General features: G+C 69.1%; 53 protein-coding genes and 4 pseudogenes (2 of these 57 cut by a window edge). 21 read left to right on the top strand and 36 right to left on the bottom strand.

The window, feature by feature from the left end; translation table 11 throughout:
* The 3 genes in view from GEV28_RS00400 to fdrA are tightly spaced (at most 52 nt apart) and all read right to left on the bottom strand, a layout consistent with a single transcriptional unit that may run on beyond the window.
* On the bottom strand, positions 1-559 hold the 5' portion of the coding sequence (locus GEV28_RS00400) for a DUF2877 domain-containing protein (protein ID WP_291407319.1). It extends 383 nt beyond the left edge of the window; 559 of the gene's 942 nt are visible here — the first part of the coding sequence; its start codon is at positions 557-559; the stop codon falls past the left edge of the window.
* A 28-nt stretch (positions 560-587) separates the two neighbouring features.
* The gene (locus GEV28_RS00395) at positions 588-1862 is read right to left on the bottom strand and encodes a DUF1116 domain-containing protein (RefSeq protein ID WP_291407317.1); all 1275 of its coding nucleotides are present in this window, start codon (positions 1860-1862) and stop codon (positions 588-590) included.
* Positions 1863-1914: 52 nt separating this feature from the next.
* The gene (gene fdrA, locus GEV28_RS00390; protein ID WP_291407315.1) at positions 1915-3624 is read right to left on the bottom strand and encodes an acyl-CoA synthetase FdrA; all 1710 of its coding nucleotides are present in this window, start codon (positions 3622-3624) and stop codon (positions 1915-1917) included.
* A 718-nt stretch (positions 3625-4342) separates the two neighbouring features.
* Between fdrA and GEV28_RS00385 the strand changes: the two genes are divergently transcribed.
* On the top strand, positions 4343-4678 hold the full coding sequence (locus GEV28_RS00385) for a carboxymuconolactone decarboxylase family protein (protein WP_291407313.1): 336 nt from the start codon (positions 4343-4345) through the stop codon (positions 4676-4678).
* A gap of 91 nt (positions 4679-4769) precedes the next feature.
* Here GEV28_RS00385 and GEV28_RS00380 read toward each other — a convergent pair whose 3' ends face one another.
* From GEV28_RS00380 to GEV28_RS00370, 3 genes are read right to left on the bottom strand one after another with little or no spacing between them, the layout of a single operon-like run.
* Positions 4770-5336, bottom strand: coding sequence for an MSMEG_0567/Sll0786 family nitrogen starvation N-acetyltransferase (locus tag GEV28_RS00380; protein WP_291407311.1), 567 nt, complete (start codon positions 5334-5336; stop codon positions 4770-4772).
* Positions 5273-6466, bottom strand: coding sequence for an MSMEG_0568 family radical SAM protein (locus GEV28_RS00375; RefSeq protein ID WP_291407309.1), 1194 nt, complete (start codon positions 6464-6466; stop codon positions 5273-5275). Before GEV28_RS00375 ends, GEV28_RS00380 begins: the two co-directional genes overlap by 64 nt.
* A complete protein-coding gene (locus tag GEV28_RS00370; protein ID WP_291407307.1) occupies positions 6463-6864 on the bottom strand; it encodes a hypothetical protein in 402 nt (133 codons plus the stop codon). Before GEV28_RS00370 ends, GEV28_RS00375 begins: the two co-directional genes overlap by 4 nt.
* 100 nt (positions 6865-6964) lie before the next feature.
* Between GEV28_RS00370 and GEV28_RS00365 the strand changes: the two genes are divergently transcribed.
* The 7 genes from GEV28_RS00365 to GEV28_RS00335 all read left to right on the top strand — a co-directional run bounded on the left by GEV28_RS00365 (position 6965) and on the right by GEV28_RS00335 (position 14608).
* Positions 6965-7951 (top strand): carbamate kinase, encoded by a 987-nt coding sequence (locus GEV28_RS00365; protein WP_291407305.1) that lies wholly within the window; start codon positions 6965-6967, stop codon positions 7949-7951.
* Positions 7948-9477: a protein FdrA gene (locus GEV28_RS00360; RefSeq protein WP_291407304.1), complete on the top strand. Its 1530-nt coding sequence runs from the start codon at positions 7948-7950 to the stop codon at positions 9475-9477. The genes GEV28_RS00365 and GEV28_RS00360 overlap by 4 nt, the downstream gene beginning before the upstream one ends.
* Positions 9474-10640 carry an MSMEG_0565 family glycosyltransferase gene (locus GEV28_RS00355; RefSeq protein WP_291407303.1) on the top strand — a complete coding sequence of 389 codons (1167 nt, stop codon included), beginning with the start codon at positions 9474-9476 and terminating at the stop codon, positions 10638-10640. The genes GEV28_RS00360 and GEV28_RS00355 overlap by 4 nt, the downstream gene beginning before the upstream one ends.
* 51 nt (positions 10641-10691) lie before the next feature.
* Positions 10692-12095 carry an amidase gene (locus GEV28_RS00350; protein WP_291407302.1) on the top strand — a complete coding sequence of 468 codons (1404 nt, stop codon included), beginning with the start codon at positions 10692-10694 and terminating at the stop codon, positions 12093-12095.
* A gap of 100 nt (positions 12096-12195) precedes the next feature.
* On the top strand, positions 12196-13023 hold the full coding sequence (locus tag GEV28_RS00345; protein WP_291407301.1) for an amidohydrolase family protein: 828 nt from the start codon (positions 12196-12198) through the stop codon (positions 13021-13023).
* An 87-nt stretch (positions 13024-13110) separates the two neighbouring features.
* Positions 13111-13596 carry an MSMEG_0572/Sll0783 family nitrogen starvation response protein gene (locus GEV28_RS00340; protein ID WP_291407299.1) on the top strand — a complete coding sequence of 162 codons (486 nt, stop codon included), beginning with the start codon at positions 13111-13113 and terminating at the stop codon, positions 13594-13596.
* A gap of 160 nt (positions 13597-13756) precedes the next feature.
* Positions 13757-14608: a Rieske 2Fe-2S domain-containing protein gene (locus tag GEV28_RS00335; RefSeq protein ID WP_291407297.1), complete on the top strand. Its 852-nt coding sequence runs from the start codon at positions 13757-13759 to the stop codon at positions 14606-14608.
* 64 nt (positions 14609-14672) lie between these two features.
* On the opposite strand, the gene GEV28_RS00330 is transcribed toward GEV28_RS00335, so the two are convergent.
* The 8 genes from GEV28_RS00330 to GEV28_RS00295 form a co-directional block, all read right to left on the bottom strand.
* Positions 14673-15572 (bottom strand): hypothetical protein, encoded by a 900-nt coding sequence (locus GEV28_RS00330; RefSeq protein WP_291407295.1) that lies wholly within the window; start codon positions 15570-15572, stop codon positions 14673-14675.
* A gap of 6 nt (positions 15573-15578) precedes the next feature.
* Positions 15579-15815: a hypothetical protein gene (locus GEV28_RS00325; RefSeq protein WP_291407293.1), complete on the bottom strand. Its 237-nt coding sequence runs from the start codon at positions 15813-15815 to the stop codon at positions 15579-15581.
* A 264-nt stretch (positions 15816-16079) separates the two neighbouring features.
* Positions 16080-17417, bottom strand: coding sequence for an FAD-dependent oxidoreductase (locus GEV28_RS00320; protein WP_291407291.1), 1338 nt, complete (start codon positions 17415-17417; stop codon positions 16080-16082).
* Positions 17418-17560: 143 nt separating this feature from the next.
* Positions 17561-18979: a DUF1116 domain-containing protein gene (locus tag GEV28_RS00315; protein WP_291407290.1), complete on the bottom strand. Its 1419-nt coding sequence runs from the start codon at positions 18977-18979 to the stop codon at positions 17561-17563.
* A gap of 76 nt (positions 18980-19055) precedes the next feature.
* Positions 19056-20579, bottom strand: a complete 1524-nt coding sequence (locus GEV28_RS00310) for an argininosuccinate lyase (RefSeq protein WP_291407288.1) — start codon at positions 20577-20579, stop codon at positions 19056-19058.
* Positions 20576-21601 (bottom strand): 1-aminocyclopropane-1-carboxylate deaminase/D-cysteine desulfhydrase, encoded by a 1026-nt coding sequence (locus GEV28_RS00305; RefSeq protein WP_291407286.1) that lies wholly within the window; start codon positions 21599-21601, stop codon positions 20576-20578. The genes GEV28_RS00310 and GEV28_RS00305 overlap by 4 nt, the downstream gene beginning before the upstream one ends.
* A complete protein-coding gene (locus GEV28_RS00300) occupies positions 21588-22958 on the bottom strand; it encodes an adenylosuccinate lyase family protein (RefSeq protein WP_291407284.1) in 1371 nt (456 codons plus the stop codon). Before GEV28_RS00300 ends, GEV28_RS00305 begins: the two co-directional genes overlap by 14 nt.
* 1 nt (position 22959) lies before the next feature.
* Entirely contained in the window at positions 22960-23739 is a 780-nt protein-coding gene (locus GEV28_RS00295) for a phosphosulfolactate synthase (protein ID WP_291407282.1), read from the bottom strand.
* Positions 23740-23809: 70 nt separating this feature from the next.
* Between GEV28_RS00295 and GEV28_RS00290 the strand changes: the two genes are divergently transcribed.
* Entirely contained in the window at positions 23810-24829 is a 1020-nt protein-coding gene (locus GEV28_RS00290; RefSeq protein WP_291407280.1) for an AIR synthase related protein, read from the top strand.
* Positions 24830-24978: 149 nt separating this feature from the next.
* Here GEV28_RS00290 and GEV28_RS00285 read toward each other — a convergent pair whose 3' ends face one another.
* Positions 24979-25380, bottom strand: a complete 402-nt coding sequence (locus GEV28_RS00285) for an OsmC family protein (protein WP_291407278.1) — start codon at positions 25378-25380, stop codon at positions 24979-24981.
* Positions 25381-25529: 149 nt separating this feature from the next.
* Between GEV28_RS00285 and GEV28_RS00280 the strand changes: the two genes are divergently transcribed.
* Positions 25530-26117 carry a cupin domain-containing protein gene (locus GEV28_RS00280; protein WP_291407276.1) on the top strand — a complete coding sequence of 196 codons (588 nt, stop codon included), beginning with the start codon at positions 25530-25532 and terminating at the stop codon, positions 26115-26117.
* A gap of 43 nt (positions 26118-26160) precedes the next feature.
* Here GEV28_RS00280 and GEV28_RS00275 read toward each other — a convergent pair whose 3' ends face one another.
* Positions 26161-26787 (bottom strand): Crp/Fnr family transcriptional regulator, encoded by a 627-nt coding sequence (locus GEV28_RS00275; RefSeq protein ID WP_291407275.1) that lies wholly within the window; start codon positions 26785-26787, stop codon positions 26161-26163.
* 823 nt (positions 26788-27610) lie between these two features.
* Here GEV28_RS00275 and GEV28_RS00270 point away from each other — a divergent pair.
* The 7 genes and pseudogenes from GEV28_RS00270 to tal form a co-directional block, all read left to right on the top strand.
* Positions 27611-27911: pseudogene (locus GEV28_RS00270) on the top strand (RNA polymerase subunit sigma-24); the annotation flags it as partial.
* 379 nt (positions 27912-28290) lie between these two features.
* Positions 28291-31053 carry a cation-translocating P-type ATPase gene (locus GEV28_RS00265; protein ID WP_291407273.1) on the top strand — a complete coding sequence of 921 codons (2763 nt, stop codon included), beginning with the start codon at positions 28291-28293 and terminating at the stop codon, positions 31051-31053.
* Positions 31054-31224: 171 nt separating this feature from the next.
* A complete protein-coding gene (locus GEV28_RS42040; RefSeq protein WP_367114991.1) occupies positions 31225-31737 on the top strand; it encodes a cation-transporting P-type ATPase in 513 nt (170 codons plus the stop codon).
* A pseudogene (locus GEV28_RS42035) lies at positions 31623-32042 on the top strand (cation-transporting P-type ATPase); the annotation flags it as partial. The gene GEV28_RS42040 and the pseudogene GEV28_RS42035, both read left to right, overlap by 115 nt.
* Positions 32043-32103: 61 nt before the next feature.
* Complete coding sequence (locus GEV28_RS42030) at positions 32104-32523, top strand: TrkA C-terminal domain-containing protein (protein WP_367114995.1); 420 nt, start codon at positions 32104-32106, stop codon at positions 32521-32523.
* A 39-nt stretch (positions 32524-32562) separates the two neighbouring features.
* Positions 32563-33552, top strand: coding sequence for a universal stress protein (locus tag GEV28_RS00255; protein ID WP_291407269.1), 990 nt, complete (start codon positions 32563-32565; stop codon positions 33550-33552).
* Positions 33549-34664 carry a transaldolase gene (tal, locus tag GEV28_RS00250; protein ID WP_291407267.1) on the top strand — a complete coding sequence of 372 codons (1116 nt, stop codon included), beginning with the start codon at positions 33549-33551 and terminating at the stop codon, positions 34662-34664. The genes GEV28_RS00255 and tal overlap by 4 nt, the downstream gene beginning before the upstream one ends.
* A gap of 72 nt (positions 34665-34736) precedes the next feature.
* Here the strand turns inward: tal and GEV28_RS00245 are convergent, their stop codons facing one another.
* The 3 genes from GEV28_RS00245 to GEV28_RS00235 all read right to left on the bottom strand — a co-directional run bounded on the left by GEV28_RS00245 (position 34737) and on the right by GEV28_RS00235 (position 37190).
* Positions 34737-35990, bottom strand: a complete 1254-nt coding sequence (locus tag GEV28_RS00245; RefSeq protein WP_291407265.1) for an FAD-dependent oxidoreductase — start codon at positions 35988-35990, stop codon at positions 34737-34739.
* Between the two features lie 19 nt (positions 35991-36009).
* Positions 36010-36651, bottom strand: a complete 642-nt coding sequence (gene folE, locus GEV28_RS00240) for a GTP cyclohydrolase I FolE (protein WP_291407264.1) — start codon at positions 36649-36651, stop codon at positions 36010-36012.
* 86 nt (positions 36652-36737) lie between these two features.
* On the bottom strand, positions 36738-37190 hold the full coding sequence (locus GEV28_RS00235; RefSeq protein WP_291407261.1) for a DoxX family membrane protein: 453 nt from the start codon (positions 37188-37190) through the stop codon (positions 36738-36740).
* A gap of 85 nt (positions 37191-37275) precedes the next feature.
* Between GEV28_RS00235 and GEV28_RS00230 the strand changes: the two genes are divergently transcribed.
* Positions 37276-37971: a helix-turn-helix domain-containing protein gene (locus tag GEV28_RS00230; protein ID WP_291407259.1), complete on the top strand. Its 696-nt coding sequence runs from the start codon at positions 37276-37278 to the stop codon at positions 37969-37971.
* A gap of 57 nt (positions 37972-38028) precedes the next feature.
* Positions 38029-38346, top strand: a complete 318-nt coding sequence (locus tag GEV28_RS00225) for an FAD-dependent monooxygenase (protein ID WP_291407257.1) — start codon at positions 38029-38031, stop codon at positions 38344-38346.
* A gap of 262 nt (positions 38347-38608) precedes the next feature.
* Here the strand turns inward: GEV28_RS00225 and GEV28_RS00220 are convergent, their stop codons facing one another.
* The 4 genes from GEV28_RS00220 to GEV28_RS00205 all read right to left on the bottom strand — a co-directional run bounded on the left by GEV28_RS00220 (position 38609) and on the right by GEV28_RS00205 (position 41275).
* A complete protein-coding gene (locus GEV28_RS00220; protein WP_291407255.1) occupies positions 38609-39058 on the bottom strand; it encodes a hypothetical protein in 450 nt (149 codons plus the stop codon).
* A gap of 65 nt (positions 39059-39123) precedes the next feature.
* On the bottom strand, positions 39124-40488 hold the full coding sequence (locus GEV28_RS00215; protein ID WP_291407253.1) for a hypothetical protein: 1365 nt from the start codon (positions 40486-40488) through the stop codon (positions 39124-39126).
* A gap of 141 nt (positions 40489-40629) precedes the next feature.
* Positions 40630-40860: a hypothetical protein gene (locus tag GEV28_RS00210; RefSeq protein WP_291407251.1), complete on the bottom strand. Its 231-nt coding sequence runs from the start codon at positions 40858-40860 to the stop codon at positions 40630-40632.
* Positions 40861-40933: 73 nt separating this feature from the next.
* Complete coding sequence (locus GEV28_RS00205; RefSeq protein WP_291407249.1) at positions 40934-41275, bottom strand: NlpC/P60 family protein; 342 nt, start codon at positions 41273-41275, stop codon at positions 40934-40936.
* A 269-nt stretch (positions 41276-41544) separates the two neighbouring features.
* Between GEV28_RS00205 and GEV28_RS00200 the strand changes: the two genes are divergently transcribed.
* Complete coding sequence (locus tag GEV28_RS00200; RefSeq protein WP_291407247.1) at positions 41545-42813, top strand: hypothetical protein; 1269 nt, start codon at positions 41545-41547, stop codon at positions 42811-42813.
* Between the two features lie 251 nt (positions 42814-43064).
* Here the strand turns inward: GEV28_RS00200 and GEV28_RS00195 are convergent, their stop codons facing one another.
* A complete protein-coding gene (locus tag GEV28_RS00195) occupies positions 43065-44573 on the bottom strand; it encodes an MFS transporter (RefSeq protein WP_291407245.1) in 1509 nt (502 codons plus the stop codon).
* 28 nt (positions 44574-44601) lie between these two features.
* On the opposite strand from GEV28_RS00195, the gene GEV28_RS00190 reads away from it, so the two are divergent.
* Positions 44602-45906, top strand: a complete 1305-nt coding sequence (locus GEV28_RS00190; protein WP_291407243.1) for an FAD-dependent monooxygenase — start codon at positions 44602-44604, stop codon at positions 45904-45906.
* 17 nt (positions 45907-45923) lie between these two features.
* Here the strand turns inward: GEV28_RS00190 and GEV28_RS00185 are convergent, their stop codons facing one another.
* From GEV28_RS00185 to GEV28_RS00130, 12 genes and pseudogenes are all read right to left on the bottom strand, one after another.
* The gene (locus GEV28_RS00185; protein WP_291407241.1) at positions 45924-46229 is read right to left on the bottom strand and encodes a hypothetical protein; all 306 of its coding nucleotides are present in this window, start codon (positions 46227-46229) and stop codon (positions 45924-45926) included.
* A gap of 15 nt (positions 46230-46244) precedes the next feature.
* Entirely contained in the window at positions 46245-46952 is a 708-nt protein-coding gene (locus GEV28_RS00180; protein ID WP_291407239.1) for a hypothetical protein, read from the bottom strand.
* On the bottom strand, positions 46952-47683 hold the full coding sequence (locus GEV28_RS00175; RefSeq protein WP_291407237.1) for a hypothetical protein: 732 nt from the start codon (positions 47681-47683) through the stop codon (positions 46952-46954). The genes GEV28_RS00180 and GEV28_RS00175 overlap by 1 nt, the downstream gene beginning before the upstream one ends.
* On the bottom strand, positions 47680-48528 hold the full coding sequence (locus tag GEV28_RS00170) for an ABC transporter ATP-binding protein (protein ID WP_291407235.1): 849 nt from the start codon (positions 48526-48528) through the stop codon (positions 47680-47682). The genes GEV28_RS00175 and GEV28_RS00170 overlap by 4 nt, the downstream gene beginning before the upstream one ends.
* Positions 48529-48570: 42 nt before the next feature.
* Positions 48571-49266 carry a BTAD domain-containing putative transcriptional regulator gene (locus GEV28_RS00165; RefSeq protein ID WP_291407234.1) on the bottom strand — a complete coding sequence of 232 codons (696 nt, stop codon included), beginning with the start codon at positions 49264-49266 and terminating at the stop codon, positions 48571-48573.
* 124 nt (positions 49267-49390) lie between these two features.
* On the bottom strand, positions 49391-51142 hold the full coding sequence (locus GEV28_RS00160; RefSeq protein ID WP_291407233.1) for a carbamoyltransferase C-terminal domain-containing protein: 1752 nt from the start codon (positions 51140-51142) through the stop codon (positions 49391-49393).
* 13 nt (positions 51143-51155) lie between these two features.
* Positions 51156-51590, bottom strand: a complete 435-nt coding sequence (locus GEV28_RS00155; protein WP_291407232.1) for an ester cyclase — start codon at positions 51588-51590, stop codon at positions 51156-51158.
* Between the two features lie 79 nt (positions 51591-51669).
* Positions 51670-52503 carry a hypothetical protein gene (locus GEV28_RS00150; protein WP_291407230.1) on the bottom strand — a complete coding sequence of 278 codons (834 nt, stop codon included), beginning with the start codon at positions 52501-52503 and terminating at the stop codon, positions 51670-51672.
* A gap of 226 nt (positions 52504-52729) precedes the next feature.
* Positions 52730-53168: pseudogene (locus GEV28_RS00145) on the bottom strand (transposase family protein); the annotation flags it as partial.
* 242 nt (positions 53169-53410) lie between these two features.
* Positions 53411-53629, bottom strand: coding sequence for a group II intron maturase-specific domain-containing protein (locus GEV28_RS00140; RefSeq protein ID WP_291407227.1), 219 nt, complete (start codon positions 53627-53629; stop codon positions 53411-53413).
* Between the two features lie 566 nt (positions 53630-54195).
* Positions 54196-54420 (bottom strand): annotated as a pseudogene (locus GEV28_RS00135) (IS5/IS1182 family transposase); the annotation flags it as partial.
* Between the two features lie 503 nt (positions 54421-54923).
* Positions 54924-57671: the final stretch of an SDR family NAD(P)-dependent oxidoreductase gene (locus GEV28_RS00130; protein ID WP_291407225.1), read on the bottom strand. 8418 nt of this gene lie beyond the right edge of the window; the window shows 2748 of its 11166 coding nt (coding positions 8419-11166); its start codon lies off the right edge, out of view — the gene reads right to left on this strand; its stop codon occupies positions 54924-54926.

Raw genomic sequence — 57671 nt, 5'->3', positions numbered from 1 at the left:
CGACCAGTACGTCGTCGCCGCTGGGGGTGAGTCCGGGGCCCCGGCCGAGCAGGTGGAGCACCGCGTCATCGACGGTGCGGTCATCGGCCCGGTCGTCGGTCAGCGCGTCGACGGCGGCCGTCAGGTGAGGGTCGGCGGTGAGGGACGGCCACCGGTCGCCGAACCCGGTGAGTGCTCGCACCCGAGCCAAGTGCCCGATCAGGTGGCCGACGGGGCGACTCATCGGGTCGCGCCGAGCCGCCGGCAGGGCCGGGTCGAACACGGTCGTTCGCGGGGTCGAGGGGATCACCGCGGTCGCGGTGCGACTGCTCATGCTCCGGTCGCGCGGGCGCCAGTCCAACACCGCACCCGGCGCCTCGCGGTGCAGTCGCTGGAGTCGGGCCAGGCCGGCGAATGTCATCTCCACACCGTGAGGGGCCGAGACGACATCCGCCGTGCAGGTGATCAGCCGCTCCCCCGCCCGCAGGTTGACCGCCCTGGTGAAAACCGAGTGGATCTCCACGGTGCGGTTCTCGTCGAGTATCCGCAGCGCCTGCGTACTGATTCGGGTGATCGACATGCCTGGCCGTCCTTCGCCGAGCTCGACCTCAGGTGGTCTTCGCGACACCGTGGGTCTCTGCGAGGGCTTCGAGGGCCGCGACGAAGCACGGCATCGGTGCGCGAACCTTTCCGATCCCGACCATCCCGATCCCGGCCTTCTTGTGCATCACCGGGGTCGTGATCAAGGGCGCGACCCCTGTGGACACGATCCGGCGAACGTCGAGCCCGACCGGGACGCCCTTGAAGCTCCAGTTCGGGATCGGCATGTTCGGGTTGTTGGTCACCACGATCTCCGACTGCTCGTCGCTGGTCGCGAGCGCGTCGTCGAAGCCGCCGTCACCGGTACCGACCAACTGCTGGACAGCCGGTGCCGCGACGGCTACCAGACCACCGAAACCATAGGCTTCGAGGACGGCGCTGTCGCCGGTGTCCGGGCAGGCGTCCTCGTCGCCGAAGCCAGGGAAGTACAGCGTGTCCAACTCGCCGAGAGGCCCGGTGAACCACCGGTCGCCGAGCCCGCTGACCCTGATGCCGAACTCGCGCCCGTTGCGCGTCAGGCAGGTGACGACGCTCCCATCCTCGATGGTCGCCGCGGCGTCCAGGGCCGCCTTGCCCGCGGCCATCGCGAGGGTGAGGAAGAACTCGTTGTTTCCGGACAGGAAGTCCAGCAGCGTCTGCAAATCCTTCTGCGGCGGTGCGGCCTGCACGAGCTTGGGCGCCAGTTCCCGGAACATCAGGCTCGACGCGGCTGTGTTACGAACGTGGAAGTCGTCGCCCATCGCGACCGCCTGAGCCAGGATGGGGTTGAGCGGCAGTCCCTCGCCAGGCAGCAACTTGAGCGCGTTCGAAAACGCAGGGCCGAGGACGTCCCGCAACCAGACCAGGTTGTCGTTGACGGACTGGTCGTACACGCCGTAGCGCAGAACCTTCCCCTCACCCTCGTGGAGGGTCGTGTAGGCACGGTTGCCGTCGGTGGCGTTCTCCACCACGAAGACGGGCATGTTTCCGGTGAGAATGCCACCCATCGGCGCGACCGCGTGGAACTGATGGTTGGGAGCGAACCGCACCTTCTCGCAGACCTTCCGCGCCGAGCTCTCGTCCTTCGCCCAGCCCTCGAACAGGACCGCTCCGATGGCCGATCCCTGGACGGGCTCCGGCATGTCCGCGAAGGCGATCGGCGGCCCGGCATGGAGAATGAGCCGTTCCGACAACTCCGGGATGACCGTCTTCGCACGAACCACGTCGACAAGCCGTGGCTGAGCGCTGATTATCTTCTGCGCGATCGCGTTGTTGGCGTCGTCGATGGAGTCGTATGTTGCCATGGTCGATGTCCTCATCATCTGGAAGTGGAGCAGCATGTAATTCGCGCGCGACTCACCTCAGCGCGTCGATGAGTGCCTGGAGCTTGCGATCGCCGCCGGCGGCCGGGCGCCAGTCGTAATGGACGACGTGCGCACCGCGCTCGAAGAGCGTCTCGGCGAACCCGCGGAGGCCGATGTTGATGACTCGTGGCGGCTGGGCGAGCAACCGCCGGACCGGCTCGTCCGCGTCGTCCGCGTCGTTCGTGTCGTTCGCGCCGTTCGCGGGCGGCTCCGGTGCGCGCTGTCGCCGCAGGATGCGCAACGCGTGACGAACCGCGGCCGCGTTGCTGGGCATGACGGTGACGCCCGCTTGCTCGAGGGCGAGGGTCTGGGTGCTCAGCGACTGCGGGTCGTTCTCCGTACCGCACACCGATGCCACGACGGCGAGGTCTCGGCCTGCCGCACGCAGCGCGGCCAGCTCCTTGGCGAGACGCGGTGCGAGTGCACCGGCCGGGTCCGGGTCCGATCCGTACCCGAGCACCACGTCCAGGAGCAGGACCGCGTTCCGCGGGTCGTCGAAGACCGCCGCCAGACGCTCGTTCCGGATGGAAGGGTCGATCATCGGGTGCGGCCGACCGCGCGTGTACGCGTCATCACCGAGGTCGATCACCTCGTGGCCGCCGGACCGGAGCAGGTAGCCGCCGTCGTGCTCCTCGCCCTGCGGTATCCCGAGCGACTCGCGCAGCAGCATCGCCGCTTCCACAGCCAACGTGCCGCCGGTGTAGAGGCCCTTGACCCACTGCTGGGCGGGCCGCAACGCCACGGAACGCGCTGCTCTGGTGCCGGCCAACTCCACGCCGATGCGTGCCGCCTCGTCCAGGGTGTGTGCGTAGTGGACGTTTCCGTGGACCGGTGCCGGCGGGCGTTCACCCAGCAGGATCGCGACGACCGGCTTCGACAGCCGTTCCGCCACGCCGATCACGTCGTCACGGACCCGCGCGGCGGGTGGCTTGCTGATCAGCACGATCACATCCGTGGACGCGTCGCCGTCCAGTGCGCGCAGCGCCCGCAGGCACGTGCTTGCGCCCACCCGCGTGCCGAGGTCACGACCGCCGAGCCCGATCGCGTGTGAGACGCCCCCGCCGAGCCCGTCGATCTGAGCCATGACCTCTTGCAGCCCCGTGCCCGACGCGCCGGCCAAGCCGATGTTCCCGGGGTGGACCGCGTTCGTGAACGCCAGCGGCAACCCGCCGATGCTTCCGGTCCCGCAGTCGGGTCCCATGACGAGCAGCCCGCGCTCGCGAGCCTTGCGCTTGAGTGTCACCTCGTCGTCGATGCTCACGTTGTCGCTGAAGATGAAGACGTGCAAGTCGTGGTCCAGCAGCCGTTCCACCTCAGCCGCGACGTACTCCCCGGGTATGGACACGATCGCCAGGTTCGCGTCGCCGGCGAGGCTCAACGCCCGTTCCAGGGAACGAGCGGTCGGTAGCCTCGATCGTCCGGACATCGACGCCTGGTTGGAAAGAAACGCGTCCACCGTCGAGACCAACGACTCGCCGACCTCGGCACTCACCACGTCGGCCAGGATGAGTAGGTCCGTCGGCTTCGCCTCGTCCACCGTGGTGCCGGTGAGCCCGGCGTTACGCAGGATGTCCTTGTTCATCGGCGTACCCATCATGATCGATACGCGGTTGATGCCTTCGGTGTCGGCGACGAGGTTGCTCAGCCGCATGAGCCGCAAGGAGTCCTGGTAGTTGTTCGGCTTGACGATCGAATAGAGCATGCTCTGCTCCTACGGACACCCGCACGGTGTGCTTCTGACGGCGGGCCTGCCATTTGTCGGGGACGTGTTCGGCCGCATTGAGTTCAAGGATGCGTCCGCGCGGTCGGCCTCCGCCAGGTCGCGCACCGGCAGCGCTGCCGGTGACTCGGTTGCCGTGCATGGGCAACACGCGGGCCGCCGGCCGCGTTCGCCCTGGACCAACACCGCACCCCGCCCCAGGCGGACGCGACCAGCGAGCTGGCGACGGCCTCGCTGACCAACCAGGCGATCGGGGCACTGATAGGGCACGGCTACCGCCCCGAACAAGCCCACCGCGAGCTCGCCACCCGGGTCGCGCGCCTCGGCGAGGACCACCACAGCGCCGCCGACCACATCCTCGCCGAGCTGACCGGACCGGCCACTGAGGACGGTTGACGCGCGAGGGCGGCGGGTGATGCCCGCTGGCCGAGCGGATCGGGCTGTCGCGACCTCCTCGCCGCGCACCACATCGACGTCGCCGCAACCGGGACGTGCGGCCGGCACCCGCACGCGGCAACGTCGCCCACGGCGGGCAAGGCGACCGTCCGGCCCGCCGGGCTTGCCGGACGACGGCAGTGCCGACGCCCGGAAAATGGCTTGTCGCAGCCAATGCCTTCGAAGGGCACGTGCGCCAGACTTGACGTGGAGGTAGCAGCTCGTACCTCGATGTCAACATCCGTCACCGACAGGAGCCCCACCCGTGACCGAGCCGATGTATCACCCGACCACACCTGAGATCGCCGCTCGCCGAAAGGAGCTCGCGCCAGAGATCCACGACGCGTTCGAGGCGTTCAGCCATGCTGTGTTCGCGGATGGCGCGCTGCCGGAGAAGACCAAGCAGCTCATCGCCGTAGCTGTCGCCCACACCACCCAATGCCCCTACTGCATCCAGGGACACACCCGGCTGGCCGCGCGCAAGGGCGCCGACCCGCGGGAGATCATGGAGGCGATCTGGGTGGCGGCGGAGATGCGCGCCGGAGGCGCGTATGCGCACTCCACCCTGGCGCTGCACGCGCTCGCCCATCAGCACTCGTGACCCGGTCTGCCCTATGTGGACCAACGTGCGTCGCGAACAATCGTCGGTCCACTGTGGATAGATGAGCTGATCGGCGCCGGGGGCGGGCGGCTCAGAAGTCGATCAGCGCGATTTCCATCGGTTGGTGCGTCAGCCCCAGGTACTGCTCGGTGTCACAGTACGCGGACCAGCCGAGCCGTTCGAAGAACCGCACGTTCGCCACCTGGATGTGGGCGATCATCCGCCGGCCGCCGTGGGCGCGGGCATGGGCGACGGCGAAGCGCACCAGCGGTGCCCCGGCGCCGTTGGTGCGGCAGTCGGCGAGAACCGCCAGCCGGTCGCCCTTCCACAGTCCATTGTGCTCGTCGACCGGATACAGGCGCACCGCGCCGACCGGGCGACCCCCTTCGAGGGCCAGCACCCGGACGACGTCTTCGCGCGCGTCGTGCTCGTCGATGTCGGACCCGGGGAAGATCGCCTGCTCCTCGACGAACACCGCGTGCCGGATGCGGTGATGCATGACGTGTTGCTCCTCGGTGCGCGCCTCGACGCAGACCACCTGTTCGCGGTGCGCCTCGACGGGTTCGCCGGCGACGCGCACCGCGTGCGAGGAGTTCACGACGATGCCTGCGGCTTCGATATCTGCAGGACCGTTTGGAGGCTGCTGATCGCGGAGCACGCCTGGCAACGCGCGCAGCCGGCGGACGCCATGCTGGCATCCATGCCGCGCAGAGCCATGTAAGTCGCCACCCGTCGATACACCTTGTTGGTGTACGCCGCCGACGGCGGCTGGGCGTCCTGCATGAGACTGCCGGCTACGGGACGCAACGGCACCACGAACGGGTACACGCCCATGTCGATCGCCCGATGGCAGCCGGCGACCGTGAGCTCGACGTCCTCGCCCATACCCAGGATCACGTAGGTCGACACCTGACCCTCGCCGAACAGGGACACGGCCCGTTCCCACGCCGCGAAGTAACGTTCGATCCCGGTGCGCGCCTTGCCCGGAGCCACTCTGGCGAGCACCTGTGGGTCGAAGGTCTCCACATGGATACCGACCGAGTCGATTCCGAGATCGTGCACCTCGTTGATGACATCGAGGTCGCGAGGCGGCTCGAACTGCACCTCCACCGGAAGCCCGGAACTCTCCTTGACCGCGTTCCCGCATTTCGCGACATACCTGGCGCCGCGATCCACGCCGTTGGAACTGCCGGTGGTCAGGGTCGCGTCGACCGCGTCGTCGAGGGTGCGGGCCGCGACGGCGACCTCCGCGAGCTGGGCGGGCGACTTCTTGACGATGGTGCGGCCGGCGTCGAGCGAGAGCTCGATGCCACAGAACGCGCACTGGTCGGGTGTCGCCCAGTAGGAGCAGGTCTGCACCACCGTGCTGGCGAAGGAGTCGAGGTGCATGAGGCCGATCTGCCAGTACGGCACCCCGTCCGCCGTGGCCAGGTCGTAGTACTTCGGTCGCGGCGCGCCGGTGGCGGCCGCGACCCGGACGCCGTCGCGGTAGATCCCGTATCCCGCGTCCTCCCACTTGAGCACGTAGGGCGAGGCGTGGGCCTGCTCGCTCACGGTCGGCACCGTCACGGCCACGCCCTCGATCCAGAGCATGCCGGAGTCGGTCGGTCCGGCGCCGCCCTTGCGGGTCTCGAGCTTGGCCTCGACCCGCAGTCCCACACTCTGCAGCTCGACGATCAACTCGGCGACCTGCGCCGAGACGGGCCGAGGCCGGGTGGCCACCTCGTCGTCCGGTCCGAGCTCGGCCGGCCCGCGGTCCTGACTCGCTGTCGCCCTGATGGTGGTCATCGCGAACCGTCCTGTCCGGCTTGGAGTTCGGCGTCGGTCTTTTCCGCGGTCAGCTCTCGCCAGCGACAGGCGCACGCGGCGTCGAACGCGGCACCCGGATCGAACCCGAGCGCTGACAGCACCGGCGCGGACGGGCACCGGGCCAGTACAGCGGCCGCGTCAGCACCGACGAGTTCGGTGACGGTGCCGCACTGCCCCCGCAACACGTCCGCGACCTCGCAGACCAGCGTGAGGGCCGCCTCGTAGAGGGCGGGATCGACCGTGATCAGCGGATAGAGACGATCCTCAGCCGCCTTCCATCGCGCTGCGCCGGGCGGCTCGGCGCCGGCACGCGGTCGCCGCGGGCGCACGATCTCGTCCGCGATCTCGAATCCCAGGAACGGGCTCGGCTTCGTCATGGCGTCTACTATAGGAGAGACTCAGATCGTATGCTAGTAGAGTCCGGCGGTTGTCCGCCCGGGCCCGCCGGGTTCGATCCACTAGGGAGCGCCGAGACCGATGCCCAAGACCGCTGTCGTTGCCCTCGGCGGGAACGCATTCACCCGCGCGGGTCAGACCGGTACCTACGAGGAGCAGAGCCGCAACGCCCTGACGATGGCGCGCAGCGTGCTGGCCATCCGCCGGTCGGGGTGGAACGTCGTCATCGTGCACGGAAACGGTCCCCAGGTCGGGAACCTGGCGATCCAGCAGGAAGAGGGCCGACGTCTGGTGCCCGCTCAACCGCTGTTCTCCCTCGGCGCGATGACCCAGGGCGAGATCGGGAGCCTGATCAGCCTCGCGTTGCGCGCCGGCGACGCCGATGTCGCCGTGGCGGCGCTGATCTCCCACGTCGTCGTCGCGCCCGAGGATCCGGCGTTCGGCGCACCGGCCAAGCCGATCGGCCCGTTTTTCACGCGTGCGCGGGCCGGCGAGCTCGCCGCCGAGCGAGGCTGGACCGTCGGAGACGACTCCGGCCGAGGTTTCCGCCGGCTGGTGCCGTCGCCGCGGCCGGTCGAGGTGGTCGAGGCGGCCGCGATCAAGTCGCTCGTCGCCGGCGGGACGATCGTCATCGCCGGCGGCGGGGGCGGCGTGCCCGTCGCGCCCGGCGGCCCGGGACTGGTCGGCATCGAGGCCGTCATCGACAAGGACTACGTGGCTGGCCAGTTGGCCACCTCATTGGCGGCACAGGCTCTCGTGTTCGTGACCGATGTGCCCCGGCTGATGCTCGACTTCGGTCTGCCCACCGAGCGTGCGCTGGGCGAGATCGACGTGGCGGCGGCCGAGCGATATCAACGCGACAGCCAGTTCCCGGCCGGGAGCATGGGTCCGAAGGTGCACGCCGCGACGCAGTTCCTGCGCTCGGGAGGCGAGGTGGCCGTCATCAGCACAGCGGCGTTCGCGGCTCGCACACTCGAACCTGCCGGGCACGCCACCCGCAACGGCACCGACACGGGGCGCGGCACCCGCATCGTGGCCACCCGCCGGGCGGCCAGGAGCACGTCATGACCGCCGACCTGCGGATCTTCCATGACACATACGTCGACTCGGTGGTGCAGCTGTCCGCCACCCGCGCGATGAGCGAGTTCGCCGGCGTCGAGTGGGCGGCGGCCGCGATGGCCACGCCGGCGAACCTGGAGACGCTGAGGTCAGAAGGCTTCACCGTCACCGGTCTCGGCGCGGCCAACGACCTGTTCCTCGCCGTCCGGGGAGCCGACGACGAGTCGGTGAACGGCGCGCTGGCGGCAGGGGCGGACGCGATGTTCGCCAGCCGGGAGAGCACAGGTGGCCCGGCAGGCCGGCGCGCCCACCGCACCATCGGACGGGCGGTGCGGGAACTGCCCGACACCAACGTCGCCATCATCTCGGTGCCCGGCAGGTACGCCGCGCTCGAGGCGCACGAGGCGCTCACCGCCGGGCTGGATGTGTTGTTGTTCAGCGACAACGTCTCGGTCTCCGACGAGGTGGCGCTCAAGGACCGGGCGGTGCGGCTCGGTCGTCTGCTCATGGGCCCAGGGGCGGGCACGGCGATGCTCGGCGGTACCGGGCTCGGCTTCGCCAACATCGTGGGATCCGGTCCGGTCGGCATCGTCGCCGCGGCCGGGACCGGTGCGCAGGAGGCCATGAGCCTGCTCGACCGCTGGGGTGTCGGGATCTCGTGCGTGATCGGGCTCGGCGGCCGCGACCTGTCCGACGCGGTCGAGGGGCGGATGGCGAAGGCGGCGATCGCCTCGCTACGGGCCGACCCGGGTACGGAAGTGATCTTCCTGGTGTCCAAGCCACCCGCGGAGCACGTCGCGCGGGCGGTGCTCGCCGTCGCCGATGGCTTTCCCTTCGTCGCCGCGCTGGTCGGCCGGGCGCGGGACGCGGGCCCCGTGACCGGGCGGCCACCGGCGCGCACGCTGGAGGCCGGTGCGCTGGACGTGCTCGACCTGCTCGACGTGAGCCGGCCCGACGTCGTCGGCGACCTGCCGGAGCGGGTGGCCGAGGTCTGCGCGCGGCTCGCGCCCGAACGCACCCTGGTGCGCGGCCTGTTCTCCGGCGGAACGCTGTGCTACGAGTCGCTGGTCATCCTCGGCGACGCGCTCGGGCCCGTCTACTCCAACGTTCCGCTGTCCGAGTCGCTTCGGGTGCCGGCCCCGCCGGGTAGTCACGTCTGCCTGGATCTCGGCGAGGAGGAGTACACGCTCGACCGACCGCACCCGATGATCGACCCGCAGGCACGCGTCGAGATGCTCGACGAACAAGGCAGGGACCCGGCGGTCGCGGTGATCCTGCTCGATGTCGTACTGGGTCTCGGCGCCCACGAGGATCCCGCGGGTCAGCTCGCCCCGGCGTGTGCGCGGGCCGTCCAGCAGGGCGCCACCGTCGTCGCCTACGTGCTGGGCACCCACAACGATCCACAGGGCTACGCGCGGCAGCGCGAGATCCTTCTGGACGCGGGATGCGTGGTCACCGAGACCGCTGCCCGCGCCGCGCTCGCGGCCGCCGCGATCGCCGTCCGCGACCCATCACTCGTCACGAGAACGCCATGAGCGCCACGGAGATCGCGCTCGTCACCTACTCCACCAAGCCGCGAGGCGGCGTCGTGCACACCCTCGCGCTCGCGGAGGCGCTCACGGCGGCGGGCGTCGCGGTACACATCGTGACCCTCGCCGAGCCGGGCTCCGACTTCTTCCGTCACCCGGACGTCCCGTACACGCTGGTGCCCACCCCACCGCACGCGGACACCCTCGAACAGCGGGTGTTCGACTCCGTCGACGCGCTCGAGAACGGCTTGCGGTCCTTCGGCGACCGGTTCGCGCTCGTCCACACCCAGGACTGCATCTCGGCACGGGCCGCGGCTCGCGTCCGCGACGCCGGGATCGGACCGCGCGTCGTGCGCACCGTGCACCACATCGACGACTTCACGACGACGGCGCTGATCGACTGCCAGCGCCGGGCCGTGCTCGAACCCGACGCCGTGCTCGTCGTCAGCGAGGTGTGGCGCGACATGTTGCACGCGGAGTTCGGCGTCGACGCCCAGGTCGTGCACAACGGTGTCGATGTCGCGCGCTTCGCGCCGATCGCACCGGCGTGGCGAGCCGAGCTACGCGCCCGGGTCGGGGCGGCAGACCGGTTCCTGTTCCTCGCCGTCGGCGGGGTCGAGCCCCGCAAGGGCAGCGTCCACTTGTTCAAAGCATTCGCTCGGCTGCGCGAGAGGATGAGCCCGACGCCCGTTCTGGCCGTGATCGGCGGCCAATCCTTTCAGGACTACGAGTGGTACCGCACCGACGCGTTGGGACAGCTCGGTCGGCTCGGACTGACCCTGGGACGCGACGTGGTCCTGCTCGGCACCGTGCCGGAGGCCGAGATGGCCGCCTGGTACCGCTCCGCCGACGCGCTGGCGTTTCCTTCGGTCAAGGAGGGCTTCGGACTCGCGGTCCTGGAGGCGATGAGCGCCGAGATACCCGTCGTCACCAGCGACCTTCCGGTGTTCCGCGAGTACCTCGTCGCGGGTCGCGACGCGCTGATGGCCCCGGTCGGCGACATCCCCGCGCTGACCGACGCCCTGCACGCGGTCGCCACCGACGCGGCGCTCCGTAAGGACCTGGCCGCGGCCGGGCGCCTCGTCGCGGCGAGATTCAGCTGGGCGGCGTGCGCCGAGGAGCATCGCGCCGTCTACGCCGGACTGCTGTCGGCGGCTCGCCCCGCCTGAGCTCGCGGCGGCCCGTTCGCGTGCCGCCTCCTCGACCACAGGAGAGACCACATGCACGAGCAGGACGCATCACCGCTGCCGGGCGACGACCCGGCGGCGGTCACGCTCGTCGACACGTGCCGCGCGATCCGCGAGCGCCGCGTCAGCCCGGTCGAGCTGGTGACCGAGGCGATTCGCTCGCTCCAGGACTGGCAGCCGGTCACGAACGCCACGAGCCAACTCTTCGCCGAGCAGGCGCTACAGGCCGCGCGCGCACTTCCGGCCCAACCGATCGGGCCGCTGCACGGCGTGCCCGTGCTCGTCAAGGAGCTGTTCGACGTGGCCGGGCACGAGACCACCGGATGCAGCGAGGCGTTCCGCGGCAACATCGCATCCGCCGACGCCTTCGTGGTGCGGCAGCTCCGTGCGGCCGGCGCGATCATCGTCGGCAAGGCCAACATGCACGAGCTGGCGGCGAGCGGGACCAACCACATCTCATCCAGCGGCCCCACCCGCAACCCCTGGGCGCCCGACAGGTTGACCGGAGGATCGAGCGGCGGCTCGGCCGCGGCCGTGGCGACGAGGAGCGTGCCGTTCTCGCTGGGTACCGACACCGCGGGCTCGATCAGGGTGCCCTCCTCGTTCTGCGGGACGGTCGGGCTGAAGCCCACGCACGGACGACTGCCGATGGCCGGGACGATGCCGCTGTCCCCCAGCCTGGGCTGCGTCGGCCCGATGGCCGCTTCCGTGGACGATGTCGCGTTGGGCTACGCCGCGCTCGCGAACGAGCGGAACCAGTTGGCCGCCGCGGCGGGTTCCGTCCGCGGGCTGCGAGTCGGGCGCGTCCACGACGGTTACTACGCCACGCTCATCCACCCCGCGGTGCGCGGCGCTCTCGACGACGTCGCCGATGTCCTCGTTGCCGCGGGTGCCACGCTCGTCGACGCGAACCTGCCGGACATCGACGGAGCGCTGCACACCTGGGGGAACATCGCATGGCCCGAGTTCGCGGTCGCGTACCCCGACCTGGACCTGGACCGGGTGGGGCAACAGATCGTCGGGCACTACCGCTACGGCCAGCAGCTCAGCGCGACGGACCGGTCCCTCGCCCACCAGCACGCCACGCGGATCCACGCCGCGTTCGTGGCCGCCCTGCACGACGTCGACGCGCTGCTCCTGCCGGCGACGGCCTATCCCGCCCCACGCTTCGACGACGACGAGATCACCGTTGGCGAAGGACAGACGCTGAACGTGTTCCGAGGCGGCCCGGTCTGGTTCACCTGCCCGGTCGACATCGCGATGCTGCCCGCGCTGTCCTTGCCGGCCGGCTTCGATCCCGACGGGCTCCCACTCGGCATACAGCTGATCGGCCGATTCGCCGACGAGTGGACGCTGCTCCGCATCGGGCACGCGTACCAGGCGCTGACCACCCACCACCTGCGCGCGCCCGCGCTGCCGCCCACGACGAACCGATGACGAGCCGTGCGCGGGACGAACAGGGCGCGAGCCGCCGCCGCGAGCGGCTTCGTTCGCCAATGCCTATTATCCGACATATCTATGTTGTATAGTGAATGTCATGGTCCAGACACTCGTACACGACGCACACCGGCACATCGGCTTGCTCCCGGCATATCCGTTCTACGGCGGACCACCCGTGCACCCGGACAGTTCGGCGCGCGGAACCCTCGCCGAACTGGTGGCGGATCTGCACACCGAAGGCACCGAACGTGCACTGGTGCTACCGAACTACGGAGTGCCGGACGCCGCGGTGTCGTTCTCGTTCAATGAGCTCGTCCTGGAGGCCGCCACCAAGGACGACCGGATCCGCTGCGGCCTGTGGTGTTCACCTCGCCCGCAGGACGCGGCGCTCAACGCCACGGCCTTGGCGCACGCCGGCGAGGAGGGCGTCAAGGTCCTCAAGACGAGCTTCCTGCTCGGCGGGCGAGCCGACGACGAAGCCTGCCGCCCCCAGCTCGACCTGATCTTCGACACGGCGCGGGAGCACCAACTCGTGGTCCACATCCACACGTCCTCGGGTGGCGCGTCGGACATCGACGAGATCGGCTCCCTCGTCGAGAGGTACGGCGACGACGTCAAGATCCACCTGGTGCATCTCGGGGGCGGGGTCAGCGCGCACATCAAGCTGATCGGCAGTCGCCTGTTCGACTGGATCGAGGCCGGCAAGCAGGTCTACACCGATACCAGTTGGGCCGTCGGCTTCGCGCCGCGCTGGCTGGTGAAGGAGATCGAACGGCGCGGGATCGGCCAGGACCGCCTGCTGTTCGCCAGCGACGAGCCGTGGGGCGACCACGCCGGAGAGCTGGCGCGCCTTCGCGCCGCCGCGGGAGACGGCGACCTCGCCGACATGATCCTTCGCCGCAACTTCGAGACCCTCTACGGCTGAGCACCTCCGGCACCACACGCGATCGTTTGTCAGCAGCACCAGATCACCACAGGCACCATTCGCGAAACACCAGAAAAGGAGAAACCGATGGCAAACATCGTCGGTGAGCGGGTCACGACAGGCGACGTCATCGTCGACTACGAGGACAAGGTCTTCCCGGACCATCAGGCCGAGCCCGGCCAGAAGGCGTTCGTCTTCTACCACTGTGTGCCGTTCGAGAGCTCGGCCTCACTGGTCAACCTGCTCACCGCGACCCGGATCCTGCGCAAGGGGTTCGAGACCCACTTCGTGATGTTCGGACCGGGCTCGCTGGCAGCCGCCGCGACCCGCGGTTACCCCAAGGTCGGCGACGAGGGCTTCCCCGGCAACATGAACTACAACAACCTGCTGCGGCGGTTCATGGACGAGGGCGGCCACGCCTACGCGTGCCGGTTTTCCGCCGCCGCCCTCTACGGCATGCGCGAGATCGACATGATGGAAGGCGTCAAGCCGGTCAACCCGAAGGACATCCTGGACGCCGCGATCACCGCGTGGAAGGAACGAGCACTCGTTCTGAACACCTGGACCATGTAGCCGCCACAGACCACTGTGGACGGTCTTGTCGGGGGAGCATTCCGCCGCCGCCAAGGGGGTCGACGCCGGGCCGCACACCACGACCGGCCGGCGTCGACCCGTTCGACCACGCCGCAACCACCGTGGGCGGGCGAGAGAGCGAGTGGTCCGGGAGGCCGCGATGAACGCACTGTCCGGCTTGATCCGACGGCTGGAACGAGCCGAGACGCTCGACCGTCTCGCGAGGCCACTCACCGCCGCCATCGGCCGCGCGGTTCGGCCGCGTGCCGTACGGAACCTGCTCAGCGGAACCGACCTCGGTCATCCGCTGCACCCCATGCTCACGGACCTGCCGATCGGCGCCTGGGGCATGTCGGCGCTGCTGGACGCCGTGGGCGGCCGGTCCGCCGAACGGTCCGCCGACCTGCTCATGGCCGCTGGGGTGCTCGCCGCCGTGCCGACCGCCGCGGCCGGGCTCAACGACTGGTCGGACACCTACGGGGCGGACACCCGCGTGGGACTCGCACACGCGACGATCAACACGGCGGCGCTCGGTCTGTACGTGGCCTCGCTGTCCTTGCGCGCGCACGGCAAGCGGACCCGTGGCAAGGTCATCGGGCTCGCCGGGTTCGCGGTGCTGCTGGCCGGCAGCTACCTGGGCGGCCACCTGAGCTTCGCTCGGGGGGTCAACGTCAATCGCACCGCCTGGCAGCAGGGACCGCGGGACTGGACGCCGGTGCTGCCCGACGCCGATCTGCCCGAGGGAGAGCACCGCGTGGTCGCCGCGGCCGGCGTACCGATGCTTCTCCACCGGACGGCGGGCACCGTGCGGGCGCTGGCCAACACCTGCAGCCACATGGGCGGGCCGCTGGACGAGGGCACGATCGCCGAGGACCGCGTCACCTGTCCCTGGCACGGCAGCACCTTCCGACTCGCCGACGGCGCCGTCGTGCGCGGACCGGCCAGCAGCCCGCAGCCCCGTTACGAGACCCGGGTGTCCGGCGACCGCATCGAGGTCCGCGCCGTCGACTGAGGCCGGTCAGCGGGCCAGGGCGAGGTCCAGCGCGATGATCGTGCCGTGAGCGCCGTGCCGCGGCTCACGCATGCCGGTCCCGGTGCTCCGCCACGAGCCGGCGCAGACCGGCGTGCACCTCGTTCAGGCTCGCGCCCCACGGCACGACCGTCGTCATGCCGTCCTGAACCACGCCCTCCTCGAGGTCGCAACACTTCGTGAGGATCGGGTTCGGCCCCGGCCGCACGAGCTCTCGCGGGCACATCTCGATGCTGGGCGGCAGGTCACCGTAGAAGTGCTGATGGATCTGCCGCGAGCGTTCGCATCCCACGAGCACCCAATCATGACGAGGGGGACGCTCGTCCAGGTAGAACACCTCGATGCCCTCAGGGGCGATGCCAGAGCCCCGGCAGGGGAACAGGTACCGCTCGGCCGGCCGAGCGGCGGCCAACTCGAGCAGATCGAAGATCTGCGGCTCGAGCACGATCGGCGGCAGGTCCTCGGCCACCTCGAGTACGCGCCGGGCCTGATCGAGCAGCTTGGCCGGATACGGCGGCGCGACCTCGGCGAGCCGCACCCGGATCGGGTCGGGGTCCAGGATGAAGCTGACGTGCTCGTACCTTCCCTGGACGATCACGCACCTGACGCCGGGGGCATGCTGTCGCGCGGCCCGGCCGACCTGGCACGGGACGCCCAGGTCGACGTCCGGGGCGTGGACGTAGACCGCCTCCTCGGGCCCGGCCAGGAGCTCGACGCCGGTTATCGGCGAGAACAGCGGCGCTCTGGAGACGGTCTCGACCTGCAGCAGCGCGACCTCGTCCTGGCCTCGGCCGTGGACGACGACGTATCCCGTTCGCCGGTACGCCTCGCGCCCCACGAAGTGCCCGCGCAGCCCGCTCGCTGTCAACGCGAAGTCGACGGTGCTGACCGCTACCTCCCGGTACCGCACGGGCATGCGGTTCACGGCCGCGGATGGCTCGCCCATCGGCCGTCACGAGCTCCAGTGACGCCGGTGGCTACCCGGCATCGCCAGGATGACGAAGTGCTTGACCTTCCAGGGAAGGCGGCGATAGATCGGTACGAAGAGGTACTTCCAGAAGATCACCTGGGGCGTTCTCGGCCCTACCGTGGGCGGCCGGCCGAGATATCGCTTTGCCAAATCGGCCTGGACGGCTTCGAGGAGATACTTCTGCGAGTTCGTTCGAACCCACCGGAAAAAGCCACTCACGACTCCCCCTCGCAGGCTCGGTCGAGCCGCTCGCGGACACCCTGTGACACTGATTCGCTCGCACGCTCGCCCTGTGTTGATGATTCGCTCGCACGCTCGCCCTGTGTTGATGATTCGCTCGCACGCTCGCCCTGTGTTGATGATTCGCTCGCACGCTCGCCCTGTGTTGATGATTCGCTCGCACGCTCGCTCATGACTCCCCCTCGCAGGCTCGGTCGAGCCGCTCGCGGTCGCCCTGTGACATCGATTCGCTCGCGAGCTCGCTCATGACTCGCCCGCATTCGCCAGACCGTTCTGCGCGGCCAGTGCCATCGGCTCGTTGAGCGCGCCCATCGCCGGTGAGTAGACGTTCTCCATCCACGCGATGTCATGCAGGGTCAGCCCCTTGCGCGCGGCCATCGCGAGAAAGTCGCACCGCTCCTTCACGCCCTCGCCGCCGACGAGCTGGGCGCCGATCAACTTGAGGGTGCCCGGTTCGGCGAGCAGCTTCACCCGGATCTTCTTGAAGTCCGGGTAGTAGCGCGCCCGGGATATGCCTTCCGCGACGCCGAGCACGAACGGAATTCCCAGTGCACCGGCCAGCGCCTCACCGAAGGACACCCCGCCGATCATCCATTTGCCGCCGACCAGGCCCCACGGCACGTAGACCGACGCGTAGCTTCGCAACTTCCCGGCCGCGCCGCTTCCGGCGATCTTGCCCTGCGCATACGCATGACTGCCGGACAGGCCCTGCACCGGCACCCCGGTCGTCCCCTGCGGCACCTCGACACAATCGCCTGCCGCGAAGACGCCGGCCGCCGACGTCCGCATGTGCTCGTCCACGATGATCCCACCGGTGGAGCCGAGCTTGATCCCTGCCTGCGCGGCCAGATGGTTGTTGGGCAGCTTCTTCGCGCCGATGACGACCATGTCGGCGGGGATCTCCCCGTCGGAGGTCCTGACCGCGTGGACCCGCTCGGTCCCCAGAAATGCCTTGATCTGAGTGTTCAGGTGGACGTGCACGCCCATCTCGCGCCACGACTCCTCCACCGGAGCCATGATGTCCGGGTCGGCGATCTCGGCCATGGCCCACGGGTGTGGATCGACCAGATGCGTCTCGATGCCGCGATGCGCCAACGCGGTCGCCATCTCGACACCGATCGGCTGGGCCTTCGCGACGACCGCGCGTTTCACCGTGTCGAGGACTTCGTCCCAGCGTTGCGCCGCGCGAATGTCCCTGACGTAGTACAAGCCGTCGAGCTCGCCCCCGGGGATGTCCGGGCGCTCGTACTCGAAGCCGGTGGCGAGAATGAGCCGGTCGAACCGGACGGCGGGTTGGCCGGGCACCTCCACGGTCTGCTCGGCCAGGTTGATCGCGCTCACCACGGTCTCGTAGTGGATCTCGAAGCCCTGCGCCTCGTAGTGCTCCTTGCCCAGCAGGATCAGCCGGTCGAAGGAGTCGATCTCCTTCCCGTGCACGTACGGGATGCCGCAGGGGCTGTAGGCGACGTCCTGAAACTCGGTGAAGACGACGACACGAGCGTCGGGGTCCACCTGCTTCGCGGCGCCGGCGGCGCCCATGCCGGCGGCGCTTCCGCCGATGACCACGATGGTGTTCGTCATCGTCTCGTCCCCTCCACTGAAGTTCGGTCCTCATCGATGCCGACAGTTGGCCGCTACCGTGGGACAAACGTCTTACGCCGCGGCACAGTCGACAACCTCACGGCGGAGACATACACTATCCGACGTTATTGTCCACTATACGCTCAAGTGAGGCGGCGTGCGAGGTTCAGCACCGCGTCGCTGAAACAGTCGAGCGGTGCGGTGGCGACACCCGCGCCGACCTGGCCGGTGCCGTCACTGACATGCAGGATCCCGGTGTTCACCTTCGGGGTCAGCGCGAGTTTGGTCACCAGCCGCGCGTCGACCCCGACGGGAGTTCCGCGCATGTCGAGCGTTGGCATCTTGAACCGGCTGCTCGTGCCATGGCAGATGTCGGTCATGTTCTCCGTGACCTCGGCGGCGTCGGCCATGGTCCCGCCGAGGAACGCCGCGACCGCCGGCGAGCCGGCGGCGGCCGCGCCACCAAGTCCGATCAGTTCGAGCACCGCGCTGTCGCCGATGTCGCGAGCACCGCTGCCCGGACCGAAGCCGGGGTTGAACAGGGCGTCGCCGATCTCGGGTGCCTCGGCGAGGAACCACGTCGGGCATCCGGCGAGGCGCACCCCGAAGGTCGTTCCGTTGCGTGCCATGGTCGTGACGATGCTGCTGCCCTCGACCTGCTCGGCCCACATGGTCAGGGACTTCGCGGCCGCCATCGCGAGGTTGAGGAAGAACAGGTGGTCTCCGGACAGGTAGCGAGCGAACTCCACGGCCGCCGGGCCGTTCGCCGCGACCAGCTGCGGGAGCAGGTGGCGGATGAGCAGGTTGGTGCTCGCCTGCGTGCGCATGTGGACGTCGTCGCCCATCGCCAGGCCCTGTGTGGCGACGCCGAGGACGTCGACGGGTCCGGCCTGCTCCACCGCCGTGGCGAGCAGCGGTCCGGCGACGTCTCGCAGGAACCGTAGCCGGCCGATCGCCGCGTCGGTCTCGCGGCCGAACCACGCGACGTCCCCGGGGCCTTGGTTGATGGCCGAAAAAGCCCGGGTGCCGCCGGCCTGGTCGTCCACGGCCAGGACGGGCATCGACGGGCCGAGCGCGGTCGCCATCGGGACGACCGTCGCGTTCGGGTTGGCCGGCTCGAGCCGGACCCGGCCGGTCCGTAGCAACACGTCCGCCTCGGCCACATCCGCGGCCCAGCCTTCGGCGACCGTCGCGGCCCGCATCGAGCGGCGCAGCGGATCGCATACCTGCGGCCATTCGATCGCCGGGCCGCAGTGCAGGAGAGTGCGCCCGCCGAGGCCGGGCAGCACGTCGCCCGCGGTGACCACCGCCGTCCACGACGGTGCACCGGTGTCGAGGCGCCGGAAGACCTCGGCGTTCGCCTCGTCGATCCGCGCCGCGTGATCGCCGAGAAGCGTCGTGAGCGCGGCTGTCAGCCGCGGGTCGCCATTCGCCGGGATCCGCCAGTCCAGCTGGTCGACCGGCCCCCCTTGGGCGCGCACCGCGTCGGCGAACAGCGGCAGTCCCACGTTCACGACGGCGATCTCCTCGGGGAGGACCGCGGGAGCGGATTGTGGTGTCATGGCGAGCTCCATCTCAGCGTCGTCTCGGGTCGTCTCAGCGTCGTCTCGGGTCGTCCCGGGTCGTGTCGGGGTGCGGTCAGTCGGGGCCGCTCGCGGCGACGGATCGCACGTGCCGGACCAGGTCGTCCTCGGCCGCGGCGAAGTCGTTCAGCCGGGCGGCCGATGCCTTCGCCACCGCGGCCGCGTCGACGGAGGTCGCTCGCAGCATCTGCTCGACGGGCTCGCGAGCAGCACCGCCCTCGACCTGCCGGGAGGCCACGATCTGGGCCGGGTCCAGCACCGCCTGAAGGTCGGAGTCGAGCAGGTCCCAGCTGGCGCCGGTACGCGCGTACGCCGCCTGGTTGACGAGGTGCGCGGTGAGGTCGCACCCAGCGAGGCCGGCCCGGCTCGCCTCGCGCACGACATCGCCGACGACGAAGTAGGCGGTGCGGTAGTCGACGCCGCGGATCTGGGTGAGGTGTTCGGCCAGGTCCGTCGACTGTGCGTAACCACGGACGAGCTCCTCGCGCATCTCGTCCGGATTGACCTGCAGGGTGCGCACCACGCCGGTCATCAGGGCGGTCACCCGCAGCGCGAGATCGAGTGCGCGGGGCACTTCGCCGTAGGCGAAGATGAAGTTGTCGCTGCGCGCGGACGGGCTCTTGGTGACGGCCAGGAATCCGGCGAGCCGTCCGATCAGCACTCCGGACGCGCCTCGCACGATGGACAGGGCGTACGGGTTGCGCTTCTGCGGCATCAGCACGCTCGACCTGCTGTAGCCGTCGTCCAGATCGACGAAGTTGAACTCGCTGCTGGAGAAGATCTCCAGGTCCTCGGCGAGCTTGCTCTGGTTCGAGATCAGGCTGGTGCCGATCGCGAGTACCGCGATCAGGTCGTCGACCCGCCACATCGCGTCCCGTGTGTGGGTGATGACGGTGTCGAACCCGAGCGAGCGGGCCAGCGCCGTGCGGTCGTGCCCGAGACGGGTGCCGTTGACGCAGCCGGCCCCGCCGGGACTGGCGTTGATCTCGGCCAGTTCGGCCAGCAGCCGGTGCGCGTCGCGCAGTGCCGGTTGGGCGAAGGACAGCAGGTAGTGACCGAACGTCGAGGGCTGCGCCTTCTGCAGGTATGTCTGGTCGGCCATCAGGGTCTGCACGTGCTGCGCCGCCTGGCCGGCGGTCTCCTGGACGAAGCGGCTCACCTCCAGCCCGAGCTGAGCGATCTGGGTCCGCAGGTGCAGGCGCAGCGCGATGCGTGCCGCTTCCCGGCGGGGTCGGCCCGCGTGCAACCATCCGGCGGTGTCGCCGATCCGCTCGACGAAGAACCGCTCCCGGGAGTTGTACGGCTCGCCGAACGCCGGGTCGTAGGGGAAGTCGGCGGCGTCGGTCCGATGCACCTCGAGCAGCAGTGTCAGCAGGGCGAGTTGGGCGTGCTCGGGGATGACTCCGCGCTGGGCCAAGTCGAGTACGTGGGCCATGTCGGCCAGGTTGTAGCCGCGGTGCAGGATCGGAGCGTCGGCGTTCTCCAGCGCGAAACCGGACGCCACCAGCTCGGGAGCAGCCGATGTCTGGGGGCTGCCCCTGCGCCGACCCGGGGCCGGGTGCGGCCCCTGCCCCGTCATGGCCTGCCCTCGCTCGTCCGGGGGCCGGTCGCCGCCGCAGCCAGGTCGATGTCCGCGGCCAGGTAGTTGCTGATCGCGGTGGCCAACCCGCCGGTGTGCCAGAACACGACCGGTGGACCGTCCTCCGCCAAGGCCTGCAGCGCGGCCGGAAAGGCCCGCGCCGTGTAGTCGGCGTCCAGCACCAGGCCTTCGGTCCGCAACGCGAGCTGGGCGGCCGACCGCTCGGGGGCGGTGGACGTGCCGGGCGCGCGGTGTGGGCCGCCGGGTGCCTGCACCAGAGCCGGCACGACCGGCGCGGTTCGGGTCCCGCCGAGCAGTTCGGCGCAGCCGCTGACGACAGCCCGCAGGTGCGCGGCCATCGTTTCCCGAGCACGGCTGACCGACACCCCGGTCAGTGTCCACGGCAAACCCAGCTCGTTCGAACCGACGACCAGCCCGGCGATGCTGGCGCCGGACCCGACCGCGAGCACGATCCGCGCCCGGTCGTGGCCGTGGACGGCCAGCTGCTCGGCCAGTTCGTGCGCCGCACGGACGAAACCCAGGCTTCCGACCGCGTTGGCGCCGCCGCGCGGGATCGCCAACGCGGACCGTCCGTCGCGGTCCAGCTCCGCGGCTCGCTCCTGGATCCGCTCGTCGAGCTGCTCTCGCGGGCCCCCGCTGAAGGACACCTGTGCCCCGCAGGCGAGCGCCATCGCGAGGTTGGCGGCCGGGGGCGGCGGCGGATGCCCCGGTAGGACGATGTAGCAGTCGAGGCCGGCTGCCCGGGCGGCCACCGCGGCGACCTGGCAGAAGTTCGACGTCGCGACCCCGCCGACCACGAGCGCGTCGAACCCGCCGGCGATCGCGTCGCCCAGCAGGAACTCCAACGGGCGGACCTTGCTGCCCGCCACGGCGAATCCGCTGAGGTCGTCGCGCTTGACCAACAGCGGGCCGGAGCCCAGTCGGGCCTCCAGCCGTCTGGCTCGGACGAGTGGGGTCGGCCAGGCCCCGAGCTCCAGGCGCGGCCGCTCACTCAGCTTCATGGGTCTGCTTCTTCTCGAGGCGGGCGGCGGATGCGCGATCGAGCACGAGGTCGACCATCGCCGCCGCCGCACCGGTCGCCGGTCGCGCGGCCCATGCCGCGACCTGCTCCTGCTCCAGGCCGGCCCGGGCGGCGACGGCCGCCACCCAACCCTGCGATCGCACCGAACCCGAGGCTTCGACCTCGGCCATCAGCACCTGCGCGGCGTGCTTTCCGCGTACCGCGGAGAGCCCGGCCAGGATCTGCTCCGAGTGCAGGTCCGCGCCGCCGGCCGACAGGTTGCCGGCCATCGCGGCCGGGTTCACCTCGAGCCCGTCGACGACCCTGCCGGCCAGGTCGACGGCGGTGACGGTCAGTTCGCACACCTCTGGCAGCGACACCCACTCCGCCTTCCACCCGCGCCCGTCCCGCTCGTGCTGCTGGTCCATGCCTTCGAGCAGCAGACAAGCGTGGATGCGCACCAGCCGCGAGAGCGTGTCCAGGTGCTCGCTGCCCTCGGGATTGTGCTTGTGCGGCATGGTGATGCTGCCGACGCCGCCGCGTGGCTGCGTCTCGCGCAGCTCGGCGATCTCGGGGCGGGACAGTTCATAGACCTCCCCGCCGACCCTCGCCAGGGTGGCACACACCATCGCGAGCACGTGCGCGAGCTCGGCGATTCGATCGCGGCTGGTCAGCCAGGAGATACCCGGGTCATCCAGCCCGAGCTCCGCGCAGAAGCGGCGGCGCAGCTCGAGGCGGTCCTCGCCGAAGAAGCCCAGCACCCCGACGGCGCCGGCGAGCTGGCCGACGGCCCAGCGCCCGCGCCCCTCCACGAGCCGGTCCTGATGGCGCCGCAGCTCGTCGGCCCATCCGGCGACCTTGAACCCGAAGGTGATCGCGGCTCCCGGCTGCCCGTGCGTGCGACCCACCATGACGGTGTCGCGGTGCGTCGCGGCGAGCTCGAGCAGCGAGCCCTCCAGCGCCCACAGCTTGCGACCGACGAGGGTGCCGACATCGCGCGACACGAGGCCGAACCACGTATCGGTGAGGTCCTGCACGGTTGCGCCGTAGTAGACGTGCTCTCGCGCGGGCGCCGGCAGGGTGCGCTGCAGCTCGTGGATCAACCCGAGTGTCGAGTGGCCGGTGTGCCGGGTCTCGGCGGCGATCCGGTCCAGGTCGAGCCGCGTGGCGTCGGCCTGCTCGGTGATCAGCCGAGCGGACTCGGCCGCGATGATGCCCAGCGATGCCTGGGCCCGCGCGAGTGCGGCGAGAATGTCCAGCCAACGCTGCAACCTGCCCCGCTCCTCGAACAGCCGGTCCAGCTCGGGAGCCGTCCACAGATGTCGGTAGGCCAGCGAGTCGGCCATTCGGGTACTCACGTCAGCTCCGGCTCCGTGGCGGCGGGCCGGAGGCGATCACGGCGGTGTCGGCGCGCAGGCCCAGCCGCAGCGTCTCGAGGTTGACGATGTCCTCGAGTGCGACGTTGCCGACGTTGACATCGGTTCCGAAGCGGTTGATGCACCAGGCCTGCTGGTGCCTTCGAGGCGCTTCGAAGAGGATCCGTTCGTGGCCGGCGACCCCGACGACGGCGTCGATGACCTCTTCGATCACGGCACCGCTCGCGTCGTAGGTGCCCACCGTCCCGCTCGCCCGGCCCTCCGTGACCACCAGCCATGCGCCGGCGGCGAGGTCGTGGCCGACCTCGTCCTTCCATTCGCCGATGTCCAGTTGTTGCCGCGGGTCCTTGGTGCCGACCTCGGCGAGGACCGTGAACGACCGCGCGGCGCGGGCGATCAGCAGGGCCTTGTCCGCGAGCGGCATGGGCATGACTCCCCGCGACACCTCGACGAGAGGCACGCCGGCCTCGCCCGCCCAGCGCAGGCACTCCTCGACGCGACCCTGGCTCCACGCGACCTCCAGCAGAGTTCCGCCGAGGCACGCCCGCACGCCGTGCTCGGCCAGCAGCGAGAGCTTCCTCTCGAGGCCGCGGTCGAGGTACGCGGTACCCCACCCGAACTTCCAGATGTCGACGAACTCGCCGGCCACCTCGAGCAGGGCCTGTGCCTGCTGCGGGGGCACCCCCTTGTCGAGCACATGCGTCAGCCCTGTCGTGCGGGGCTTGCCCGCTCGCGCTGGGAGGGTCAGAAAGTCCCGGTTCATACATCGGATAGTAGACGAGTATATGATGATCCGACAAACGTGGAACGGGCCTCGCCGAAGGGACGGCACGATGCTTCCAACACGATCGGGCACACCGGCAAGCACTGCCTCATCGCCAAACGCGGACGTCCCGGCCGCGAGCGCCGAGCTCGCGGCCCTGGCTCGGGGGACGCGAGAGCATCCCGGCCTGGTCGGCAAGTCGGTGATCGAGCTGGTCTCCGATGTCTTCGGGCCGAGTGACTGGCTGCGCGGACCGGGTGACGACGGTGCGGCGGTGCCGCTGGCAGGCACCAACGTGGTCGCTTGCGGGGAGGCGATGTGGCCGCCGTTCGTGGCGGCCGACCCCTTCGGCGCCGGAGTCGCCGCGGTGCTCACCAACGTGAACGACCTGGCGGCGATGGGCGCTACTCCCCTCGGCGTCGTCGACACGATCGTCGCCGACGAGGCCGTCGCGCGGCGCGTCCTCGAAGGGATGCGACACGCCTGCGAGATCTACTCGGTACCCCTGCTGGGCGGTCATCTCACCCGTCACGACGGCCCGCCGTCGGTCTCCGCGTTCGGCATCGGGAGTACCGCCCATCCGCTCTCGGTCGCCAACGTCCGCGCCGGTCAGCGCCTCATGATCGCGTGCGCGACCGAGGGCGACATGCGGGAGGACTTCCCGTTCTTCCGGTCCTTCGAAGTGCGGGCCGAGAAGGTGGCCGGTGACGTGCGGGTCCTTGCCCAGGTGGCCGACAGCGGCGCTTGCGTGGCCGCGAAGGACATCAGCATGGCCGGCCTCGTCGGATCACTCGCGATGCTGCTCGAACACGGCCGGTTCGGCGTCACCGTCGACCTCGACCGGCTACCGCGTCCGGTCGACGTGCCACTCGATCGCTGGCTGGGTTGCTTCCCCAGCTTCGGGTTTCTCCTGTGCGTCCCACCCGGACGCGAGGACGCGTGTGCCCGGCCGTTCCGGCAACGCGGCCTGAAAGCCGCGGTCGTCGGCGAGATCGATACCAGTGGGCACGTCGCGCTGCGCCGCGGCCGCGACCGCGTCACGGCCATCGACCTGTCGACGACCGCGGTCACCGGCTTGCGGCGCGGCTGACCGGAATCGGCCACATGAGCCGAGGAACCACACCACGCACACCCGCGCGCCCGTCCCGCGTCCTCGGCTGTCCGTACCTTGTGGACGGAGGCCTCCCGGGGAGCGCCGGGCGTTCGACGCCGACGGCGACAGGGTCTCGGAGCTCCGCCTCACGTCCCGCCCGACGGCAGGGCCGAGGCGACCACGTCGACGGTCACCGCGGTGCGCAGAGTGTTCGTCACGTAGCAGACCCGTTGCGCCGCCTCGAGGAGTTTGGCCAGTTCCTCCTGGCTGGGGCCGGCGGCATCGACGATGATGCGCAGCGCGGCGAACCGGGGGCCCACGTAATCTCCGACCGCGTCCACGCGGACGTCGCTCAACGGTATCGCTCGTTTCGCGGCGCTGTGCACCAGCGCCAGTGTGAAGCAGGAAGCCACGGACGCGAGCAGGAGGTCCGTCGGCTGCGGGGCCGATCCGGTGCCGCCGACGGACTCGGGCTCGTCCACGGCGATGGTGAACTCTCCCGCCGTGACCTCGCATCGCAGCGGTCCGGGCGTCCACGAGGAACTCACGCTTCGGCTACTCAACTCGACCGCCCCCTCGCATAGTTCACCACTGATCGCTCGGAGCAAGCCTCGGCAGGGCGTACGAACCATGCCGGTGCGCCTACATCATGGTAGATGCCCATACCCTATGCTACCGGCGGCGGCGCGGAGGCGTCGTGATCGACGACGAGAGAGAACGGGCCTTGGACGACGTCATCGCTGAAATCGGCAAGAAGATCCGATTGCTGCGTCAAGCGAACGGGCTTTCCCTCCAACAGCTCGCCGACCGGTCCGGCGTATCAGCGGCATCGATCCACAAGATCGAGCGGAACACCATGGTGCCGACGATCACGGTGCTGATGAAGTTGGCGAGGTCGCTCGACCGGTCGGTGAGCTATCTCGTCGACGAGGAGGACGGTCACGCCTCGCCCGTGGTTCTGGTTCGCGCACAGGACCGGGAGCCCCTGTCCGCCTCGCGCGAGGGCGTGGTGATGGAGAACCTTGCCGGGCCGGCCGGCCGCTTCACCATCTCCGGTGCGATGGTCACCGTCGCGGCCGGTTTCGACAGCGGGAAGTCCCCGATCGCGCATCCTGGTGAAGACCTTGTGTACGTGCTCCGCGGAACGCTGGAGTTCGAGATCGACGACACCTACAGGCTCCGCCAAGGGGACGCCCTGCACTTGCCGACCGACCATCCGCACCGCTGGCGGAATCCCACGGCGCAGCCTGCGAAGGCCATCTGGATCTCGCTTCGGACCACGTAGCCGCATCGCGTGCGAACCGCGCGGCACGCCTTCTGCTCACCCGCTACGAACGGGAGGTGCCGGCGACGGCTCCGCGTAGTATCTCGGGTCGGGCGACCGAGATGTGCCCGCCGGCGAGCCGTATCGCACCGAGCAGCTCCAAGTGGTCGAGGACGCCTCGGATCGTCGCGTCGTCCAGGTCGAGCAGGTCGGCGATCGTGCGACGACATGGTTCCTCGGCTCGCTCGCCGCGCGTGCGCAGCAGCAGGGCGGCCACCTGCGCGTCGGGGTCGGACTCGTCGAGGTGGGCGACACATGCCCCCACCGCGGCAAGCCATGTCATGGTTCGGGTCGTCCATCGATCGACCCAACGCTCACGCACTGCCGCGGTGAACACGTCGGTCGGCACCGTGATCACCGAGGCGTCCGTCACCGCCACCGCGTCCCACGGCGCGGCCTCGTGCAGCAGCGCCGGTATCGCGCAGCAAAGTTCACGACGCAGGGCAAAAGCGAGAATCGGTCTACGGCCGCCGTGATCACCGAGGACGGCCACCGCTCCGCGTTCGACCAGATGTACCTCGCGTACCGGCGTACCCCGGCGCACGAGAGCGACACCAGCTCGGACATCTCGCCGGCTGCCCATGTCCGCGAAGAACGCGACCTCGTCGCCGAGTGGCTGTTCGCTCGCCATCCGCCCCGGTCCGCAACGGGTCGCCGAGACCGCTGCCGACAGTCGAGCGGACGACCAGGCGACGCGGCGCCGGGCGCTCGTGCCGCGCTTGGAAAGCCTCGATGACACCGCGACAGGTTGTACTCCAGCCACGGCCCTCGTCGAGGCGCGCCTTCCGGCGCTCGTAACCGGCTTGCTCTCGCCGCCGCGCAGCCCGTGGCCCGGCGGGACGAGCTCGGTGTCCACGACGGACTTCCTTTCGCCGAGCCCGACCGGACCTGCTGCTCGATCACGTTTCACGGTATCTCCTTCCGTGGTGCCCAGCTGAACGAATGATCACCCCGGGTCCGGCGCCTCCATGCGTGTCCAGGTCGGCGCCGGAGCAGCTGCCGGCGGATCGCCCACAGGTCGACAGACGCGCCCTGCGGAACCGGCCCTGCGCACTCCCGGGTGCGCCCGCCTGGCGCTGCCTGGCGCTGCCTGGCGACAAGACTCGATCCTGTCCTGCGCGCGGGCTCTTGGCATCGGGTACACCGGGCCAACTTGCACCGGCATCGTTGCCGGTCATCGGCAATGAAGGCCATGGGGATGCCGTGAGAGTGAGCGACCGTGACGGCTGCGTCGTCGACGAGCTTCGCGCGGTGCTGGGCGCCCGGGTCGTGAACGGCTGTGTCGCGCGACCCGGGCGGCTGGCAGGTAGCACAAAGCCGCTGAGGATTCCAGCCAGTTCGGGAGTGAGTGTCCGCGTCCGTCGCCGACCTCGTCCAGCAGCCGCTCATGCCGAACAGCACCGGTGACACGATGCCCCTGGATCACCACGATGAGTACTGTCCTCCCGCTTGGGCGCGTCGTGCTCATCTACGAGGCGTTCGGCCGGCTCGCGCCGTCGCCGGTGGTCGACCTCAACCGGGCGGTGGCGGACTCCATGGCCCAGGGACCGGCCGCGGCGCTGCCGATCGTGGACGAGCTGGTGGCCGCCGAGGCGCTGTCGAACTCGCCCCTGCTGCCGAGCGTTCGCGGGGTTCTGCTCACCCGCCTGGGACGCACCGGCGAGGCGCGCGCCGAACTGGAGCTCGCCGTACGGGCTGTGCGGCAACGAGCGCGAGCGGGCGGTGCTGGAGCGCAAGCTCGCCGACCTCGGCTGACCGGCCCGGAGGCGGCGATCACGGTCGGCTTCTCGAACACCGCGACGCGTGCGGACGCCTGACCGGGCCTGCCCCTCCCGACGCGGGTCGGGTGCCTGCTTCGGCGACGTCGGCCTCCCGGGCGGCCGCGGTGCCGCCGTGGTTGCTGACGGTCGGCAACCGTCGGGCCGTGGTTGTGGCCGACGGCGCCCGATGCCGTCCCACGGTGGGAAAGCGCACGCTGAGCCTTGACCTGGCACGCCCCGGGCGCGGCGAACCGGATCCGGGTCACCGGCCTCGGCACCTGCGCCGCGCCGACCGCCGCGAAGCACCGAGCCGGCGGGAGTGGCTCCTACGACGGACCGGATCCGCGCCGCATGTGGTTGGAGGCGATGCACGCATGGCCGGATCGACCGAAACGACACCAACGCCGTGGCACGCGCTTCCCGCCGACGCCGCCGCCCGCGAGTTCGAGGTGGATCCGCGGCTCGGGCTGTCGACGGCGCAGGCGGCCGGACGGATGCGGCAGCACGGTGCGAACCGGCTCGACGACGCGCCCCGGGAACCGCCGTGGCGGGCCTTCCTGCGACAGTTCCAGGACCTGCTGATCCTGCTCCTGCTGGCCGCCGCGGTGGTGAGCCTGGCGGTGACCCGGGAATGGGAAACCCCGGCCGTGATCGCCTTGGTGGTACTCCTCAACGCGACGATCGGGTTCGTACAGGAATCCCGGGCCGAAGCCTCACGGGACGCGCTGCGACGGATGCTCGGCACGACCGCGACGGTCCGCCGCGACCGGCGCATCGTGCGGCTGGACGCCGCGGAACTCGTGCCCGGCGACGTCATCGTCGTGGAGGCCGGTGACCGGATACCCGCCGACGGTCGGCTGCTGTCCACAGCCTCCCTGGAGCTGCAGGAGTCGTCCCTGACCGGCGAGGCCCAGCCGGTCGGCAAATCCGCTGCCGCCGACGTCGACGAGGCCGCGCCGCTGGGCGACCGGGCGACCGCGGTCTTCATGAACACGATGGTCACCCGCGGCCGCGGCGAGGCCGTGGTCACCGCCACGGGCATGGCCACCGAGATCGGCCGGATCGCCGGCATGCTCCATGAAGCCAAGGCCGGACCGACGCCGCTGCAGCGCCAGATCGACAGCCTCGGCCGGACCCTTGCCGCTGTCGCCGGAGCCGTCATCGTCGTCGTGTTCGTGCTGGGGATCGTTCGTGGCCAGGACTTCGGCCCGCTGTTCGTCAGCGCCGTGTCCCTCGCCGTGGCGGCCATCCCGGAAGGCCTGCCGGCGGTCGTCGCGTTCACCCTGGCGATGGGCGCCGGCCGGCTCGCCCGTCGCGGCGCCATCGTCAAACGGCTGGCCTCGGTCGAAACCCTCGGCAGCACCTCGCAGATCTGCACCGACAAGACCGGGACGCTGACGCTCAATCAGATGACCGCACGGGAGATCCTGCTGGCCGGCCGCCGGTTCACCGTCTCCGGACAGGGCTACACCACCGACGGGCGGATCCGCACCACCGACGGGTCGGGACCGCCCGCGACGCTGAACGACGCGCTGATCGCCGTCGCCCTGTGCAGCGACGTGGTGCTGCGCGACGGGGAGGTGATCGGTGACCCCACCGAGGGTGCGCTGGTCGTCCTCGCGGAGAAGGGCGGCATCGACGTCGCCGCCCTGCGCAAGGAGCGTCCCCGCGTCCTGGAGATCCCGTTCGACGCCGACCACAAGTTCATGGCCACCTTCCACCGCTGGACCGACAGCCGCGGCCGCGACGTGATCCGGTGCTTCGTCAAAGGCGCCCCCGACGTGCTGTCGGCGCGGGCCGACCGCTACCTCGGCGACGAGGCGATCCTGCCGTTCGACGACGCCGCCCGCCGGCGCTACGAGCAGGCCAACGCCACGCTGGCCGAACAGGGCATGCGGGTGATCGCCGTCGGGGTCGAGGACGTCCCGGTCGACGGCTTCGACACCACCGGCGATCCGAAGGACCTGCTCGACCGGGTCGTCGTCGTCGCGCTGGTCGGCATCGTCGACCCGCCACGGCCACAGGCACGGCAGGCGATCGCGCAATGCCGCGACGCCGGCGTCCGCGTCCGGATGATCACCGGCGACCACGCCGTCACGGCCGCGGCCATCGCCGGCGAGCTCGGCATCCCGGGCGCGGCCGTCAGCGGTGCCGACCTCGACCGGGTCGACGACGCCGACCTCGCTCGCAGGCTCGACGACATCGGGGTCATCGCCCGGGTGTCCCCCGCGCACAAGATCCGCATCGTGACAGCCCTGCAGGCCCGCGGCGACGTCGTCGCGATGACCGGCGACGGCGTCAACGACGCCCCCGCCCTGCGCAAGGCCGACATCGGCGTCGCCATGGGCGTCACCGGAACGGAGGTGACCAAGGACGCCGCGACGATGATCCTCACCGACGACAACTTCGCCACCATCGTCGGCGCGGTCCGCGAAGGCCGCGGCATCTACGACAACATCGTGAAGTTCACCCGATTCCAGGTGTCCACCGCGTTCGGGTTCGTGCTCACCTTCCTGATCGCCTCGATGACCGGCCTCGCCGGCGGCGCACCCTTCACCGCACTGCAGATCCTTTTCGTCAACCTCGTCATGGACGGCCCACCCGCGATGTCCCTCGGCGTCGACCCGGTCAGCCCGGACGCGATGAGAAGGCCACCACGCCCCGCCGGCGAGCGCATCCTCACCCGGCAGCGGCTCGTCCGGATCGTGCTGGCCGGCTTGGTCATGGCGGCGGGCACCCTCGCGGTCCTTCTGTGGGCACCCGGACCCGAGCCGCACCTCGGCACACCCACCGTCGCCGGCACGATGGCCTTCGTCACGTTCGTGTTCTTCCAGGTCTTCAACCTGCTCAACGTGCGAGACGGGACCCGCAGCATCGTCAGCCGCGAAACCCTCCACAACCCTTCGGCCTTCCTCGCCACGGCCGTCGTGACCGTGCTGCTCACGTTCGCCGTGGAGATGGACGCCCTGCACCGGTTCTTCACCACCACCGACCTGACCTCCGGCCAGTGGCTGACATGCGCGGCGGTCGGGTCGACCATCCTCTGGATCGGTGAGCTCGTGAAGATCGTCCTCCGCGCCCGCCGGACGCCTTGGCCGCCCAGCCCGAGCACGCCGACGCCCGGACCAGACCGATGAGTCGGTCAGACCCGACCGGTACGCCGTCGCCGGCCGGGCTGTCTCGGCGGTCGGACGATCTCACCGGCCGTTCGCACGTCCGCGCCGGCCGGACAGCGCACCGCATCGTCGATCGGCACGGACCCTGGCCTCCACCGGGCCGGCCGGGTCGGCCGTCTCCAGGAGGTGATCATGTCGCTGTCGATGGCGGGTACCGCCGAGCACACGCCGGTTGAGCGGCTCGCACCTGGCGAGGTGTTCGCGGCGGTGGGCTCCTCTCCGCGGGGTCTGTCCTCCGGGGAGGCCGTGGTGCGACTGGCCGAGCACGGCCGCAACGAGCTTCCCGCTCCACAGGGCCGGTCGGTGGTGCTGCGGTTCGTCGCGCAGCTCACGGATCTGTTCGCGGTGGTGTTGCTCGTCGCGGCCGGTCTCACCTTGCTGGCCTACCTGCTGGGTGATCCGCCCGATGTCGGCAACCTCCAGCTGGCGATCGCGACCTGCTGGTGGTGCTGCTCAACGCGGCCATCGGATTCGGGCAGGAGTACATGGCGGAGCGGACCGCGGAGGCGTTGCGGGCGATGGTGCCGCACCGCGCGCGGGTGGTGCGCGACGGCGAGCGCGTCGAGGTGCCGGCCGCCGAGCTTGCGGTCGGGGACGTGGTCGTGTTGGAGGCCGGGGACGCGGTGTCGGCGGACTGCCGGGTGATCGAGGCCCATGAGCTCGCCGTCAACAACATGGCGCTGACCGGGGAGAGCGCGCCGGCCGGACGGTTCGCGGAGCGGGTGGCGGCCGGCACCGCCCGGTTGGAGGCCCGCAACCTGGTCTGGATGGGCACCACCGTGTCCGCCGGCACCGGCAAGGCGATCGTGACCGGTACCGGGGTGGCGACCGAGTTCGGGCGGATCTACCGGCTCACCGCGGAGACGTCGGCGGACCGCAGCCCGCTGCAGCGGCAGACGGCGATCATGGCCCGGCGCGTGGCCGTCGCGGCGTTCGCGTTGGGCGCCCTGCTGTTCGCGGTGCGGCTGCCCCCGCACCCTCGCCCGCGTCAACGATCCGGACGATGCCTGGCTGTTCGACACCCGGTGGGGCGTCGACGTCGCCCTGCCCGCCGAATCCGCGCTGGCGGCCCTGATCGGCGAGGCGGCCTGCGCCGCCGACACCATCGGGCTCGTCCGGCACTCCGCCGCCGGGGTCACGCTCGTCGAAACCCACATCGACGAGAACTCGGCCGCGGCCGGGCGCACCGTCGGCGAGTTCACCCTGCCCTCCGGCACCGTCGTGGCCGCCGTCGTCCACGACGCCCAACCGGTCGTACCCGGCGGGGACTACAGCTTCCAGCCGGGCGACACCGCCCTCGTCGTCACCGACACCGCCACAGATGCCGATATCTACAACATTTCCAGTAAGAAATATCCTCGACTGAACCTTCGACGGCGACGGCATTTCCGGAAGGCGCCGAATAGTTTATACGAGTATCATTGTAAGTAGAGCTTTCATATTGTGGACGAGGTGGACGGAGTCGCAGCCATGACCGACAGACGGGTACGGATCGTGGTCGGCTTCGACGGCTCCCCCACCAGCCTGCTGGCCCTGAACTGGGCGTTGACCGAAGCGCGCCTGCGCGACGGCATCGTCATGCTCTGCCACGTCTCGCCCGGCCGGCGGGCCTCCGGCGACTTCCCGGACACCCCAGACTCCCCCGGCGACTCCCCCGGCGACTCCTCCGACGCCCCCGGCGACGAGCGGATGGCCACGGCGCAACGAGTGCTCGCCCGAGGTGTCCGTCACGCGAGCCGGCAAGCACCTGCGGTGCGGGTGATCCCCGAGCTCCTGTTCGGCGGCCCGGCCCACCAGCTCCTGTCCGCCGCGTCCGGGGCCGCGTTGCTCGTCGTCGGAGCCCGCGGCGAGGACGGGTTCCCCGGTCTGCGGCTGGGATCGGTCAGCGCCCAGGTCGCGCGTCACGCGACCTGCACGGTCATCGTCGTACCCGGCCTCGTGGACCGCGCCGGCAACCAGCGGCACCGGCAGATCGTGGTCGGGGTCGACGGCTCCACCGGATCGAGGGCCGCGCTGGCGTTCGCCTTCGCCGAGGCCGCCGACCGGCAGGCGGAGGTGCGCGCCGTGTACGTGTTCGACGCGGCCACGCTGCAGACCATGGCCAGCCTGCAGCGGAAGGATCTGCTTCGGTTGCACGTGCGCGCCGCGGACACGCTGCACGGGCTGGTCACCGCGCAGGCGGAGCACGACCCCGACATCGAGATCTGTTGCGAGGTGCTCTCCGGAGCGCCGGCGACCACGCTGACCGCGGCCGCGGCGGGCGCCGAGTTGCTGGTGTTGGGCTCGCGCGGGCACGGCGACATCGCCGCGCTGATGCTCGGCTCGACCAGCCACAACGTGCTGCACAACGCCACCTGCCCGGTCGCGGTCATCCGCGGTGACCCGCATGCGGACCCGACCGGCAGCCGCCATCGGGTCCGCGTGCGGGACCGGGGCTCGCTGGTGCGGGGTGGGTCATGACCGGCCCGCTGACCACCCTCACCGAGGCCGGCGTGTCGATCTGGCTCGACGACCTCAGCCGCGACCGGCTCACCTCGGGCAGTCTGGCCGACCTCGTGGCCCACCACCACGTGGTCGGAGTGACCACCAACCCCACGATCTTCGCCCGGGCGATCACCAGCGGCCGCTCCTACGACGCCCAGGTGCGCGGACTGGCCGCCCGCGGCGTCGAGGTCGGCGAGGCTCTGCGTGCGCTGACCACCCGCGACGTGCGATGGGGATGTGATGTGCTGCGCCCGGTCTACGACGCGACCGGCGGCGTGGACGGGCGGGTCTCGATCGAGGTCGACCCCCGGCTCGCCCACGACACGGAGGCGACGATCGCCGAGGCCCGGGCTCTGTGGTGGACGGTCGACCGGCCCAACCTGTTCATCAAGATCCCGGCCGCGCGCCAGGGGCTGCCGGCGATCGCGGCGTGCCTGGCCGACGGGATCAGCATCAACGTCACTCTCATCTTCTCCCTGACCCGCTACGAGGAGGTGATGAACGCCTTCCTCGACGGGATGGAACGGGCTCACCGCGACGGCCACGACCTGTCCGCGATCGCTTCGGTCGCCTCGTTCTTCGTGTCCCGGGTGGACACGAACATCGACGCGCGACTGGACACGATGGACACCCCGGAGGCGGCGGATCTTCGCGGCCGGGCGGCGATCGCGAACGCCCGGTTGGCTTACCAGAGCTACGAACGAGTGTTCTCCTCGCCGCGGTGGGAACCGCTGCGCGCAGCGGGTGCGCGTCCGCAGCGGCCGCTGTGGGCGTCGACAGGAGTCAAGGACCCGCGCTATCCCGATACCCGCTACGTCGTCGACCTGGTCGCCCCCGGCGTCGTCAACACGATGCCGGAAGCCACCTTGCGAGCGGTCGCCGACCACGGCCGGGTACCGGCGGACTCGGTCCACGACCACTACCACGACGCCCAGCAGGTCCTCGATCGGCTGCGGGCACTCGGCATCGACTACGACGAGGTCGTCCGCACCCTCGAGGTCGACGGCGTGGCGGCCTTCGACAACAGCTGGAACCAGCTCGGTGAGACGCTGGCCGCGAGTCTGCGGGCGCGGCCCACGGCACGCTGAGCGCCGCGTGACGCCGCTTCGGTGGGTGGCTCCGCGCCGTCGTCCTCGCTCGGCCAGGAGTCCGGCCGGTGCTCAAGGCGAGTACACGGTTCGACCGGTCAGGTGGTCGGCGAGGGGTGTCGCGGTGTCGGCGAGTCGGTTCGGGTCGACCGGCTGCCGGCTGTGGATCAGGTCTTGGATCGGTGCGATGCCCTCGTCCCACTGGTTCACGTGCATTCCCGCCACGACTCGGTTGTCGGCCAGCCAGAAGGCGTGGAACGCGAGCCCGTCGAGGTCGCCGCGCGTCACCACCGTGTCGTAGCCGCCCGGTGCGAACCAGCCGGAGAACTCCATTCCGAGCTCGTACTGGTCGGTGAAGAAGTACGGCAGGCCGTCGTGGACGACCCGTTGGCCGAGCATCGCCCGGGCGGCGACCGGCCCGCCACGCAGAGCGTTGGCCCAGTGCTCGACCCGGATCCGTCGGCCGTACCAGGGATGGAAGGAGTTCGCGACGTCCCCTGCCGCGTAGATGTCCGGGTCCTCGGTGCGCAGCGACTCGTCGACGACGATTCCGTTGTCCACGGACAGCTGTGCGTGCTCAGCGAGCTCGGTGTCGGGCCGCGCGCCGATGCCGACGATGACCGCGTCGGCCGGGGTTTCGGCTCCGTCGTCGGTCACCACGGCCGAGACGCGCCCGTTGCCGCGCAGCCCCGTCACTCCGTGACCGGTCCGCAGGTCCACGCCGTGCCGGCGATGCAACTGGGCGAACAAGCCGCCCATCTCCGGGCCGAGCGCCGCACGCAGGGGTGTCGCACTCGGCTGGATGACCGTGACCGCGCAGCCGTACCGGCGTGCCGCGGCAGCGACCTCCAGCCCGATCCAACCGGCACCCACGACGACGACCTGGCCGCCGCCGCGGATCGCCTCCCGCAACCTGGTGGAGTCCTCGACCCGACGCAGGTGGTGCACGCCGTCGAGGTCTCCGCCGGGCACGTGGAGTCGCCGCGCCGACGAGCCGGTGGTGAGCAGCAGCTTCGCGTAGCCGATCCGCTCGCCGCCATCGAGCTCGACCTCGTGCGCGGCGCGGTCCACGCGTGTCGCTCGCCGGCCGAGCAGCAGCTCCACCGCGTTGTCGGCGTACCACCGCTCGTCGTGCACGGCGAGCGTCGCTCGGTCCTCCTTGCCCGACAGGTAGCCCTTGGACAACGCGGGTCGCTCGTAGGGCGGTTCGGCCTCGGCCCCGACGAGCACGATGCGCTCCGAGCAACCGTTCTCGCGCAATGCCTCGGCCGCTTTCGCGCCGGCAAGGCTCGCACCGACGATGACGTACGTGCGTGACTTGGCCATGATCATTCCCTTGCGACGTTCAAGAACCGATTCCGGTGAGGGCGAAGAACTCCTGGCGGGTGCGGACGTCCTCACGCAGTTGCCCGTGCAGGGCCGACGTGACCGTGCGCGCACCCATGGCTCGCACACCCCGCAGCGACATGCACATGTGCTCGGCCTCCATGACCACACCAACACCTTTGGGGGCAAGGTGTTCCTGCAGCCAGTCCGCGATCTGTTTGGTCAGCCGCTCCTGCACCTGCAGATCGCGGGCGAACAACTCGACGACCCGGGCCAGTTTCGACAGCCCGAGAATCCGTTCCCCGGGCAGGTAGCCGATGTGCGCCACGCCGTGGAAGGGCAGCAGATGGTGCTCGCACAAGGACTGCACCGGGATGCGCTTGGCGAGCACCAACTCGTCGTAACCCTCGTCGTTGGGGAACGTGGTCAGATCGAACTCCCGCGGGCTGAGCAGCTCGGTGTAGCAGCTGGCCACCCGCCTGGGCGTGTCCACCAGATGCTCGCCGGACGGGTCCTTCCCCAGGGCGACCAGCAGATCGGCCACCGCCCGCTCGGCGGCGTCGAGGTCCGGCTCGGCGCGGTCGCCCACAACGCGCAGGCGCCGGCCGAGGTCAGCCGCCGAAATCGTCGAGCCGGACTCACTCAGATCGCTGACACTCATCTGTCGACTCCTCATGCACCGAGGTCGGTACGCCTGTTGGTTCGTCCGCCAGACCCCGGCGCCTCAGGATCGTCCGCGTGCCAGGGTCATTCCCCGACCGGTTGCCTCGGGTGTCCCGGCGCGTATCGGCTCGACAGCCGGGCCAATGCCACCGCGGCGACCAACAGTCCGAAGTCGCGCAGGGCGATGTCGTAGTACCCCGGGATGGTGAGCAAGCTGACGAGGATTCCGACCAACCACGCCGCGACCAGCCAGGCGCCGTACCGCGGGACCAAGGCCACCGCGATGCCCGCCAGCACCTCCACCACACCGACCGCGTACATGGCCTGCTGCGCGGTGCCGGGCACGATGTCGTCGATCCACGGTGCGAGGTAGCCCGGCCAGTCGACGAGCAGATTCGCGAACTTGTCGAGGCCGAACAGGATGGGTGCCACGGTGAACACCGTCCGCAGCGCCAGGAACGCCTGATAGCCGGGGTCGCCCAAGGCCGCGCGGTCGATCAAGCCCCGATGCGGTGACGCCGAGATGCCGGTAGTCATGACTGCCTCCTTCTAACGTTAACTACTATTTACGTTAGAAGCATCTCCGGTTTTAGTCAACCAGAGTATGTTTTAGACTGGGGGCGTGGAAGAGACCCTTGCAAGCCGGGTGGCCGCGGTGGCAGCACTGGACGAGCCGACCCGACGCCTGCTCTACGAGCACGTTGTGCGCCAGCCCGCACCCGTGAGCCGAGACGAGGTCGCCGCCGCGCTACGGGTTCCCCGAGCGACCGTCGCGTTCCACCTCGACCGGCTGGTCGAGCAGACCCTGCTCGACGTCACCTACCAACGGCGCACGGGCCGAAGCGGGCCAGGCGCAGGTCGGCCGGCCAAGCTGTACAGCCGGTCGCGGCACCACGTGGCGGTGTCGCTGCCGGAACGCCGCTACGACCTGTCCGGGCACCTGCTCGCGGCGGCCGTCGAGGAAGCCGACCGGACCGCACAGCCGGTGCGCGCGATCCTCGGTCGCCGGGCCCACGAGCTCGGCCTGGAGCTCGGGCGCACCCGCGCCGCCGAGGACGACGAACCGACGGCCGAAGGGGTACTCGGCGCGCTGGAGGCACACGGGTTCGAACCGCGCACCGACGGCGACCGGATACTTCTTGGCAACTGTCCCTTCCACGCACTGGCCCAAGAACACACCCAACTCGTCTGCGGCATGAACCTCAGCCTGCTCACCGGGCTCCTCCACGGCCTCGGTCACACCGGGCTCACCGCCCACCTCGACCCTGCCCCAGGCCGCTGCTGCGTGCTTCTGGAACCTGACCGGGGCTCTGACTGACCTGACGCTCGCGCGCCGGGGTCTGTCACCGACTGGCACCCCAACCTCGCGGCACTCGTGAACCTCGGCACTCCGGCGACCGTCCATTCGACCACCGTCCGCACCGCGAAACCCGTCCCGCCATGGAAGACCGAGCCCGTCACCCTGGTCGGCGACGCCATCCACACGATGGTGCCCGCCGGCATCGGCGCGGCCGTCGCGCTGCGCGACGCCGCCTTGCTGTGCCGTCGCATCACTGACCGCACGAGCCCACTGCTGGATTCGGTCCACGCCTACGAAACCACCATGCTCGACTACGGCTTCGCCGCCGTGGCCCGCTCCTCAACAGCGGCGGCTGAGTACACCCGGCTGCTTGCGTGGGCCGGCACAAGGTAGCCCTCCGCGTAGCGGAGCAGCCTCTCGTTGTGCCGGCGCATGTCCGCCAGAACCCGTTGCGACGCATGGGTGTTCTGCGCGCTGACGTCGTCGCCGGCCGGCTCTGCCGGGCCCGACACCGCGTCGGTGACCTGCCGCTGGTCGCGAGTGACCTGGTCGATCAGGTCCTCCCACTGCCCGATGACGCCGTCCAGCTCCGCGAGGCTCGCGAGTGGCCGCGGACAGGGGCCCGGCCGCCTTCTCGGGTGCCATCGGTGCGGACCTACTTGGCGAAGAAGCGGTTGGCGTCACCGGTGCAGAGCAGGACGATGACGGCCGCCGACAGCAGCCCGACGACGACGTTGATGACCAGCAGCACCGGGATCGTCGGCGCGATCACCGACACGACCACGCCGAGCAGGCTCAGCGAGGCGAACACGATGGCGACGACACGTGCCCACCGCGCGGCCTTGCCCAGGTTGGCCGCGGCGAAGGCGAATACGGCGCCGATGACGAGGACGCCGATCGCCACCGCCGTGTAGCGCGGGGCGCCGTCCACGGCGAACTCACGGGGCAGCGACTTGAGGGTCTCGTTGCCGTCGACGTACGCGTCGACGAGCTCGTCGGAGAAGACGACGGTGAGGATGGCGCGGAGCACGAGCAGGGCGAGTACCGCCCAGACTGCGAGCGTCGCGTTGCGGACGGACTGCGGGACGGGGGTGATCGTCGACATCGGACCTCCGGTGGTCGGTTGTGGATAGCGGTGGATGACGTGTCCGGCCCGTGTCCGGCCGGGACTCATGGTTGGTACTGGGGGAACTGGTCGGTGTCGACCTCGTCGAGCTGCAGGTTGAAGTTGGCCAGCATCGCCTCGTTCTGCTCCTCGGTCGCGAGGTACGTGTCGGCGATGTCGGTGAGCACGACGCCGGCGCGGTACAGGAACTCGCGCACCTCGGCGAACGAGTCGGCGAGCACCCCGACGGCCTCCTTCAGCGTGTGCCGGCTGGTGTCGGCGACCGGCGAGTAGCCGACCGCGCTGTCGAACACTCCGTCGAGCCCGGCGACCTGACCGTGCGCGTCGTCGAAGTACTGCGCCATCGTCGGCAGCAGGACCACGCCGGCGAAGCGGAGGTCCGCGATCGACTCGATCAGGACCTCCTCGCTCAGGGCGGCGGCCCCGGTCAGGTGGAAGTCGTCCGAGCCCTCGTCGTCGAGCAGCCTGGGCTCCGCCATGCTCAGGTCCTTGATGCCGGCGTTGCCCAGGTCGGCGGCGAGAGTGTCCATCAGCGTGCCGGTCTCGACGAGGCCCTCCCGGATGATCCGGTCGATCTGGTTCAGACAGGACGGAATGAACTCGTAGGCGGTGTCGCCCTCGATGGCCCGCTCGGCGCCGTCTTGGCGGCCGCTCAGTTTCTGCACCTGCCCGATCGCCCCCGCCGCGGTGTTGACGACGGTCGCGGTCCGTGCGGCCCACACGGCGGCGGTGACCGGTGCCGACGAGCCGAAGGTCGCCACCCCAGCGGCGATCGACCCGATGACCCACAGGGCGGTGCCCAGCGAGATCGAGCTGCCACCGCGGTCCACCTTCGCCTTCAGGTCCTGCGCCAGTCCCAGGCCGTCGCCGCGGGCGCGGTCGATCAGCTCGCGCAGGCACAGGGAGACCGCGCCGAGCTCGTCGATGAACACGAGCTGGTGCACCAGCATCGTCTCGAACGTCGCCAGCACCTTGTGCTGGAAGTTGTAGGCGGCCCGGCCGCTCCACTTGTCCATGAGGATCAGCAACTGCTCGAAGCCGTAGTAGCCGCCTGCGAGGTCCAGCAGGTTCGCCGCCTCGCGGAGCCGGGTGTCGATCTCGTCGAACGAGCCCAGCTCGGCCCCGTCGAGGAACCGCGGCAGCTCGGTGGCGGTCAGGTTCGCGATGTCGTCGCGGTAGACGGAGGGGTTGAACTCGTCGGTGTCGAAGTCGTACGAGGTCGGCAGGACGATGCTGTCTATGTACTCCCGGGGCGCGGCGTACTTGCCTTCGAGGATGTTGGGAAACGTCACGTAGTAGGCGTTGTCGGAGTCATAGGTCGCGTCGACGATCTCATAGCAGAGGTCGATGAAGCTGTTCTCGAAGTCCTCGATCTCTCCACGGTGCGAGTCGAACGATTCGTCGGCCACGGCGGCCCCCTCAATGCTGATTTGCGCGTTCGACGAACCGGAACGAAGAACGGCCTCATCCGTTCCCCACCTCTTAGCAGGCGCACAGAAGTCGTTGGCGGATGCACATATTCGGCGACGCGACGCGTGTCGCTGCCGGCCCTACCGGGGGCCGTAGACCGTGCGGTGGATGTCGTCGCCGTCCTCGTCCTCGTCCTCGTCGTCGGCGCCGCGCCCGACGCGGGCGAGGTACTCCTCCTCGCGGTGCGCCCCACGCCGCGACATCAACGCGAGCCGCCAGGCGGTCGTGGGGTCGTCGGCCTGCGGTGACGCCGCGAGCCGCTCGAGCTCACGCCGCATACGCACCAGTCCCGGGGGCAGCTCCACCGGCATGACGACCTCCAGACCCGAGAAAGCGGGTTCCCGCGGCGGACCGAGGATCCGCCGCGGGCACCCGTGTCGAACGTCAGGCTCCCACGACCCGGTGGGCGCCGTAACCCGAGTCGTTCAGGTACGAGCTGGCGTCGACCACCATCACGCCCTGGGCGACGCGCCAGATGCCGTTCTGCTCGAGGACCTGCTTGGGGCTGGCCTCGAGCGCCCACGGAACTCCGTCGGCGACGCCGAGGTACATCGCCACGTGGCTACCCGGCTTGACCAGCAGGTCACCGCGCTGGATCTGCGACTTGGCGACCGACGGCAGCGCCGCCATCGCCGCGGACGACGTGTACGGGAAGTCGACCCCGGCGTGCTCGAACATCTTGTAGATCAGGCCGGAGCAGTCGAATCCCTTCCACCCGGGCCGCAACACGGAGATGTAGCTCTGACCGCAGCCCCACGGATCCGCTGCTGGGTGGCCGCGCCGACCGGGCGCACAGGCCGACTCGCACATTAACCGCGTCATAACCGGTCCCGGCTAGCGTGCCGGCAGTTGCTGTCTCATCCTCGGAAGGAGTCGCGCGGATGGCCCTCGATACCTTCAGCGACAAATCAGGTGTCGGCAGAAAGGCTAGCGAGGTCCGCCGGCTGCTGAGCCCTGTCGAACGCTGGCTATGGATCGCCCACCAGATCGCGGCGATGAACGGGTTCGCCTGGGCGCAGGTGCGCGGCAGGATCAACAAGGAACAGCTTGCCTGGGCCGCGGCCGCGGTGGTCGCCGAGCAACCCCTGCTGCGGGTCGTGATCCGCGCCGATGCCGACGGCACCAATGCACGGTACGAGCCCGTCCCCGATCCCGTGCTGCCGATCCGCGTCGTGCACGCCGACGCCGACGACGAGCACGCGGCCGAGCGGGAGCTCGACACCGTCGAGATGGTCGAGCCCGCCGACACGACCACCGCTCCGATGGCGCGGCTGCTCGACGTCGTGCGCGGTGCCGGTACCGATGAGGAGACGCACGACCTGATCCTGGTGATGTCGCACACCATCGTCGACGCCACCGCTCGCGTGATGATGCTGGGCCAGATGATCCGCTACGCCGCGGAATGGGACCCCAGCACCGACAAGCCACGTGCGGCGGTCTCCCGGGAACCGGTCCTGCCACTGGGTTACCTGCTGCCGAAGGGTGTCCGCAGCATCGCCTGGGCCGTGGTGGGCATGTTCGTCGAGCACATGGCGTCGTTGCGGGCGAAGCCGAAGCGGATGATGCCGGAGAAGCGGGTGACGTTGCCGCAGACCCGTACCCGGCTGCTGCTCCGGCACATGTCCACCGACCAACTGGAGAAACTGCTGGCCGCGTGCAAGCAGAACGGTGTGACCGTGCACGCCGCACTGTCCACCGCCGTCGCAAGGGCGGTCGGCCGTGAGATCGGCATGCAGAGCGGCAAGGTCGCCATCCGGTCGCCGGTCGAGGTGCGTGCGGAGCTGTCACCGGCGCTGGACAAGAGCCAGGTCGGAAACTACGTGTGCATCACCAACACGTATCCGAAGGTGGATCAGGACGCCGACTTCTGGGCCGTGGCCCACCAGTTCAACAAGGATCTCAAGCGACGCGTGCGACTGAAGCTGCACCTGTCCACGATCGCGATCATGCGGCCGTTCGCACCGAAGTCCGTGGCGACCAGTGGACGTTTCGTCGAGGGTATTGACGAGCGCGGAGCCGGGAACATCATGGTGTCCAATCTGGGCCGCGTCGACTTCCCGGATCGGGTCGGCGACTGGGAGGTGTCCTCGGTCCAGTTCTTCTCCTCGATGTCCATCACGGCACAGATGGCCTTCTGCGCCGTAACCAGCAACGGTGTGCTTCATCTGAACGCCTGCTACATCGAGGGACGAATCTCTGCCGAACGCGCGACCCGCGTCGCGGACGACGCGCTGGCGATCCTGCTGAAGGAGATCGGCGCCTGACCGACAGCGTGTGCACCGGGGCCTATCGCGCGGACTCGCGCGGCAGGCCCCGGACTCTTTTCACCGCGGCGAGATACGGAGTGAGAAGGGTTTCCTCGTACTCGCAGACCAGCTTGGCGCGCAACGCTTCCGTCCTCCCCGGAAGCCGGGCAGTGGCGACGAACGTCCTTGCGGTACCACAGCACATCGGTCGCGCCGGCCGGCCCCCCACGTCCACACGTCACGAATCGGGTCGTGTCGACCCGATCGGCTCAGCCAACCAGAACCGACTGGTCTCCGGTCGCTTTGGTGGCATCGACCGGAGCGTTCCTGGCGAACACCGCGGCGGCGACCGCGGCAAGCGCGGCGAGTCCGACGCAGATCCACAGCATCGCGCTCATGCCGCTGACGAACGCCGTCTGCACATGGCCGAGCAGGGAGTTGTCGCCGAGGCGGTGTGCCACCACGACACCGCTGTTCACGCTGTCGGAGATCGGTTCGCGGTTGTACGGACCCAGCTGTGAGCGGTACTGCGTGGACAGCACGGTACCCAGGACCGCGACGCCGATGGTTCCGCTCGCCTGCCGAAGCGCGTTCAGCAGAGCCGAACCGGAGCCGGCACCTTCGTCGTCGAGCTCGCTCATCGCGTATCCCATCGCCGTCGGCATGACGAAGCCGATGCCGATGCCGAGCACGGTGATCCAGATCGCGTCGTAGCCGTAACCGCTCCGCACCGAGGTCAGCGCACCGAGCACCAGCCCCACGGCCAGCATGGCGAACCCGATGGTCAGCACCGCCCGCCTGCCGACTCGCACCAGCAGCACGTCCACGGCCCGGCCGGCGACGATGAGACCACCGATCAACGGGAGCATCCGCAACCCGCTGCCGAACGCGTCGACGCCGAGCACCGCCTGCAGGTACTGCGGCACGGTGAAGAAGATGCCGAACATCGCGAACTGCATGAGCATCAGGTGCACGGTTCCCCAGCTGAACCCGGGCCTGGTGAACAACCCGAGATCCACCAGCGGATGTTCGACCCTGCGCTGCCACCAGACGAACACCGTGAGCACCACGACCCCGGCCACGATCGTCCCCCACCCGAGCTTGTCGCCCCAGCCACTGCCGCCGAAGCGGATGAAACCGTAGGTGAGGCCGAGGATTCCGACTGTGGACAGGACGGCACCGAGCAGGTCGAGCCGGAAGGCGTTCTCGCTGCGGCTCTCCGGAACCAGCGTCGCGACGGCCACGGCACCGATCACGACAAGCGGCAGGTTGAGGAGGAACACCCAGCCCCACCAGAAGCTGCCCAGCAGCCAGCCGCCGACGAGCGGACCCAGTGCGAGGCCGAGCATGACCGAGATCATCGAGATCGTCAGCGCACGCTGTCGCTGCGCCTGGTCCGGGAACATCCCCGGCAGGACCCCCAGCGACAGGGGCATCATGATCGCGGCCCCGACTCCGAGCACGGCGCGCGCGGCGATGAGCTGGCCGGACGAGACCGAGAAGGCGCAGGCCGCCGACGCGAGCCCGAACAGGATCAGCCCGATCAGCAGCAGCTTCTTGCGGCCGTACCGGTCACCGAGCGCGCCGGCCGGCAGCATGGCGGCGGCCAGTACGAGCGTGTAGGCGGTGTTGAACCACTGCAGCGCGGTGTTGTTCGCGTGCAGGTCGACCGCGAGAGTGGGCAGCGCGATGCTCAGCACGGTGCTGTCCAGACCGATGGTCAGCATCGCCACCGCGAGTGCGGCGAGGGCGAGCCAGCGAGTGTCGATCCTCTTCAAAAGGCCCCCGGTTCCTATGGATCGCCGCATGATGCAGGTGTCCTTTACGAGTCTATTTCACTACTCGCGGGTCCGAAACATCGACATCGCTCGGCCATCAGCGCACAATCACAGATTCGTCACCATTATCCGATTATATTTGAGATCGGTCTTCCCTTTAACCCACTGTTCGGGCGCATCGGATAACCTCGCCGGACCGCCCGAGGGAGGGAGGGCAGTCATGAGTCTCCGCGTGCTGATCTCGGGTGCCGGCATCGCCGGATCGACCCTGGCCTACTGGCTCGCGCGGCACGGCTGCACGGTCACGCTCGTCGAACTCGCCGCCGGCCGGCGCTCCAGCGGCAGCCCGGTCGACGTGAAGGGACCCTCCGTCGACGTCGTCGAGCGGATGGGGATCCTTCCGGACTTGCGCGCCGTGGCGACGCGGGTGAACCGGCTCGTCTTCGTCGACGCCGAGGGGCGAGACCGGGGCTCGTTCCGCATGAAGACGTTCCAGGGTTCCGCCGGGGATCGCGAGGTGGAGATCGCGCGCGCCGACCTGGCGGCGATCCTGCTGTCGGCCGCCGGCGAGAACGTCCGCACACTCTGGGCCGACACGATCACCGAGCTGACGCAGACCGGCGACGGCGTGCGGGTCTGCTTCCGCCACGCGGAGCCGGAGCGGTTCGACCTGGTGGTCGGCGCCGACGGACTGCATTCGACGGTGCGCCGCCTGGCCTTCGCGCCCGAGGAGGATGTCATCCGGCACCTGGACATGTATGTGGCATCCGTCCTGGTGGACCGGCCGATCCGCGACGAACACCACGTGGTCATGTTCAATACCCCTGGTCGCGCCTTCAGCGTCCATCCGGCGTCCGGGACGGCCGTGGCGGCGTTCATGTTCCGCCGCCGCGCCGTGGCCGGGCTCGATCATCGCGACACCGCCGCGCACAAACGGCTCCTCGCCGAGGCGTTCACCGGACGGCTCGGCCGGTTCGAGCGCTATCTCGACCTGGCCATGGCCACGGACGACCTGTACTTCGACTCGATCAGCCGGCTTCAGCCGCCGCGCTGGTCGACCGGCCGGGTGACGCTGGTCGGTGACGCGGCCTCGTGCCTGTCCCTGTTCGGCGACGGCTCCACGCTGGCCATCGCCGGAGCCCACACGCTCGCCGAGGAACTGGCGCGGACCCCCGACGACCTGCCCGCCGCGCTGGACCGCTACGAGCGGCGCCACCGTGTGTTGGTGAAGCCCCGCCTGCGCGGGTACAGAATAGGGGCGATGCTGCTGGTGCCGGGGACCCGAGCCACCCTCGTCCTGCGGGACGCCATCGCCCGGCTGTCGGGCCGGTGAGCGGACCCGGTTCCGGGTCAGCGAACGTCGTCGACGTGCGGCCGGCCCGCCGCGGTTGACCCGGCCGGTGCGCCGCCGCGTCGAACGCGACCGTCGATCTCCCACGTCGCATACACGGCCGCCGTGACCGCGGCGCGCGCGTACCCCAACATCTCGCTCGCCGCATCCTTCTCGGGCCACGCCAGAATGGCCACGGCACGCATGGCGCACTGGACGAGCCGAACCGCCGCCGAGGACAGCGGCTCGTCGCACGCGTTCGCTTCCAGCTTCTCGCAGGCTTCCCGGAGCAGTAACTCCGTCTCGCACAGAAAAGATTCGGCCACGTTGGATCTCCTTCGCTACGTGGTGATCTGTCGGCGAAACCTCCGGTAGGCAAGGACGATGACCAGCAGGTGGAACACCACGGCGACCGCCGCGTTCACGAAGAACCCGGACGTGCTCGTGGCGCCGAAGGTCGACGCGATCCAGAACGTCGGCACCACCGCCGCCACCACGGTCCACCAGCCGGGAAAGACCGCGCAGACGATCGTGAACCCGAGCAGGAAGAACAGCCCCTTGAACATCGCCAGCCCGACGATCTTGTTCGCGGCCGTCGCCACGACGAGCAGGGTCGCGGCCGGCGACCCGAGCGCGCACAGCAGCCCTAGAACCAGCACCTCCGGCAGGGGTCGCGCGCTCAGTCCGGTGAAGCCGATCAGAATCAGTGGGTAGAACGCACTGAACACGGCCACCACCAGCAGCCGGTAACCGAGCAGCAGCGCGGGACTCACCGGCAGCACCCGCAGCACCGCGATCAGGCCGGCGTCCTTCTCGTCGAGCATGATGAACGCCGTGACGAACGCCGGGAAGGTCGCCGAGATCAGGCAGAAGACGGCGAGCACATCGGCCCGGTAGCTCGGGTCCAGCGACAGCTGCCGTTCGGCGATCGGGTAGCCGAACCGGAGCATCGCCAGGAAGCCCAGCGGAACGGCCAGCAGGATGCCGATCGTTCGATCCCGGACGACGTTGCGCAGGTCGTTGCGCCAGACGGTGGTCGCCGCGCTCATCACCGGGCTCCCGGCCGCCGGACGTGCACCTCGAACGCGTGTCGCGCCCACGCGAACGCTCCGACCGCCGAGACGCCGAGGAAGGCGACGGCGTAGAGCAGCTGCCACAGTGGAGGCGTGGCGAAACCTGCCTGCAGGAGGACGAGCGTCGCCTTGGTCGGAAACACGTACTGGAACGGCGAGTTGAGTATCCCGTGCACGGCCAGGACCGGGACCGCTCCCGGAACAAGATAGATCGGCGCGATCAGCAGGTATTCGTTGACCGACCGCACCCTGGACACCGCCACGAAGCCGACGAACACGAACATGACCGACGAGCCGACAAGGCCGACCAGGAATACCGGATTCAGCCCAATATCGTGCGCGGCGATCGCGATGGCCAGGCTGCCCGGCAGCGCGAGCAAGGTCAGCGAGATCGCCTTCGACCACAGGTACTGGCTCGGCGACAGGGGTGTCACGACGACTGCCTGCAGCGTGTTCGCATCGCGTTCGAACAGCACCATGACGCCGACGAAGAGAAAGCCGATCATCATGGGGTCCGCGAAGATGAACGTGACCGCCACCGCATCCGTGCGCAGGGCCGGGACGGCGCGGAACAACACCACGTACAGCACGGCGACGGCCACCGCGACGGTCACGACCTGGTAGCGGAGCAGCAACCGCAGGTCCCACCAGATCGCCCGCCGCAGGATGCGGCCGGACCGGCGCACCGGCGTCGAGGCGGCCGTCACGTCAGCCTCCGACCCGTCACCTGCAGGAAAACGTCCTCCAGGCTCGGTTCCAGCGAGTGCAGCGAGACGATCTCCCGTTCCCGCAACAACTTGCGAAAGCTCACGTCGTCCCCGATGCCGTCGAGCGGGAACTCCGCGGTGCGCACCTCCCCGTCCTCGCGGTAGGCGACGGACACCCGGCGGACGTCGCTCTGTGCGCGCAGTTCCTTCGGCGGACCGATCCGCCGGATCTCGCCGCCGACCATGAACGCCACCCGGTCGCAGACTTCCTCGGCGTCGTGCATGTTGTGCGTGGTCAGGAAGATGCACTTCCCCTGCTCCCGCTGCTCCACGATGATGTCCTTGAGCAGTCGGGCGTTCGCCGGGTCCAGCCCGCTGGTCGGCTCGTCGAGGAACAACACCGGCGGATCGTGCAGCATCGCCCGCACGAAGTTCAGGCGCATCTTCATGCCCTTCGAGAACTGCTCCACCCGCTGGTCGGCGGCGTCGGCCAGCCCCACCCGCGCGAGCAGTTCCCGGGGATCGGTGGTCCTGGCGTAGAAGGATGCGAAGAACCGCAGGTTCTCCAGGGCAGTCAACTTGGCGAAATGGTTCGGCAGTTCGAAGCCGACCCCGATCTGCTCGTAGTACTCCGGACCCTGACCACGCAACGACCTGCCGAGCACGTGCACCTCGCCCTGATACGGCGACAGCAGCCCGACGAGGACCTTCTGCGTCGTGCTCTTGCCGGCACCGCTGGGCCCCAGGAAGCCGAGCACCTCCCCCGCATTCACCTGGAAACTCACCTCGCGCACCGCGCGCAGGCCGCCGGGGTACGCGTAGGACAACTGCTCGACAGTGATCACCGCGTCAGTGTGCCCGTCGAGGGTGGTTTCGGCTGGATTTCCTCAGCCATGCGCGGCAAACTCGTTCAGGCGGGCGACGGGTGATCGGAGAGCCTGCTCGAGCAGCCAGCGGGTCGGCTCACCCGGCTCGGCCTCCAGCCGTTCCCGCAGCCGCCGCGCACAGAGGTTGTACCACTCGCGGACCCGGTCCGCCTCGCCGCAGCTGACGTGCATCCACATGATACGGCGAAAAGCCTGCTCGTTGGCCGGATCCATCGTCAGCGTCTGCCGGCTGTATTCGGCCGCTCCCATCAGGTCGCCGGTCGTCAGGCACTGCTCGGCAAGGTAGTCCAGGGTGCGAACGGTCATCGAGCACAGCCACTCGCGCTGCTCGGCCACCCAGTCCTCGGCGGCTCCGGCGAGGAACTCCCCGTGGTAGCAGGCGGTGGCGCGCTGGTACAGCGCGGCGGCGGTTCTCGGGTCGCCCAGCCGGTCCGCCTCCCGCGCCTGCCGCGAAAGACGTTCGAGTTCCAGGAAATCCACCGTCACCTCGTCGCCGATCCGCAGCAGATAACCGCTGTCGCGGTAGTCTATCCGGAGGCAGTCGCGGTCGGAGCCGAGGCGAGCGTCCAGCTCCCTGCGCAGCCCGTGCACGGTGACCTTCAGCGAGGACGATCCCGCCGGCCGGCCGGTGTCCGGCCACAGCAGATCCTCCAGGCGATTCTTGCTCACCCTGTGCCCCGCGTTCACCAGCAGCACGGCGAACAGCGTGCGTGCCTTGTTCGGGAGCCACCGCGCCGCGGTGCAGCCACTCACCGACATCTCGAATCCGCCGAGCAGGCGCAGCTGTACGTGTGTTGACATGCGTCGTTCCTTCGCGTGCTTACTTCTCGATGATGGTGTCCCCGATGACGAGCACGTCGAGCCCCGTCGTGTAGAACACCGACAACGCGTCCTCGGCCGTGTGGATGATCGGCTTTCCCATGACGTTGAAGCTGGTATTCAGAATCAACGGCACCCCGGTGAGCTTGCGGAACTCCTCGATCAGCTGCCAGTACCTGTCGTTCCACTCGCGCCGAACCGTCTGGAGGCGCGCGGTTCCGTCCTCGTGCACGATCGCCGGCACCTTCGCGGCGACCTCGTCCCGGATGCGGAGTGTCCGCTCCATGTACGGCGACTCCTGATAGTCGGCGAAGTACTCGTCGCCGTACTCGTGCAGGATCGACGGCGCGAAGGGCCGGAACGCCTCGCGGAACTTGACCCTGGCATTGATCTTGTCCTTCATACCGGAGTCCCTGGCATCGGCCAGGATCGAGCGGTTGCCCAGCGCCCTCGGCCCGAACTCGGCCCTTCCCTGCGCCCAGCCCACCAGCTTTCCCTCGGCGAGATAGGCGGCCGTACGGCGGTACACCTCCGACGGCTCGAGACGTACCTGTCCGGGGGGGCCGAACTGGCTCATCTTGTCCAGGGTGTCCTCGGACAGGGTCGAGCCGAGATACGGGGACTGGAACGCCGGTTCGGTGCGTCCGGGGTGGTCCTCGTGGTAGGCCAGCAGCGCCGCGCCGACCGCGTTGCCGTCGTCGCCGGGGGCGCTGAAGATGTGCAGCCGCTTGAAGTCGGTGTTCGCCAGCACTCGACCGTTCGCCGAGGAGTTGAGCGCACATCCGCCACCGAGGATGAGTTTGTCGGAGATCCCGAGCTTGCCGAGATTGCGCAGGAATTCGAAGTAGACCTCGCTGAACACCTGCTGACCCGCGTAGGCGAGGTCCGCCGCGGCGAACGGTGACTCGTCGCTCTTGCGCCTGATGTCGTGCAGCTTCTTGAAGATGGGCAACAGGGTCGAGTCGGGCGCGAACCTGATGCCAAGGCCGTCGACGTCGATCATGGCGCGGAACAGCTCGTAGAGATCCTTCCTCGGCTTGCCGTAGGCGGCCAGCCCCATCACCTTCCACTCTTCGCCGGTCAGATGCCCGAACCCGCAGACGACGCACACGAAGGTGTAGAAGAACCCCAGGCTGCCGGTGATCGAGTCGTCGACGTCGTCGATCCGCTCGACAACCCCGTCCCGGTAGGAGAAGCATCCACTGGACGTGCCCTCGCCGAGAGCGTCCATTACCGCGCAGACACCCTCGCCGAACGGGCTCGAATAGCAGGCGGCCGCGGCATGCGCTAGGTGGTGGTTGTATGCCCTGATGGGCAGGTCGCGCAGGTACCGGCCACGCTCACGCTGGTTGAGTTCGTACTTGAGCGTATTGCCGGTCTGGTCCAGGGCGTTGATCTGCGCGGTGTAGAGAAATTCGCGCGAGGAGATGTGCGTGCGCATGAACTCGGGAATCTCGCCGAAGACGTCCACGAGTTGCTGTTCCTCGTGCCGCAGGGTCTCCAGCATCTGCTGCATCAGCGTCCTGGCGTTCCGGCTCCAGCTCTGCGCTAGCACGAGCTCGGCCTCGGGACCGGCGTACCGGTCGATCATCTCGCGGGAATGTTTGAAGAAGTCCGGCGCGCAGAGGATCGACCGCTTGTTCTGCAGGTGTCGCTCGGTGGCCTCGGCGAACAGGACGCGACCATCCGGCCCGACGATCGCCATGGCACTGTCGTGCAGCGTGTTGGCAAGCCCCACATAGTACTTGTTCATCCCGGTGACACCTTTATTTCAGGGAAAGGGCAGGATTGATCGACGGCAGCGGAGCTCCCAGCTGTACCGCGAGACCGAAGAGATCGAGATAGTCCCAGATCTCGATCAGCTTGCGGTCCGCGACGCGGTAGATCGCCAGTCCCTCGGCCTTGACGGGCTTGCCGGTACCGGCGATGCCCATGAACGACTCCGCTTGGGTTCCGGTGAAGCCGTAGCGGACCACGACCCGGTCCCGGGTTCCGAACCAGTCGTCGACCGTGAACACGAGATCCGGAAACGCGGTCAGGTAGTGCGCGACGTACCGCTGGAAGGCAGGCACTCCCCGCAGCGCACCCGAGCTGCCGTGCCGGGTGAACCGCTCATCGATCACTCCGTCCGCGTTTCCGAGACCGCTGCGCGTCCACAGGTCCCGGTACCGGGTCATCACCAGGAGAATGTCGTCCGACATCACCGAGGACCTTTCGGGTGCGGTGGCACGGCGACCGGCCGGGCCGGCGTCCAGACGTTCCCGACCCACGTCCGGCCCGTCATGGGCGGGCCGGCAGCCGATGCGCGAGTTCCGCGAGTTCGACGAGGTCGTACGAGGCGTTCCCCGGCGTCCCGTGGCGGGTCAGCTTGCCGCGGTGCGCCCACTGCCGGATCGTCGCCTCCGTCACGCCGAGTGCCTTGGCTGCGGACTTGGTGGGCACCATGCGCTTGGCCGTCGTGCCGCCGTCTTCGTCCGTCGACGGGAAGCCGCGGTACATGAGCCGGAGCCAGTCACGAGCGGTCCACCGGTGGCCGAGCCCGCACCGCACCAACGTGAACGACAGCGAGGTCGCATGCTCCAGATCTGCGACCAGCGGTGCGGAACAGCCGTCTTCGGCGCACTCGCCGAGCTCGATGATGCCCGGCTCGCGGTCGATGATGGGAACGGCCGCGCAGGCCAGTTCCTCGAGCTCCTGGATGAGGTCGCCGGCACTGGGATGCGCCGCGAGCCAGGCGACATGAGCGTTCAGGAAGACCGCGTGGGAACGGACGTCCGACTTCGGTGCAGCCACCTCCAGCTCATCGACGACCATGGCCGTCCAGCACGCCAGTACCTCCTTGATGCTCGTGCGAGTCTCGATCGCCTTGTCGCCAGGCGTACCCCAGGAGTGCAGTTTCTCGGACGAATGGATAGATATCAGGTATCGGCCACCGTTCGCGGTCTTCATCACACATTGCTCGTAGAGCCATGGAATGACGCGCACGAGATCACGGATTTCGTCGACGCATTTCTTGCACAGTCTCCCTGGCTGGCTGGAATCGAAACCATTCCGGGTGTTGTGGCGAATACAGAAGACATGCGTAGATGTGCCGCTACCGGTGTTCCGCTTCAAGGTACCCCTACCCCCGTTGAACTCATATATTCCCCATTGAACTCATATCTTGCGGTCGATTTTGATTTGTTGACCGACGAGTCAACCCGATGAGCACGTGAATACACACCGGGCAAGACTGACTTCGTTCGGCGTCCTGCGGACGGTCTTCGGCAACGCGTTGTCGAGTCCACTACGGGACGTCTCGTAATGGGTGTTGTGGTTTGGTGGGACTGGTGCTTGTGGATCAGTCCGCGAGGAGGATGTTGTGCAGGTGGGCGATTCCGGACACTGTGTCGTTCAGGGTGCTGGCGGCGCTAGTCGCGCAGGATCTTCCAGCACTTCATCCGGGCCAGGGCGTGTTCGACGCGGGCGCGGATCTTGCTGTGGCCGGCGTTGAGGTCTTCCTTCCAGTCCGGCAGATCACTGCCGTCACGAGGTTTGCGGTAGGGCATGATCACCTCGGGGTTGCCTTGGTAGCCGCCGTCGGCCATCACCGGGCGCCCCGCCAGTTCCTGCTCGATTCCGGAGTCACGACGGACGGTGCAGTCGTTACGGTTGCCGGGATGTGCGTCGCCGGTGGCGATCACCAGCCGAGTATCGACGTCGATCGCGACTTGCACCTTCGCCGAATACCGGTAGTTCTTCGACGGCGTCGCCAACCGGTGATCCCGCGTCGGCACCAGGTGAGGTCGACCCGGGGCGCCCTGCCGATGTTTCCATCGGTGGGTTCCCCGGACCGCCTCCCGCACCCGCCGTGCGGGTCTCCACGCAATGGGCGCGCCACAAGTCCCGGTAGGGTTCTCGTTGTCCTTATGCTGTGCTCGGCCATGGCGTTGGGATCTTTGTTCCCCGGTAGGCGTAGTAGTTGATCTTTACTGCACCTGGGTTGAGCAGGGCCGCCTCGCCGGTGGCGGGCCACCATCCGTCACTGGTGTTCTTGCGGCGGAGTTCCTTCCAGGTGGTTCGTCGATGTTTTGCGGCGTAACCATCCAAAGACCTGTTTCCAGGTGTAGGAGCGCAGGTAGTTGAAGGTGGCCTTCGACCAGCCGTGTTTGAAGTAGGCGGTCCATCCCCGCAGCACCTGGTCAAGCTGATGGAGCAGCGACGAGGTTGAACAGATCCGTGAACCGACGATGAGGATCACCGCTAGCCCACTGGTGCAGTTTGGTCTGAATCCCCAGTACCCGGCGCTCGGCCCAGTACAAGGCCGATTCCAGTTCGTCGATATTCACCGACGACATCCTCCCGGCATTCCAGCATCCTCCCTGCTGACTTGCCGGCCCCCTTCGCCATGTGCACACCTCTCGCGCGCGCGCTCGGACTACTACAGGGCCTCCGCCCCATCCCACAACCCCCAGTCGACGACGGACCTGCCCTGGACCAGACCGCAGTCCTTTGTCGTGGCCTCCTCACCGACGGCACTACACGGCTTCGGAGTTGACCACCCATCCAGGTGATCACGCACTGCACCCGGGCCCTTATCCACATCCACCAGATTTGAGCCGGTTCGTCACTTACGAGGCTTTGCCACTGGTTCCTCGCGTACACCTTCTCGTCTCGCTTGCCGGACCCGCACCGTCCGGCAGTACCAGCACGTCTGGCGTCTCCCGAGTCAGGCTGCCCTCGGCTTCAACCAGACTGCTGCGACAGCCCGGCGCCGGAGTCCTCTCATCCCCGCTCGGTCACACAGCACCTCGCGGCGCACCGTGCCAAGGGCACGATCCGCCGCATCGTCAAGTTCGTCCGCCAATACGCGGCGACCAGCAACACCCGATAAGCCAGCGGCAACGCCCACTGCCGACCCGGCCGACCATCCCCGATCTCCTCCCCACCGCGCTTCGCCACCACCCGCACCAGCTTGCGGAACTGACCCGGTTCCAACCCCGTGAACAGGGCAATCCACTCCAGGCGCGACGCCGAGCTCACCTGCCCCACACCATGATCAACCACCGGCGGACCCAGCCCCACCGGGTTACGAGACAAACCCTTGGACGGCACACGGCTCCGGTTGCCGGCGAGTCCAAACGCACAGAAATACCCCGGCAGATCGTGACACAGCGCCGAGTTCAGTGTCAACGCTCGCCGGACTGCCATCGGCAGGTCCGGCGGAAGAGGAGGGCCTACACCCCGTCAGCGTATTGACGTGTCGACGGATCACGGTATACGGGCACACGGCGGCTTTAGCGTAAGGATGCGTCGCACCCATGGCGATATGTCCGAAACAGTCCGATTCCAAGCCAATATCGCCAATTTACCAAGGAACCTATCATCGACTCCGCTAAGATTCCGTTAACGTCAGCGTGTTTCATCCGGTTGTCGTTGCGGTGAAGACACCGAATCGTGTATTGGCAACCGTTTCGCACGCCGGCCGGTCCGCAGTGCGATCCCCATCGCCCGCGATCGATCACGAACTATCTGACCTCCACGTTCGCGCGTCGTCAAACCTTCTGGTCCGGCACCTTCGCCACGATCACGCACTGCGCCTGATCGTCCTCGTCGACCCCGGCAACACCGTGTACCGTGACCTCACCGAACCCCGCCTGTCCCAACGCATCTCGCCAGCCGCGCGCGTCCAGCAGCGGCGAGCCGGGTATCCGCACGGCATCGTCCTGGTAGATCCACCAGCCTTCGGTCAGACCGAAGGTCAGGGTGTTGTAGTCGAGCCGTTGCGTCAACTCGTTGATCACGAGAATTCCGCCGGGTTTCAGGAGCCGCCGACAGTTGCGTACGGTCACGTCGATCCGCCGCGTGGTGTGCAGGACGTTGGCGGCGATCACGACGTCCATGCTGTACGGCTCGTAGCCCTGTGTCTCCGGTTCTCGCTCGACATCGTGCGTGCCGAAATCGAGATAGGGATGATCGGCGCCGAATTGCCGCTCGGCCAGCTGCAGGAATGCGCCACCGATGTCGGTGAAGGAGTACCACACCTTTTCCGCGTAGTCGGCCAGCGCGTCGAAGACGAACGTACTCGTGCCTCCCGTACCGGCACCGACCTCGAAGATCTTCGCTCGCGACCGACGATACCGGCGAGCGAAGTGCCGGACGTGCTCCTCGACGACATCGGCGACCAGATGGTTGTAGTAGTCGCTCTGGATGCCACCCTTGTAGATCTCGGCTACCAACTCCATCGAACCGCCGGGGAAGATGACGTCGGTGGCGTCCCGTTGCCCGGCCAGCACCGCCAGCACCTCGGCCTGGCAGGCGGTCAGCAGCGGGAGGTACTCGGCGATCGAGGGATGCTTGGCCGCCAGATCCGCCGCGGTGGCCGCGATCTCCTCGGCGCCACCGGGGAACCCGGCGCCGTTCAGCTTCTCGGTCGCCGCCAACCGTCCGTCGTCGAGGCGCTGGACATAGCGCTCCCGCTCCAGGATGTCGCAACTGGCCTGGAACAGGCGGCCGTAGCCGGGCACCACCGCGAGCCGATCACGGATCTCCGTGCGAGCACTGGCCTCGGTGCTCGCCACGGCGTCTCGGAACACGTCCGCCAGCAGGCGGTTGCCGAACTCGGTGACGGCCTCGAAGTCCTTGTTGAACTCGGTGTACGCGATCTCGTCCAGCGACGGCGGCTGCTTGAGCACCGCCTCGATGCGCCTCGAGGCGATCGACAGGGTCGGCTCCTCGAGCTGGTTGAGGTGGTCGACGTCCAGCTCCACCAGCTGGAAGTCGCCCGTGACGGACTCGCGCCACGGCGTCTCGTAGTCGTAGCCGTCCAGAATGCGGCTCGGCCGCCAGTACAGCGAACTGGCCTTCCCGGTGAAGCCGTCCATCGCCTTGAAGAAGGTCACGTCCGACGCCGTGTAGTCGACCATCTTGTACTGCTGGTAGATCCCCTCGGCCTGCTCCGAGCAGACAAGGCCGCCACGCAGGTACAGATAGATGTCTTCGGCGGCCATCCGCCGATCCGTGCGTTCCTTGGCCAGCCGGGCCAGTTCGACGACCTGCAGGGTCAGCGGCAGGTGCGCCACGTCCTCCTCGCGGATCACCCGCTCCGGGTGTTCGTCGAGCTTCAGGAAGTAGTTGGTCAGGTACATCTGGAGGAAGTCACGGTCGTAGGTCTCGTGGTGACGGTCGAACACCTCCTGGGTGGCGGGGTAGGTGTCGAACAGGACCAGGTGCCGGATCTCCTCCCCTTCGTCGTGCAACTGCTGCGCCATCTGCGTGGCGATCAGGCCGCCGAAGGAGTAGCCGCCGATGAAGTAGGGGCCGTGCGGCTGGACCCTGCGGATGCAGTCGAGATAGTGCGCCACCATCTCCTCGAGTGAATGCGGCATGGAGCGGCCGTCGGTGCCCTTCGCCTGGAACGCGTAGAGCGGGTAGGCCGGGCCGAGCGCCTGCGAGAGATTCTGGAACCAGGTCGAGTAACCGGTCGCGCCGTGCACCCAGAACGACGGCTGTCCGCTGCCGCCGACGCTGATCGGCAGCAGTTCGGCAGGGAGGCGGTTCTGGCTGCCTTCGGAACCGGCTCGCCCGGCACGTGGCTCGCGGCCGGCGAGGACGCCGCCGATCTCCTTGTCGGCGAAGAACTCCTGGTGGACGTAGGCCGAAAGCAGGCGCAGCGTCGGGTGGTCGACGAGTGCCGTGAGCGGCACCTGGATGTCGAACTCCTCCTGCACCACCTGCATGATCATGGCACTGACGATGGAGTCGACGCCGAGGTTGGCGAGGCTGCGGTTCTCGTCAAGTTCGTCGTCGTCCAGCTTCAGCTTGTCCCGCAGGATGCCGCGCAGGCCGGCCCGGATGTACGGCTCACCGGTGACCGTCTCCTGCTCCGGCGGCGCACCGGCCCCCGGCGCCACCGCCGCACCTTCGGGAACACTGAACCAGTACCGCTTCTCCTCGAACGGATACGTCGGCAGCGAGGTGCGCCGCGGCCGTCCCGCCGGGACCTCCGGTGTCCAGGTCACGGCACGACCGGTGACCCACGCGGCGGCCATGGCGTCCGGTCCTCCGGTGACCTGCGCGATCGCCGATGCCGCTCCCGGCTCCTCGGCGCGGCCGCGGCGCACTCCCGGTCCACTCCAGTCCCCGGCCGCGACCGCGGTCAGCCGTTCGCGCAGCGTGGCGAGGTCGGCGGCGACCACGGCGAGCCGTTCGGCCATCGGCTCCCGTCCCTCCCACAGCGTGGCGGCCACCACGTCCGGGTCCTGCCCGTCCTCCGGATGGCCTTCCCAGTGCTCCAGGCGCTC

The sequence above is a fragment of the Actinophytocola sp. genome (assembly GCF_009379765.1).
Taxonomy (GTDB): domain Bacteria; phylum Actinomycetota; class Actinomycetes; order Mycobacteriales; family Pseudonocardiaceae; genus Actinophytocola.
Note: the sequence above shows the minus strand (reverse complement) of the source record. Positions and strands in the feature narration are given on the sequence as shown.

Coding starts and splice junctions, on each gene's coding strand:
- GEV28_RS00395 (WP_291407317.1), bottom strand. CDS start 1,862: ATGGCAACATACGACTCCATCGACGACGCCAACAACGCGATCGCGCAG.
- fdrA (WP_291407315.1), bottom strand. CDS start 3,624: ATGCTCTATTCGATCGTCAAGCCGAACAACTACCAGGACTCCTTGCGG.
- GEV28_RS00375 (WP_291407309.1), bottom strand. CDS start 6,466: ATGACCACCATCAGGGCGACAGCGAGTCAGGACCGCGGGCCGGCCGAG.
- GEV28_RS00370 (WP_291407307.1), bottom strand. CDS start 6,864: ATGACGAAGCCGAGCCCGTTCCTGGGATTCGAGATCGCGGACGAGATC.
- GEV28_RS00365 (WP_291407305.1), top strand. CDS start 6,965: ATGCCCAAGACCGCTGTCGTTGCCCTCGGCGGGAACGCATTCACCCGC.
- GEV28_RS00360 (WP_291407304.1), top strand. CDS start 7,948: ATGACCGCCGACCTGCGGATCTTCCATGACACATACGTCGACTCGGTG.
- GEV28_RS00355 (WP_291407303.1), top strand. CDS start 9,474: ATGAGCGCCACGGAGATCGCGCTCGTCACCTACTCCACCAAGCCGCGA.
- GEV28_RS00350 (WP_291407302.1), top strand. CDS start 10,692: ATGCACGAGCAGGACGCATCACCGCTGCCGGGCGACGACCCGGCGGCG.
- GEV28_RS00345 (WP_291407301.1), top strand. CDS start 12,196: ATGGTCCAGACACTCGTACACGACGCACACCGGCACATCGGCTTGCTC.
- GEV28_RS00340 (WP_291407299.1), top strand. CDS start 13,111: ATGGCAAACATCGTCGGTGAGCGGGTCACGACAGGCGACGTCATCGTC.
- GEV28_RS00335 (WP_291407297.1), top strand. CDS start 13,757: ATGAACGCACTGTCCGGCTTGATCCGACGGCTGGAACGAGCCGAGACG.
- GEV28_RS00330 (WP_291407295.1), bottom strand. CDS start 15,572: ATGGGCGAGCCATCCGCGGCCGTGAACCGCATGCCCGTGCGGTACCGG.
- GEV28_RS00320 (WP_291407291.1), bottom strand. CDS start 17,417: ATGACGAACACCATCGTGGTCATCGGCGGAAGCGCCGCCGGCATGGGC.
- GEV28_RS00315 (WP_291407290.1), bottom strand. CDS start 18,979: ATGACACCACAATCCGCTCCCGCGGTCCTCCCCGAGGAGATCGCCGTC.
- GEV28_RS00310 (WP_291407288.1), bottom strand. CDS start 20,579: ATGACGGGGCAGGGGCCGCACCCGGCCCCGGGTCGGCGCAGGGGCAGC.
- GEV28_RS00305 (WP_291407286.1), bottom strand. CDS start 21,601: ATGAAGCTGAGTGAGCGGCCGCGCCTGGAGCTCGGGGCCTGGCCGACC.
- GEV28_RS00295 (WP_291407282.1), bottom strand. CDS start 23,739: ATGAACCGGGACTTTCTGACCCTCCCAGCGCGAGCGGGCAAGCCCCGC.
- GEV28_RS00290 (WP_291407280.1), top strand. CDS start 23,810: ATGCTTCCAACACGATCGGGCACACCGGCAAGCACTGCCTCATCGCCA.
- GEV28_RS00275 (WP_291407275.1), bottom strand. CDS start 26,787: ATGGCGAGCGAACAGCCACTCGGCGACGAGGTCGCGTTCTTCGCGGAC.
- GEV28_RS00265 (WP_291407273.1), top strand. CDS start 28,291: ATGGCCGGATCGACCGAAACGACACCAACGCCGTGGCACGCGCTTCCC.
- GEV28_RS42040 (WP_367114991.1), top strand. CDS start 31,225: ATGTCGCTGTCGATGGCGGGTACCGCCGAGCACACGCCGGTTGAGCGG.
- GEV28_RS00255 (WP_291407269.1), top strand. CDS start 32,563: ATGACCGACAGACGGGTACGGATCGTGGTCGGCTTCGACGGCTCCCCC.
- tal (WP_291407267.1), top strand. CDS start 33,549: ATGACCGGCCCGCTGACCACCCTCACCGAGGCCGGCGTGTCGATCTGG.
- GEV28_RS00245 (WP_291407265.1), bottom strand. CDS start 35,990: ATGGCCAAGTCACGCACGTACGTCATCGTCGGTGCGAGCCTTGCCGGC.
- folE (WP_291407264.1), bottom strand. CDS start 36,651: ATGAGTGTCAGCGATCTGAGTGAGTCCGGCTCGACGATTTCGGCGGCT.
- GEV28_RS00235 (WP_291407261.1), bottom strand. CDS start 37,190: ATGACTACCGGCATCTCGGCGTCACCGCATCGGGGCTTGATCGACCGC.
- GEV28_RS00220 (WP_291407255.1), bottom strand. CDS start 39,058: ATGTCGACGATCACCCCCGTCCCGCAGTCCGTCCGCAACGCGACGCTC.
- GEV28_RS00210 (WP_291407251.1), bottom strand. CDS start 40,860: ATGCCGGTGGAGCTGCCCCCGGGACTGGTGCGTATGCGGCGTGAGCTC.
- GEV28_RS00200 (WP_291407247.1), top strand. CDS start 41,545: ATGAACGGGTTCGCCTGGGCGCAGGTGCGCGGCAGGATCAACAAGGAA.
- GEV28_RS00190 (WP_291407243.1), top strand. CDS start 44,602: ATGATGCAGGTGTCCTTTACGAGTCTATTTCACTACTCGCGGGTCCGA.
- GEV28_RS00180 (WP_291407239.1), bottom strand. CDS start 46,952: ATGAGCGCGGCGACCACCGTCTGGCGCAACGACCTGCGCAACGTCGTC.
- GEV28_RS00160 (WP_291407233.1), bottom strand. CDS start 51,142: ATGAACAAGTACTATGTGGGGCTTGCCAACACGCTGCACGACAGTGCC.
- GEV28_RS00155 (WP_291407232.1), bottom strand. CDS start 51,590: ATGTCGGACGACATTCTCCTGGTGATGACCCGGTACCGGGACCTGTGG.